This window comes from Limnothrix redekei LRLZ20PSL1, assembly GCF_043235035.1.
Taxonomy (GTDB): domain Bacteria; phylum Cyanobacteriota; class Cyanobacteriia; order CACIAM-69d; family CACIAM-69d; genus CACIAM-69d.
On the sequence record NZ_JAZAQF010000091.1, the window covers coordinates 1 to 57,671 of the forward strand.

43 protein-coding genes, 1 tRNA gene and 1 riboswitch (1 of these 45 running past the window's edge) are annotated in these 57,671 nt (G+C 52.8%); of the genes, 26 read left to right on the plus strand and 18 right to left on the minus strand.

Annotated features, from left to right (window positions below; genetic code table 11):
• Positions 1-235: 235 nt before the first annotated feature.
• The 9 genes from VPK24_RS17620 to VPK24_RS17660 all read left to right on the plus strand — a co-directional run bounded on the left by VPK24_RS17620 (position 236) and on the right by VPK24_RS17660 (position 11,888).
• Positions 236-1,042 (plus strand): ABC transporter permease, encoded by an 807-nt coding sequence (locus tag VPK24_RS17620; RefSeq protein WP_393015360.1) that lies wholly within the window; start codon positions 236-238, stop codon positions 1,040-1,042.
• A gap of 152 nt (positions 1,043-1,194) precedes the next feature.
• Complete coding sequence (locus VPK24_RS17625; protein ID WP_393015362.1) at positions 1,195-2,631, plus strand: ABC transporter ATP-binding protein; 1,437 nt, start codon at positions 1,195-1,197, stop codon at positions 2,629-2,631.
• A 113-nt stretch (positions 2,632-2,744) separates the two neighbouring features.
• Positions 2,745-3,842 carry a sulfotransferase family protein gene (locus tag VPK24_RS17630; RefSeq protein WP_393015364.1) on the plus strand — a complete coding sequence of 366 codons (1,098 nt, stop codon included), beginning with the start codon at positions 2,745-2,747 and terminating at the stop codon, positions 3,840-3,842.
• A gap of 11 nt (positions 3,843-3,853) precedes the next feature.
• Positions 3,854-4,972, plus strand: coding sequence for a glycosyltransferase (locus VPK24_RS17635; protein WP_393015366.1), 1,119 nt, complete (start codon positions 3,854-3,856; stop codon positions 4,970-4,972).
• A 138-nt stretch (positions 4,973-5,110) separates the two neighbouring features.
• Positions 5,111-5,899, plus strand: coding sequence for a sulfotransferase domain-containing protein (locus tag VPK24_RS17640; RefSeq protein WP_393015368.1), 789 nt, complete (start codon positions 5,111-5,113; stop codon positions 5,897-5,899).
• A gap of 145 nt (positions 5,900-6,044) precedes the next feature.
• On the plus strand, positions 6,045-7,403 hold the full coding sequence (locus VPK24_RS17645) for a four-carbon acid sugar kinase family protein (RefSeq protein ID WP_393015370.1): 1,359 nt from the start codon (positions 6,045-6,047) through the stop codon (positions 7,401-7,403).
• A gap of 654 nt (positions 7,404-8,057) precedes the next feature.
• Entirely contained in the window at positions 8,058-9,284 is a 1,227-nt protein-coding gene (locus VPK24_RS17650) for a pentapeptide repeat-containing protein (protein ID WP_393015372.1), read from the plus strand.
• Between the two features lie 318 nt (positions 9,285-9,602).
• Positions 9,603-11,066 (plus strand): Asp-tRNA(Asn)/Glu-tRNA(Gln) amidotransferase subunit GatA, encoded by a 1,464-nt coding sequence (gene gatA / locus VPK24_RS17655; RefSeq protein ID WP_099535200.1) that lies wholly within the window; start codon positions 9,603-9,605, stop codon positions 11,064-11,066.
• Positions 11,067-11,099: 33 nt separating this feature from the next.
• Positions 11,100-11,888 carry a sirohydrochlorin chelatase gene (locus VPK24_RS17660; RefSeq protein ID WP_393015374.1) on the plus strand — a complete coding sequence of 263 codons (789 nt, stop codon included), beginning with the start codon at positions 11,100-11,102 and terminating at the stop codon, positions 11,886-11,888.
• 213 nt (positions 11,889-12,101) lie between these two features.
• On the opposite strand, the gene tkt is transcribed toward VPK24_RS17660, so the two are convergent.
• The gene (gene tkt, locus VPK24_RS17665) at positions 12,102-14,111 is read right to left on the minus strand and encodes a transketolase (RefSeq protein WP_393015376.1); all 2,010 of its coding nucleotides are present in this window, start codon (positions 14,109-14,111) and stop codon (positions 12,102-12,104) included.
• Between the two features lie 683 nt (positions 14,112-14,794).
• A riboswitch (guanidine-I (ykkC/yxkD leader) is annotated at positions 14,795-14,979 on the plus strand.
• A gap of 151 nt (positions 14,980-15,130) precedes the next feature.
• Between tkt and VPK24_RS17670 the strand changes: the two genes are divergently transcribed.
• The 6 genes from VPK24_RS17670 to VPK24_RS17695 all read left to right on the plus strand — a co-directional run bounded on the left by VPK24_RS17670 (position 15,131) and on the right by VPK24_RS17695 (position 21,139).
• Positions 15,131-16,309 (plus strand): agmatinase family protein, encoded by a 1,179-nt coding sequence (locus tag VPK24_RS17670; protein ID WP_393015378.1) that lies wholly within the window; start codon positions 15,131-15,133, stop codon positions 16,307-16,309.
• A 109-nt stretch (positions 16,310-16,418) separates the two neighbouring features.
• A complete protein-coding gene (gene hypA, locus VPK24_RS17675; RefSeq protein WP_393015380.1) occupies positions 16,419-16,808 on the plus strand; it encodes a hydrogenase maturation nickel metallochaperone HypA in 390 nt (129 codons plus the stop codon).
• A gap of 286 nt (positions 16,809-17,094) precedes the next feature.
• A complete protein-coding gene (gene hypB, locus VPK24_RS17680; RefSeq protein WP_393015381.1) occupies positions 17,095-17,832 on the plus strand; it encodes a hydrogenase nickel incorporation protein HypB in 738 nt (245 codons plus the stop codon).
• A 244-nt stretch (positions 17,833-18,076) separates the two neighbouring features.
• Positions 18,077-19,123, plus strand: coding sequence for an ABC transporter substrate-binding protein (locus VPK24_RS17685; RefSeq protein WP_393015427.1), 1,047 nt, complete (start codon positions 18,077-18,079; stop codon positions 19,121-19,123).
• A 214-nt stretch (positions 19,124-19,337) separates the two neighbouring features.
• Positions 19,338-20,195 (plus strand): ABC transporter permease, encoded by an 858-nt coding sequence (locus VPK24_RS17690; RefSeq protein ID WP_190353990.1) that lies wholly within the window; start codon positions 19,338-19,340, stop codon positions 20,193-20,195.
• A 149-nt stretch (positions 20,196-20,344) separates the two neighbouring features.
• On the plus strand, positions 20,345-21,139 hold the full coding sequence (locus VPK24_RS17695; protein WP_393015383.1) for an ABC transporter ATP-binding protein: 795 nt from the start codon (positions 20,345-20,347) through the stop codon (positions 21,137-21,139).
• A gap of 83 nt (positions 21,140-21,222) precedes the next feature.
• Here the strand turns inward: VPK24_RS17695 and VPK24_RS17700 are convergent, their stop codons facing one another.
• The 5 genes from VPK24_RS17700 to VPK24_RS17720 form a co-directional block, all read right to left on the minus strand.
• Positions 21,223-21,396 carry a hypothetical protein gene (locus VPK24_RS17700; RefSeq protein WP_158234544.1) on the minus strand — a complete coding sequence of 58 codons (174 nt, stop codon included), beginning with the start codon at positions 21,394-21,396 and terminating at the stop codon, positions 21,223-21,225.
• 261 nt (positions 21,397-21,657) lie between these two features.
• Positions 21,658-22,701, minus strand: a complete 1,044-nt coding sequence (locus VPK24_RS17705; protein WP_393015385.1) for a tRNA (5-methylaminomethyl-2-thiouridine)(34)-methyltransferase MnmD — start codon at positions 22,699-22,701, stop codon at positions 21,658-21,660.
• Positions 22,702-22,739: 38 nt separating this feature from the next.
• Entirely contained in the window at positions 22,740-23,102 is a 363-nt protein-coding gene (locus VPK24_RS17710) for a response regulator transcription factor (RefSeq protein WP_099535178.1), read from the minus strand.
• 617 nt (positions 23,103-23,719) lie between these two features.
• Positions 23,720-24,988 carry a response regulator gene (locus VPK24_RS17715; protein ID WP_393015388.1) on the minus strand — a complete coding sequence of 423 codons (1,269 nt, stop codon included), beginning with the start codon at positions 24,986-24,988 and terminating at the stop codon, positions 23,720-23,722.
• A gap of 224 nt (positions 24,989-25,212) precedes the next feature.
• Positions 25,213-25,755 carry a chemotaxis protein CheW gene (locus tag VPK24_RS17720; protein WP_190529016.1) on the minus strand — a complete coding sequence of 181 codons (543 nt, stop codon included), beginning with the start codon at positions 25,753-25,755 and terminating at the stop codon, positions 25,213-25,215.
• A 1,021-nt stretch (positions 25,756-26,776) separates the two neighbouring features.
• Here VPK24_RS17720 and VPK24_RS17725 point away from each other — a divergent pair.
• Positions 26,777-26,911 carry a hypothetical protein gene (locus VPK24_RS17725; RefSeq protein ID WP_393015390.1) on the plus strand — a complete coding sequence of 45 codons (135 nt, stop codon included), beginning with the start codon at positions 26,777-26,779 and terminating at the stop codon, positions 26,909-26,911.
• 65 nt (positions 26,912-26,976) lie between these two features.
• Here VPK24_RS17725 and argF read toward each other — a convergent pair whose 3' ends face one another.
• The 4 genes from argF to VPK24_RS17745 form a co-directional block, all read right to left on the minus strand.
• Entirely contained in the window at positions 26,977-27,912 is a 936-nt protein-coding gene (gene argF / locus VPK24_RS17730) for an ornithine carbamoyltransferase (protein ID WP_099535218.1), read from the minus strand.
• 287 nt (positions 27,913-28,199) lie between these two features.
• Positions 28,200-28,691, minus strand: a complete 492-nt coding sequence (locus VPK24_RS17735; RefSeq protein ID WP_393015392.1) for a Crp/Fnr family transcriptional regulator — start codon at positions 28,689-28,691, stop codon at positions 28,200-28,202.
• A 261-nt stretch (positions 28,692-28,952) separates the two neighbouring features.
• Entirely contained in the window at positions 28,953-29,618 is a 666-nt protein-coding gene (locus tag VPK24_RS17740; protein ID WP_393015394.1) for a HEAT repeat domain-containing protein, read from the minus strand.
• 152 nt (positions 29,619-29,770) lie between these two features.
• Positions 29,771-30,388 (minus strand): DUF3611 family protein, encoded by a 618-nt coding sequence (locus tag VPK24_RS17745; RefSeq protein ID WP_393015396.1) that lies wholly within the window; start codon positions 30,386-30,388, stop codon positions 29,771-29,773.
• A gap of 142 nt (positions 30,389-30,530) precedes the next feature.
• Here VPK24_RS17745 and VPK24_RS17750 point away from each other — a divergent pair, with 142 nt between their 5' ends.
• Positions 30,531-31,073, plus strand: coding sequence for a cofactor assembly of complex C subunit B (locus VPK24_RS17750; protein WP_393015398.1), 543 nt, complete (start codon positions 30,531-30,533; stop codon positions 31,071-31,073).
• Positions 31,074-31,178: 105 nt separating this feature from the next.
• On the opposite strand, the gene VPK24_RS17755 is transcribed toward VPK24_RS17750, so the two are convergent.
• Both VPK24_RS17755 and leuS read right to left on the minus strand, forming a co-directional pair.
• Positions 31,179-32,876 (minus strand): AIPR family protein, encoded by a 1,698-nt coding sequence (locus tag VPK24_RS17755; RefSeq protein WP_393015400.1) that lies wholly within the window; start codon positions 32,874-32,876, stop codon positions 31,179-31,181.
• Positions 32,877-33,201: 325 nt separating this feature from the next.
• Positions 33,202-35,790 (minus strand): leucine--tRNA ligase, encoded by a 2,589-nt coding sequence (gene leuS, locus VPK24_RS17760; RefSeq protein WP_393015401.1) that lies wholly within the window; start codon positions 35,788-35,790, stop codon positions 33,202-33,204.
• 152 nt (positions 35,791-35,942) lie between these two features.
• Between leuS and VPK24_RS17765 the strand changes: the two genes are divergently transcribed.
• Genes VPK24_RS17765 through VPK24_RS17775 form a run of 3 tightly spaced genes read left to right on the plus strand, consistent with a single transcriptional unit; the run spans position 35,943 to position 38,308 of the window.
• Positions 35,943-37,145: a DUF262 domain-containing protein gene (locus VPK24_RS17765; protein WP_393015403.1), complete on the plus strand. Its 1,203-nt coding sequence runs from the start codon at positions 35,943-35,945 to the stop codon at positions 37,143-37,145.
• 5 nt (positions 37,146-37,150) lie between these two features.
• Positions 37,151-37,624: a HEPN domain-containing protein gene (locus VPK24_RS17770; RefSeq protein WP_393015404.1), complete on the plus strand. Its 474-nt coding sequence runs from the start codon at positions 37,151-37,153 to the stop codon at positions 37,622-37,624.
• Between the two features lie 54 nt (positions 37,625-37,678).
• Entirely contained in the window at positions 37,679-38,308 is a 630-nt protein-coding gene (locus tag VPK24_RS17775) for a Uma2 family endonuclease (protein ID WP_393015406.1), read from the plus strand.
• 27 nt (positions 38,309-38,335) lie between these two features.
• Here the strand turns inward: VPK24_RS17775 and crtH are convergent, their stop codons facing one another.
• On the minus strand, positions 38,336-39,847 hold the full coding sequence (gene crtH / locus VPK24_RS17780) for a carotenoid isomerase (protein WP_393015429.1): 1,512 nt from the start codon (positions 39,845-39,847) through the stop codon (positions 38,336-38,338).
• A gap of 869 nt (positions 39,848-40,716) precedes the next feature.
• Here crtH and upp point away from each other — a divergent pair.
• From upp to VPK24_RS17810, 6 genes are all read left to right on the plus strand, one after another.
• The gene (gene upp, locus VPK24_RS17785; protein WP_393015408.1) at positions 40,717-41,370 is read left to right on the plus strand and encodes a uracil phosphoribosyltransferase; all 654 of its coding nucleotides are present in this window, start codon (positions 40,717-40,719) and stop codon (positions 41,368-41,370) included.
• A gap of 192 nt (positions 41,371-41,562) precedes the next feature.
• A complete protein-coding gene (locus VPK24_RS17790; RefSeq protein WP_190354001.1) occupies positions 41,563-41,919 on the plus strand; it encodes a hypothetical protein in 357 nt (118 codons plus the stop codon).
• A 228-nt stretch (positions 41,920-42,147) separates the two neighbouring features.
• A tRNA-Pro gene (locus tag VPK24_RS17795) sits at positions 42,148-42,221 on the plus strand.
• 382 nt (positions 42,222-42,603) lie between these two features.
• Positions 42,604-43,557, plus strand: coding sequence for a dihydropteroate synthase (gene folP / locus VPK24_RS17800; RefSeq protein ID WP_393015410.1), 954 nt, complete (start codon positions 42,604-42,606; stop codon positions 43,555-43,557).
• Positions 43,527-45,728, plus strand: a complete 2,202-nt coding sequence (locus tag VPK24_RS17805) for a pentapeptide repeat-containing protein (RefSeq protein WP_393015412.1) — start codon at positions 43,527-43,529, stop codon at positions 45,726-45,728. Before folP ends, VPK24_RS17805 begins: the two co-directional genes overlap by 31 nt.
• A gap of 243 nt (positions 45,729-45,971) precedes the next feature.
• Positions 45,972-48,251, plus strand: a complete 2,280-nt coding sequence (locus tag VPK24_RS17810) for a Piwi domain-containing protein (RefSeq protein WP_393015413.1) — start codon at positions 45,972-45,974, stop codon at positions 48,249-48,251.
• 204 nt (positions 48,252-48,455) lie between these two features.
• On the opposite strand, the gene VPK24_RS17815 is transcribed toward VPK24_RS17810, so the two are convergent.
• The 5 genes from VPK24_RS17815 to VPK24_RS17835 all read right to left on the minus strand — a co-directional run.
• A complete protein-coding gene (locus VPK24_RS17815) occupies positions 48,456-49,007 on the minus strand; it encodes a Uma2 family endonuclease (protein ID WP_393015415.1) in 552 nt (183 codons plus the stop codon).
• Positions 49,008-49,122: 115 nt separating this feature from the next.
• Entirely contained in the window at positions 49,123-49,674 is a 552-nt protein-coding gene (locus VPK24_RS17820) for a Uma2 family endonuclease (RefSeq protein WP_393015417.1), read from the minus strand.
• 444 nt (positions 49,675-50,118) lie between these two features.
• On the minus strand, positions 50,119-51,285 hold the full coding sequence (locus VPK24_RS17825; protein ID WP_393015419.1) for a trypsin-like serine protease: 1,167 nt from the start codon (positions 51,283-51,285) through the stop codon (positions 50,119-50,121).
• A gap of 198 nt (positions 51,286-51,483) precedes the next feature.
• A complete protein-coding gene (locus tag VPK24_RS17830; protein WP_393015421.1) occupies positions 51,484-52,560 on the minus strand; it encodes a hypothetical protein in 1,077 nt (358 codons plus the stop codon).
• Between the two features lie 161 nt (positions 52,561-52,721).
• Positions 52,722-57,671, minus strand: partial view of a S8 family serine peptidase gene (locus VPK24_RS17835; RefSeq protein ID WP_393015422.1) — the 3' portion only. It continues 1,653 nt past the right edge of the window; the window shows 4,950 of its 6,603 coding nt (coding positions 1,654-6,603); the start codon falls outside the window, past its right edge — the gene reads right to left on this strand; its stop codon occupies positions 52,722-52,724.

The following is a 57,671-nucleotide window of genomic DNA, read 5'->3' on the forward strand; positions in this document are numbered from 1 at the left end:
TACGGCGACGATAGTTGGGGGGTAGCCCCCTGCGAAAATAGCTCGATGCCAGGTTAATAATTGAAGAGAGGGAGTGAGGGGTTCTAGGTTGCGATCTAGAACCCCTTCCCCTTTGATTCTGGAATTTGGCCAATTTTGAGAGTTTCTTGATTCTCTTTAATAAGAAAATAAACTGAGCTAGTCTGTACCGTAGGCTTTAGCAGTCCCGGGCTGTGTTGTTCAGAGATTACTAATAATGTCATTACTCAGTGGCCAGCAAGTTAAGCAATTGGGGTTATTGCGTGCTCTAGTTGTTCGAGACTTGGAGGCTAAATATAAAGGATCAAGTTTGGGAAATTTGTGGACGATCGCCCACCAAATTTCCCAAATTTTTATTTATACCTATGTTTTTTCAATTGTTCTCAAAGTTAAGCTCAATCTCGTCGGAGTTGATTCGAATAGCTTTACGTTTGGTTTATGGCTCTATGCGGGGTTGTTACCCTGGACTGCGATTACGAATGCTCTTGTTCAAGCATCTACGGTTGTTTTAACCCAGCCTAATCTAGTCAAGAAGGTTGTTTTTCCTTTGGGGTTATTACCCCTTGTTCCTGTACTGTCTGCGTTTATGGAGAGCTTTGCAGGGTTCCTGCTTTTGGTAGTGATGTTAGGGGTAAGCCACCAGGAACTACAGTTAACTTTAATTTTGATGCCGTTGATTTGGATTCCACAACTATTGCTAACGATCGGGCTGAGTTATTTGGTTGCTGGCTTAACGGTTTTTATTCGAGATTTAGCACAGTCTTTGCTGGTTGTGCTGAGTATGCTGTTTTATTTGACCCCAATTGTTTATCCACTCTCGGCGGTACCGGCTGAATGGCGTGATTGGTTGCTGTGGCTGAATCCAGCAGCGGTAGTCGTTGAAATTTACCGAGAGCTGGCGATTGTGGGGCAGATCACGCATTGGGGAGAATGGCTGGCAACGGTTGGCTACTCGCTTGCAGCCTATGGTGTAGGGCGTTGGGTTTATCGTCGGTTGCGTCCAGGGTTTGCGGATGTGCTTTAGGAGATGCTGGATCCGACCGGGCGAATGCATCAATGCTGAGTAGTTTCTGCTAAGGTGTTTGGAACCTGTAAATTTGCGGGTTACCGGATCTGTGTCGTGGCACGAAGATCTGGTGATTATCCTTGGTTGGAGTCTGACTGTCCTTAGCCCTAATGAACGATATTGTTATTTCGCTTCAGAGTGTTTCCAAATCGTTTCAGCGGTATGCAAGGCCGGTCGATCGCTTGAAGGAGTTGCTGTTACCGAATCGTCAGCAAGCGGATGTGTTTTGGGCGGTTAAAGACCTCAACCTTGAGGTTCCCCGAGGACAAACCTTAGGCATTGTGGGCCGAAACGGTTCTGGGAAAAGTACAACCTTGCAGATGGTTGTGGGAACATTGCAGCCCTCCAGTGGTTCCGTGCAGGTTCAGGGGCGAATTTCTGCACTTTTGGAGTTAGGAAGTGGCTTTAATCCAGAGTTTACGGGGCGGCAAAATGTATTTTTTAATGCCCAGATGTTGGGTTTGTCACGCCGAGAGGTAGAGGCAAAATTTGATCAAATCGCTGCATTTGCGGATATTGGTGAATTTTTAGATGAGCCAGTCAAAACTTACTCGAGTGGGATGTTTGTACGGCTAGCATTTGCCGTTGCCATTCATTCAGATCCTGATATTTTGGTGGTTGACGAAGCTCTCTCTGTAGGCGATGAGGCTTTTCAGCGAAAGTGTTTTGCGAAGATTCATGCAGTGCGAGATGCAGGAGGAACGATTCTCTTTGTTTCTCATGGAGCATCGACCATTATTGAATTGTGTGATCGCGCTATCTTGCTGGATCGTGGTGAATTACTATTAGATGGTAATCCGAAATTAGTTGTTGATAAGTATCAAAAACTTAGCTACGCTCCACCCAATAAAGCTCAGGAGCTACGAGAAGAAATTCGGCGCTTAAACGGCTCAGAAGCTAATGTTTTTAGCCACAAAGAACTGACCATTATTGAAAGCATGGCAGCTTCAACAGATCTACTGCAACCGGTTGCGCCCCGGACTCCCCAGAAGCACCTGGGAACAGCCCGGCTTAAGGCCTATTTTGATGCTCAAATGCAGCCGCCACAAACGATCGCCTATATTTCTCGGGGCGCGAAGATTCAGGATCCAAAAATTACAACTTTAAATGGCGAGGTGGTGAACTATCTTGTTGGTCGGGATGAGTATCTGTACACTTACACCGTGAAATTTGAGCAAGATGTGACGCAAGTTCGCTTTGGAATGCTCATTAAAACCGTGAGCGGCTTGGAGTTAGGTGGCGCGTCGTTGGTGGGGCGTAACTTTGCGATCGAGCAGGTGAAAGCTGGCTCTGTTGCAAAGGTCAAGTTTCGATTTAAGTGTCTGTTAAACGCAGGTGCTTACTTTATGAATGCTGGAGTTTCTGGAACCATTGATGGGCATTTTGGCTATTTAGATCGCTGGATTGATGCGGCTATGTTTAAGGTACAGGTGGAAGATTTTTCCCATGCCAGTGGCATTATTGATTGGGTAGTTGATCCTGATGTGACGGTTTATGCGGGGCCTGCATCTGCCGTGACATTGCCGCTCAAGGCTTCAGAATCGTGAGGGTTTTGAAGATTTAATTGATTTTAAGGATTGGCATTTTTTCTGAATCATTTAACCTATGAGGCAATTTGCATCTTACTTGAAGCATTGTCATAGTTTTTTTGATTCATCTGTTGATTTATTTGTTAATGGTTATGGCGCATTCGGTATCTGAAAATTTACTGCCCAGTAACATGCCGCTGATTGTGGCAGGAATGCACCGATCGGGCACTTCTCTGATGACGGCGGTGGTGGGAGCGCTCGGTGTAGACTTGGGCGATCGCCTGTTAGATGGCGATATTCATAATGCCAAGGGCTATTTTGAGGATGTTGATTTTCTAGAATTTCAACGCCGAATTTTGCAGGAGCGATCGCCTGCAAATGATCTGGGATGGCCAGATTGGGGCTGGACGGAACGCGAGCAGCTCAATTTACAAAACCTGAATGCTTATCTGCCAGATGCTAAAGCTTTAATTGCCAGTCGATCGAGTCAAGGATTGTGGGGATGGAAAGACCCAAGAACAACGCTGCTCTTAAACTTTTGGGCTGATTTATTGCCCAATGCTCGCTATCTACTGGTGTATCGATTTCCTTGGGATGTGGCAGATTCGGTGTTGCGAGTTAACCATCCAACGTTTGTGGCAAACCCCGATTATGCGCTACGAAGTTGGTATGTTTATAATCGATCGCTCCTGCATTTTTATGAAAAACATCGAGACCAGAGTTTACTGATTAATGTCAACGCTTTTTTAGAACACCCAGAAACTGGGCTAAAGCTACTACAAACTAAGCTGAACTTAGCCATTCAATCGAACCATGCCGAACCTGAAGTTCTTTCTCAGATTTTTGACCCTAAACTATTTGCAACCTTAGGCTGGGATTACCCGTTGGTTCGATCGCTCTATACAATTGCGCCGCGATACTTTTCACTCTTGAAAGCGTTGGATCAATCAGCAGATCTATCCAGTTCTATGCCGGATTGGGTAACTGTTGCGCCCAGTATTGATGAAAAGCCACCGACTTATGACGGTGTACCGCCAGAACGTGCTGTGTTGGCTCTGCATGGTTGCTTGATTCAGAACAATTTTCGCCATCAACAGGAAATTCATCAGCTATCTCAGCAGTTTGCAGAAAAACTGGATCAAATGCAGACACGGCTCAAGACGGTTGAGCAATCTAAAGGTTGGCGAATACATCAAGCTTTGAAACGTCTGAAAGCCAAGTTTGTGTAGGGCAATTGATCATGAACTCAGGTATGCCTCAACAGGAATTCGTGATTCCTGCGGTTGTTGAAAAGCCAGTGCTGTTATCTGTGGTGATTCCCTGCTACAACCATGGCGAATTTCTGAATGAGGCGATCGCCAGTGTGGAAAGCTGTGGCGGGAGTCATTGGGAAATTATTGTTGTGAATGATGGCTCAACGGATCCACTGACTCTTGAGCAACTCTCAGTTCTCAAAGCTCAAGGCTATCAAGTTATTGACCAAGAAAATCAGGGGCTATCGGCGGCCAGAAACTGTGGAATTCGAGCAGCAAAAGGTTGTTATATTTTGCCCTTGGATGCGGATAATTGCGTCAAGCTTCCATACCTAACTCGGGCGATCGAACTGTTAGAACAACATCCAGACGTGGGTGTCGTTTATGGCAACTTAGAGCGATTTGGAGCCGAGTCTGGGTTGGTGCAAGTGCCTCGATTTTCAGTGGATTTGCTGCTGCGCGGTAATGCGATCGATGCCTGCGCGGTGTTTCGTCGCTCAATCTGGTCAGATATTGGTGGTTATGACTCCAAAATTCCCGACCAATTGGGCTATGAAGACTGGGATTTTTGGCTTAGTATTGCTGAACGGGGCTGGCAGTTTTTGCACTTGGAAGCGGTGGGATTTGCCTATCGTTGTCGCCCGGCTTCAATGGTCAGCGGTTGCAATATTCCCGAGCAACGATCTCGCCTGTTTCAATATATTTGCGCTAAACATGCCAAGCTTTACGCAACACATTTTCCAGCGGTATTTGCGGGCAAGGAGGCGGAAAGACTAGCGGCGATGATTGAGTGTGAGCAGCTGCAAAATGATTTGTTGGATGCTCAGGAGGCGTTAACCCTAGAACACGATCGACTGCAACAGTTGCGCGATCGCCAAGTCAGTCAACTGGCCGAGTTAGCTGAGTTGCGACAATCGCAATCGTTTCTGAAATCAGAACTCGATCGCCTGCTTGTACATTGCGCGGCTCAGTCAGAGCAAATTCAAGCGCAACAAATGCAACTTCAGCAGATGTCTGCTACCCTCGAATTGACCCAAGCAGCTGCACAAATGCACTGGTGGCTACGGCTCAAAAGACGGCTTAAGCGTGGGCTAATGCTTAACTAGTTTGGGATCGGTTATTGATTAATTAGTTCCTTGATGAATCAATTCATAAACTCAAAGCTGGCTATCAGGTTCAAATCAAGAAAATTCCTAACTTATCGATCATCTCAATCACAATTGCTGTCAAATTACTAGTTCAATATGAAGCCCAATTTTCTAATTATTGGTGTACAAAAGGGAGGAACCACTTCTCTGTATCAATACTTGCTGCAACATCCTCAAATTCAGTCGGCAGCAACTAAAGAAGTCCATTTCTTTGACTTGCAGTGGAACCAAGGAATTGATTGGTATCTGCAGCAGTTTCCTGCTAACTCAGAACCTCATGAAATGACTGGTGAAGCAAGTCCCTACTATATTTTTCATCCTCTGGTGGCTCAACGGGTCTGGGAATTTGATCCAAGCCTAAAAATTATTGTTCTATTACGAAATCCAGTCGATCGTGCCCTGTCCCATTACTACCATGAGGTGCGGTGGCAGTTTGAATCTTTGGACTTGGAAGCGGCTTTGAACGCGGAATCGGAACGCTTGGCCGGCGAAGCTGATCGTTTTCTATCTGATCCAGCCTATCAAAGCTATGCCTATCAGCATTACAGCTATGTAGCTCGGGGACGCTACGCCGAGCAGCTCGAACCTTGGCGATCGCGCTTCGGATCCGATCAACTGCTGATTCTGAACAGTGAAAAATTCTACCAGCATCCCCAAGCAACCCTGGCGCGAGTTGTGCAGTTTTTAGGATTGCCAGCCTATGAATTTTCAGAATTTACTAAATATAATGCCGGTGATTATCTCACTCCAGATTCCGCGATTTATGAGCGCCTTAAATTACGATTTCTTGAAGCCAACCAAGATCTCAAGAATTACCTAAAGCAGTATTTTCCAGAAACTTGGCAGACAGAATTTGCTAATCAATCTGATTGGTTGATTGAATAAGACCAACTAAAATCTAATTGCCAGTTCAAAAATTCAGAGTTCAAAAATTTAGGCTTTAGCATAATCTTGCTTCAAAGCGTGATTTTCAGGACTATTGCAGGCAAAATAGAAAGGTTGTCTTGCGATTTTCCCTGAGCGAACCGCAATGTCTAGCGCCTCTCCCTCTGACCAGACTAAAGCGCCCAAAATTATTGTTTTGGACGATGACCCAACAGGTTCCCAGACGGTTCATAGTTGTTTGCTGCTAATGCGCTGGGATGTGGAAACCCTTTGTTTGGGGTTGGAGGATGCATCGCCCATTGTGTTTGTGTTGACTAACACGCGGGCTTTGACGGCGGAGGCGGCCGACGCAGTGACGCGAGAGGTTTGTCGTAATTTGAAGCAGGCGATCGCCCAAGTGGGGCTGACGGATTGGCTGGTGGTGAGCCGATCGGACTCAACCCTGCGTGGCCACTATCCCGTGGAGACCGACGCGATCGCGGAAGAGTTGGGGCCCTTTGATGCCCATTTTCTCGTGCCGGCCTTTTTTGAAGGGGGTCGCATCACCCGCGACAATGTGCATTACCTGAAGGTGAACGGTGTGGATACCCCCGTCCACGAGACGGAATTTGCCCGCGATTCGGTGTTTGGTTATCGCCACAGCTACTTGCCGGATTACGTGGCGGAAAAGACGGCGGGGCGCATTCCCGCAGACCAGGTGGAGCGGTTTCAATTGGCAGATTTGCGCGGCGATCGACTGACCCTGGAGCAACGACTGCAAGCCCTGACCGGGAATCGGTGCTGCGTGGTGGATGGGGAAGTACAAGCAGATTTAAATCAATTTGCGGCGGCCCTGTTATCTCAGGCAAGCCAGGGAAAGCGATTCCTGTTCCGATCGGCCGCTAGCATCCTGACGGCCTTGGCGGCCCTGCCACCCCAGCCTGTGGCCGCTGAAGCGATGGCCCAGTATGTCCGAGACGGGCGATCGGGAGTGGCGATTGTGGGGTCCCATGTGCGCAAAACCACCGAACAGCTCCAGCAATTGCTAGCGGAGCCAGGGGTGGTGGGCATTGAAGTGCCCGTGGCAGAACTGCAAGGGCCCGATCGCGCTGCCATCGCCGCTAGCCTGTGTGATCGCGTATTGACAGAGGTGCAGCGGGTACGCGCCGATGGTAAAACACCTGTGATCTACACCAGCCGCCAGGAGTTGACCTTTGAGACGGTGGACATTCGCTTGGAATTTGGGCAAGCGGTCTCAGCCCTGCTGATGGCGATTGAGCGGGGGCTGCCGGAGGATATTGGTTACCTCATTAGCAAAGGGGGCATTACCTCCAACGACACCCTCAGCGACGGTTTAGCCCTGCGATCGGCCCGACTGCTAGGCCAAATCTTGCCCGGTGTTTCCGTCGTCAAAACCGCCGACCATCATCCCCAATTTCCGAACTTGCCCGTGGTTTTATTCCCAGGCAATGTGGGCGATGCCCAGGCGCTGGCATTGGTCTATCGCCGTCTCAGCCAAATTTAGTGCAATTTCTCGGACTGAGCGATTGCTGTTTAATGACTGTTCAGTGACTGTTCAGTTGCTGCTCGACCTTTGCGCGATCGATTGAGTTAGCCCAGATGTCCTAACCCACTTCTGGAGATTGAAGGGCCCGACCCACCAACAACGAATCGGAGAACTGAAGTACAACAGAAAAAGAATCAGGAGGTTCAAATTTGCCGCAAAACCCTTGCCATAGGGTCTTTCTAGGCGAGAGAGTGATAGCAAAAACAGGATTCTCAAGGTTAGCGGCAAATATCCACCAAGATCCGCCAAAATCAGTGAAGATCAGCTCTGGGCAGGGCGGCTTGGCGGGCATCCGTCCATCCCCCCGTTTGCGCTCGATCGAACCCAAGCGGTTTTTGCACAGGGCTTGGGAGCTACGAACAGTAGTGCCCCAGGCACTCGCCGCAAAAATCTCGCTGCAAAAATCTTGCTGCAAAAATCTCGCCGCAAGCATCGTGATTCAATGATTTCGACGATGATTTCGACGATCTCAACGTACCAGCTCTGGGCTGAGGTCTCCGAGGCAATTGGCGCGATCGCTGCAACGGTGCAATTCCTAGAAATTTCTTTGAAATCCCCCGATTCCATCCCTTTGCAATTGCCATCGACGATGATCCGACTGAGGAGGACACCTTGACTGACAATCCACGGCTTGCCCTGATTGAACGGATCGCCACCGCAAGGCGTGAGTGGCGCTGGGCTAATTCTGAGCTGGTGCATTTGGAAAAAGGGGTGAACGCTTGGAACCACTGGCGCTCTCGTCAGTCGGAGGCGAAACCCGACCTCAGTGGCATTGATCTGCGCGGTGTGGATCTCAAGGGGGTGAACCTGAGCCATGCCAAGTTAATTCGGGCGGATCTCTCAGGGGCAGATTTAACCGGGGCCAACCTGACTGGGGCGGACTTGGGCCAGGCAAATTTGACCCGGGCCAATTTGCAGGGAGCGATTTTGGTCGATACGGATTTGATTTGGGCCAAGTTGGTGGAAACCAATTTGCGCAAGGCTGATTTACGGCGATCGAAGCCGATCGAAGCGGAATTTATCGGGGCTGACCTCAGCGAAGCGAGCTTGGCCGATGCCAAACTCAGCCGTGCCAGTTTTATGGATGCGGTGCTTTGTCGGACGGATTTCAGCCGATCAAAGTTGCTGGAAGCCAACTTTAGCGATGCCATTTTGGCCCAGTGCAGTTTTGCCGATGCCATTTTGATTGGGGCGGATCTGTGGCGTGCCCAGTTAACCGGTGCGAATCTGACCAGTGCGACCTTGACGGGAGCCAAGCTGAATAAGGCTGACTTCACCCGGGCGAATCTGTCTTCGGCGGATTTGACGGAGGTGGAAGCAAGGGGAGCAAGGTTCATGGGAGCCGTGCTGACGGGGGCTTGCATCCAAGGCTGGGAAATTGATTCTGAAACGTCCCTCAGTGATGCGGTTTGCGATTATCTGTACCTGACGAGGGGCGATCGCCTGCCGGAAGGAACCCGATCATTCATGCCCGGCGAATTTGAGCAAACGGTTCGCAACGAGCTGATGGCGATCGAGTGGACTTTCCCCCAGGGAATTGACTGGTCGGCTTTTGTTAGTGCTTGCCAGTCCGTGAGTGCGGTGAATCCCGACTTACAGTTGGGCTTGCAGTCTTTTGAGCAGCGGGCCAGCGGAGAGCTGGTTGTGCGGCTGGATGCCACGGGGGCGCGCGATCGGGCGGCGGTGTTCCAGCAACTGCGCACGGCCTATCAGGCGGCCTTGCCTTCCCCCAAGCCCTCCACCAAGGGAGCGCCCCCGGAACAGGAGCCCAGTTGCCATAGCCTCTGGGCGATCGCTCAAACCCTATCGCGGGTGCAGCACCTGCCCATGGTTCCCTAGGGGCGATCGAGGCGATCGATCCGTCGCTGCCCACTCTCCCGGGCCTGAAATGGAGAAACCACCCTCAGAACCGCCTTTGGGGTCAGGGGGTTCATCAATGGTTTGGTATCCTAGAGACGGCCACCTGTGCAGTCGTCCCATTTTTCCATCAATTATTGTCAGAATATTGCTCAGCAGATCTTGTTAACGTCCTAGTCAGATCTGGTTTGTGGGCTAATGAATGACCCGAATTGATGCGATGGGAACTGTGCCGCTTGCCTAATCCATCCGAAAGCCTGAGAATTTTGCAGCCTTTCTACGCATCCTGAAGCATTCCCAATGGCATCCATCCGCGAGCTACACCAACAACTCGTTCGCAAAGAGCGCTCGGCCGTCGAGATCGCCCGCGAAGCGCTTGACCACATTGCCCAAACCGAGCCACGGGTGAAGAGTTTCTTGACCCTTACGGCTGATTTGGCCCTGGAGCAAGCCCAGCGTGTGGATGCCAAAATTGCAGCGGGCGAGTCGATCGGCCCCCTAGCTGGCATCCCGATCGCCATCAAAGACAACATGTGTACGCGCGGCATTCGCACCACCTGCGCGTCCAAAATGTTGGATAACTTTGTGCCGCCCTACGAATCCACCGTGACCCAAAAGCTCTTCGATGCGGGAGCGGTGATGGTCGGCAAGACCAACCTGGATGAGTTTGCCATGGGCAGCTCCACGGAAAACTCCGCTTTCCAAGTGACGGCGAACCCCTGGGACTTGGAGCGCGTGCCCGGTGGTTCCTCCGGTGGGTCGGCGGCGGCCGTCGCAGCAGGTCAATGCCTGGTCTCGATCGGTTCTGATACCGGTGGCTCCATCCGTCAGCCCGCTGCCTTCTGTGGCGTGGTTGGCCTGAAACCCACCTATGGTCTGGTGTCCCGCTATGGGCTGGTGGCCTTTGCCTCTTCGCTGGATCAAGTCGGGCCCTTTGGTCGATCGGTGGAAGATACGGCCCTGCTCCTGGGGACGATCGCGGGTTATGACCCCAAAGATTCCACCAGTTTGAATGTGCCGATTCCCAACTATGCCAAGAGCCTGCTTCCGGATTTCCGCCCCAAGAGCAAGCTAAAGGTAGGGGTGATTCAAGAAACCTTCGGTGCTGGCCTGGACGCGGAAGTGGAAAAGGCCGTTGAAGATGCCCTGAAGGTGCTTCAGGAGTTGGGCGCTGAAATTGAGGTGGTCTCCTGCCCCCGATTCCGCTATGGGCTGCCAACCTACTACATCATTGCGCCGTCGGAAGCTTCAGCGAACCTGGCGCGTTACGACGGGGTGAAGTATGGTTTCCGGGCCCCCGGCGAGAACCTGCTCGAGATGTATGAAAAAACCCGCGCCGCCGGATTTGGCTCCGAGGTCAAACGACGGATTGCGATCGGGACTTATGCCCTGTCAGCGGGTTACTACGATGCCTATTACCTGCGGGCCCAAAAGGTGCGCACCCTGATTAAGCAAGACTTTGAGCGAGCTTTTGCAAGGGTGGATGTGCTGATTTCGCCCACGGCCCCAACCACGGCCTTCAAGGCGGGTGAAAAGACTGATGATCCGGTGTCCATGTACCTGTCGGATTTGATGACAATTCCGGTGAACTTGGCCGGTTTGCCTGCCCTGAGCTTGCCCTGTGGCTTTGATCGCAATGGGATGCCGATCGGGATGCAAATCATTGGCGATGTGCTGCGGGAAGATTTGGTGCTGGAAGTGGCCCATGCTTATGAACAGGCAACTCACTGGCATGTGAAACGACCGGAGATCGCCCCCGACTAATTACGCTTCGTTTAGCGGTTTTCGACAGACTCCATGGGCTATCCCCGATCGATTAACGATCCTTCGCGACCGGTTTTGCGTGCTGTGGTGTTAGTAGCCCATGGCAGTCGCGATCATCGTCCCCGTCAAGCGGTGGAGTTGTTGGCGAGTCGGCTTTCGGCAATGCTAGCGGCGGCCAACGTGCGATCGATTGTGGCTGTGGCCCAGTTGGAGGGGGCTAGCACGCCGCTGCATCAACAGTTAGTGGGGTTTGCCCAACGCGCGCGATCGGCCGGGGCGGTGCGGGTGGAAATCATCCCCCTCTTTTTGTCGATGGGAGTCCATGCCACGGTGGATGTCCCTGAGGAAGTGGCTTTGGCAACCCAGAGCATGGGGCCCCAATGGGGCGATCGATGGCAGCTCTATCCTCCCCTGGGCGTATGGCCTGGCTTAGATCGGGTCATGACGGAGGAGTGGCGCAAGGTTGCGGTGGAGTTGCCGCGCCGGGCTTGGGTGCTGGTGGCCCATGGCAGCCGGAACCCGCTGGGCAATCAATTGGTGGAACAGTTGGCGGAGCAACTGGGCCTCACGTTGGCTTACTGGGCGATCGCTCCAACGCTGCTCGATCGGCTCACGGAGTTTGCCGCTGCTGGCCACCGGGCGATCGGCATCTTTCCCTATTTCCTGTTTGCCGGTAGCCTCACCGATGCCTTATTTGAACAGGTATATAGCTGGCAGCGCGATCACACCGATGTGGATGTGCAATGGCTGGAGCCGATCGGCCCGGCGGCCTCCTTGGTTCGACTCATGGCCAGTCAGTTGCTCGACGACCTCAACGACTGAACGCTTTCCTTGGGAAACAATTCCTTGAGGAACAAAGTCCAAGCGACCAAAAACAAGACCAAAACGCGAAAAACAAAATCGGGCTAGCCACAAGGACTAACCCGATTGTTTGTTCAAAAAATAAATTGTCGAACGAGATTCAGTGGTCTGCCGGGTCACAAGGGGCCGTGACCCCTTGCAACCGAACATCCAAGCTGAGCGTTGGTGTGGGAATTAGCCGAGCAGGGCTTTAGCCTTATCCAACACGTTCTCGACGGTGAAGCCAAACTTCTCCATCAACACGCCACCGGGAGCCGAAGCGCCAAAGGTGTCTGTCCCGATCGAAGCGCCTTCTGAACCCACGTAGCGGGCCCAACCAAAGGTCGTGCCAGCTTCCACCGACAACCGCTTAGTGACAGCAGCGGGCAGCACCGATTCCTTGTATTCGGCGCTTTGCTCGTCGAACAGCTCCATGCAGGGCATCGACACCACGCGCACCTTGTGGCCGGCAGCGGTCAGTTGCTCGGCAGCGGCGATGCAGAGGCTAACTTCCGAACCGGTGCCGATCAGGATCAGTTCGGGGGTGCCATCGCAATCGGCGATCACGTAAGCACCTTGGGCCACCTTGTCAGCGCTGGAGCCGGCCAAGTTGGGCAGGTTTTGGCGCGTCAGGGCCAGGGCGCTGGGGCGCTTGCGGTTAACCACGGCCACCTTGTAAGCACCGGAGGTTTCCGTGCCGTCGGCGGGGCGCAGGGTCAGCAGGTTGGGGATGATCCGCAACGAGGCGATCGTTTCCACGGGTTGGTGGGTCGGGCCATCTTCACCCAGGGCGATCGAGTCGTGGGTCAACACGTAGATCACACCGGCTTCCGCCAAGGCGGACAGACGCATCGCGCCGCGCATGTAGTCTGCGAACACCAGGAAGGTGGCGCAGTAGGGAATCAAGCCCGAGTTGTGCAGGGCGATGCCGTTGCAGATGGCGGCCATGCCGTGCTCGCGCACCCCAAAGCGGACGTTACGGTTTTCGTAAGCACCCTTTTGGAAGTCGCCGGAGCATTTCAGTTCGGTCAGGTTGGAGTGGGTCAAGTCCGCCGAACCGCCGATCAGTTCGGGCAGTTTGGGGGCGATCGCATTCAGGCAGATTTCCGAATGCTTCCGGGTTGCCACCGCCTTGTCAGCGGGGGTGTAGGTGGGCAGATCCGCATCCCAACCTTGGGGCAGTTCACCGCGCAGCAACCGCTCAAATTCAGCGGCATCGGCGGCGTACTGGGTCTTGTATTGGGCGAAGATGCTGTTCCACTCGGCTTCCAGGCTGGCACCGGTTTCAATGGCCTTCTTCGTCCAACCCTCGGTCACTTCGGCGGGCACTTCAAACTCGCCGTAGCTCCAGCCCAGGCTTTCGCGAGTCAGCTTCACTTCATCGGGGCCCAGCGCCGCACCGTGTACGCCAGCGGTGTTGGCCTTGTTAGGCGAACCGTAGCCGATCGTGGTGGTGACCTTGATCAGGGTCGGCTTGTCGGTGACGGACTTGGCTTCCTCGATCGCCTTCGCGATCGCCTCTAGGTCGGTGTTGCCGTTGGTCACGTGGATCGTGTGCCAGCCATAGGCTTCAAAGCGCTTGCTGACATCTTCGGTAAAGGAAATATCCGTATTACCGTCGATCGAGATGTGGTTGTCATCGTAGAGCGCGATCAGCTTGCCCAAGCCCCAGTGGCCAGCCAAGGAGCAAGCTTCACCGGACACGCCTTCCATGTTGCAGCCATCGCCCAGGATCACGTAGGTGTAGTGATCGACGATCTTGGCATCGGGCTTGTTGAATTTGGCAGCCAAGTGGGCTTCCGCAGCAGCCAAGCCCACAGCGTTACAAATCCCTTGACCCAGGGGGCCGGTGGTCACTTCCACGCCGGGAGTTTCGAAGTTCTCGGGGTGGCCGGGCGTGCGCGATCCCCACTGACGGAAATTTTTGATGTCTTCAATGGTCACGCTGTCATAGCCCGTCAGATGTAGCAGCGCATACTGCAACATACAGCCGTGGCCAGCCGACAATACGAAGCGATCACGGTTAAACCAGTTCGGATTCTTGGGATTGAAACGGAGGAACTGATTCCACAGCACATAGGCCATGGGAGCCGCGCCCATCGGCAGACCGGGGTGACCCGAGTTCGCCTTCTGAACGGCATCGATCGCCAAAAAGCGAATGGCATTAATAGACAGTTCGTCGAGGGATTGGGTAGCGACAGCCATACTTGCTCGAACTCGTTCGACTGGAGAAGGTGAGTGGGGGACAGCGATCGGCGCGCGCCGCGATCTCAAGAAACAGCTAAATCCCGGGGTGTAGAGCGCGCGTCGCAGTAGGCAGACAGACTACGACCGCCCGAGTTAGCCCTTACACTATCTCACCAGAGGGGAATGGGAGCAAGCAGACCGTGGAATTGCTGCATGGAGAAGTCTTTGGGAGCCTGAATGGGGCCCCGGAGTGATTAGAAAAGGTGTGATGACGGGGCGATCGGGACGAAAATTGACCCAGACAGCAGGCGATCGACCGCTCAATTAACCTGCTAATTTTCTAAACCCGCTAATTTTCATTAATTTTCATCGGTTAACCGGCGCTTATAACCGGCGCTTAAGCTGCGCCGTGCCTAAGTCGCCTTGGAAAAGTACTCAAATTTGTTGTCGATCGCTTCAACGGCTGAGGCTACGAGTTGGCGGATCGGGATGAAAGCTGATGAATTTGAAGTCTGAGGGCATGGTGGCTAGTCATGATTTTTCATGCAGCGAGATGATTCTTAATTGATTTGTAATCTTTATTGTCATTCCAGGTACTGTCATTTTGGGTTGTGATTTAGGCTGTCATGGGGCATCCCGTAGTAAGGGATACAACTTTTAGATTGGCTTTTGATTAGGGTAGGGTTGAGGGTAAGCTAAACATATATGGCTTCTAGGGTTCCGGCAGCTTCTAAGTAATTCCAAAAGAATTCCAAAGTGCTGTGACTGGTCCGAGAGAAGCAAGCTGATGGCTCAGTTGCATGACCAGTGGATTTATCCCCAATTCTTTGGTCTTGAAAACCAGCCTTGAGCATCAGCTACACGGCGGGATAAAAGCCCGGGAGGTCAAAGGCACATCGCGTGGATTGCCTGGAACCCCCGGGCTTTGTAGTCCGGATTTTCGGGAAGTTCGCGCAGGTGACCTCAGCCGAATGGAGTGATCGATTCGGCCCCATTTCCGTAGTCATTTGCAAACCCAACCCCCCCCATCGCGATCGATGAGTATTTTTGAACGTCCCAATTATCAGGGTGGTGAATCCGAAGCAAAACGTGCCTTGGATTTAGAAGCTCGGCTGCCCATGACCGGCTGGCAACAGGAAGTAGATCAGGCCCTGCGGTTTGGTTTGGAAGCCGCCGACAGCATCAAGGATCGGACAATTTCTACCTTTTCCCGAGGAGAATTGCCGCACTATGCTGGAATTAATACCTTCATGAAAGCGCCCTACCTGGAAGATGTGAACCAGGTGGGAAATTATGACGTAGCCATTGTGGGTGTGCCCCATGATTCCGGCACAACCTACCGTCCTGGAACACGGTTTGGCCCCCAAGGAATTCGGCGCATTTCGGCTCTTTACACGCCCTATAACTTTGAGCTGGGCATTGATTTACGGGAACAAATTACCCTCTGCGATGTGGGGGATATTTTTACAATTCCCGCCAACAACGAGAAGTCTTTTGATCAGATTTCTAAGGGAATTGCCCACATTTTTGCATCGGGCGCGTTCCCGATTATTTTGGGCGGTGACCACTCGATCGGCTATCCCACAGTGCGGGGAGTTTGTCGCCATTTGGGGGACAAAAAAGTGGGCATTATCCACTTCGATCGCCATGTGGATACCCAAGAAACCGACCTTGATGAGCGGATGCACACCTGCCCTTGGTTCCACGCCACCAACATTAAGAACGCGCCTGCTAAGAACCTGGTGCAGTTGGGCATTGGCGGTTGGCAAGTGCCGCGCCAAGGTGTGAAGGTTTGTCGAGAACGGGCCACCAACATTCTGACCGTGACGGATATCACGGAAATTGGGCTAGACGCGGCGGTGGATTTTGCCTTGGAACGCGCCTTAGACGGCACCGACTGCGTTTATATCAGCTTCGATATTGATTGCATTGATGCGGGGTTTGTGCCGGGAACGGGCTGGCCGGAGCCGGGCGGTTTGCTGCCTCGGGAGGCGTTGTATCTGCTGTCACGGATTATTCGCCAAGCGCCGATCTGTGGCTTGGAGGTGGTGGAGGTGTCGCCGCCCTACGACATCAGCGACATGACTTCCCTGATGGCAACGCGGGTGATTTGCGATGCGATGGCGAATTTGGTGCTGTCGGGACAGTTACCGCGCCGGGAAAAGCCGTCCTATATCCATGAGGAAGCGCAGATTTTTGAGGATGGCTGGTCTTAGTTGCCCGGACGTTTTTGGGGACTGGTCATGAAACCCAGACCCCTAACCCAGTACTCGATATCTCAACCCAGTACCAGACCTCTAACCCAGTTAAGGAATAGGTGCGCCCATGCATGAAGTCGATATGACCCGATCGCTCGTGTTGACGTTGCGGGATTGGTGGGAGTCCCAGCCCGATCGCCCGCAAATTTCGCGGGTACATCTGCGGGTGGGAGATTTCACCTGCGTGGAACCGGCGGGGCTGGTGTTTGCCTTCGATGCCTATCGAGAAGGGACATTTCTGGCGGCGGCGGAGTTGGTGGTTGAGTCGGTGCCACTGGTGGCCTTCTGCCACGCTTGCCAAGCGGAATATCGGCCGGAGGTGGGTTTGCACTATGCCTGTCCCACCTGCGGCGCACCGATGGAGGACATTCGATCGGGTCGGGAGCTGAAAATTTCCCACATTGAATATCAGAACGTTCATCGAGAAACCCAAACCGATCGCTGGGCTGCGGCCTAGTGACGCTGCTGAGGGGAGCGCTGCGGTGGCGGTGGCGGATCCCCTCCGGAGGGACGGCATTGAAACGGCTGATCCCAATGTGGTTTAACGCAAATCCACCCTGAGCGGCCGTTTCTGGCGATCTCGAATGCTAGCTGTTGCTCGGTCTGGCTATTTCTGAGCGATCGGGCTTTTGATCCTGATTGTTGGTTCTCCTTTCCATTGCCTGATTTCTTGCCTGATTTCTTGCCATTTTTCTGTTGTTTTGCTGTCGTTTTGCTGTTGCTTGCCCTAGGAGTTGATCGCCATGCACCAAACCTTTGACGCGGCCTTGGAAATGAATCTGCTGCACGCAAACCAGGCGGGGGCAGACCACAACCGCGAGCATTTTGATGAGTGGGGAATCACTTGCCTGAACGTGATGAGTAGCCCCGGAGCAGGGAAAACCTCCCTGTTGGAGGCGACCCTGAGCGCGTTGCAATCGGAATTGGCGATTGCGGTCATTGAAGGGGACATGACCACGGAACTGGATGCCGATCGACTGCGGCGGTGTGGCGTGCCGGTGGTGGCGATCAATACGGGGCGATCGTGTCATCTGGATGCGCGGATGGTCTCCGGGGGCATCCATCAGCTCAAGGCGTTGGTGGATCCCCAAACGATCGATTTGGTCGTGGTGGAAAACGTTGGAAACTTGGTTTGCCCCGCTGAATTTGAGGTGGGTGAACATGCCAAGGTGGCGCTTCTGAGTGTCACTGAAGGGGAAGACAAGCCCCTGAAATATCCGGTGATGTTTCGGGAGGCCGATTGCTTGCTGATCACCAAAACGGATTTGGCCCCCTATTTGGAGGTGGATCTCGATCGCATCATGGCCAACGTGCGGCAAATCAACCCAGAGGTGGCAATTTTCCCGGTTAGCGCCAAAACCGGCGAAGGGTTAGCCGATTGGTTGAATTGGGTGCGCCAGGCCACAGGGCGATCGATCCAGCCGGCCACGACTCAACCGGGCGATCGGGGCGATCGGGTCGCCACCCTGGCCACCGTCTAAAACCTTGCAGGGCAGTTCTTCGGAATTGCCCTGTGTTTTTTGGAGGGGGGGATTGAGTCAACCCTATTTACTCAATTCCTGGCTCTGGATCCAGTGGTTTTGAGTTCCCTCGTTTTAAGTCCCCTAGTTTTGAACTTCTAATCTTCCTGTCCATTCACGAAAACCGTCCATTCACGAAAACTGTCCCGAAAGCCCCTAAAAGCCTATGAATGCCCTCAAGCTGAATGCCCTCAAGCTGAATGCCCTGGAACGTCGTCGATTGCTCAGTTGGTTGGGCTGTTTTTTGGCTGCTCTGTTTCTTTCCATTAGCTGTGCGCCCGCGCCTGACTCCGGTGGCAGTCCCAACGCCACCCCCGGTAGCACCACCGCCCCGATCGTCCGGATGGGCTTTAGCGTTTGGCCCGGTTGGGTTCCTTGGCAGGTGACCCAAGAAGCCAAAATCTTTGCCCAAAACCAACTCAATGTGGATTTGAAATGGTTTGACGGCTATTTAGATTCAATTAACGCCCTAAATGCGGGGCAATTGGATGCCAATGCCCAAACCCTCAACGACACGATTAGTTCTTTGGCCGCTGGGGCCGATCAGGTGATTGTTTTAACCAATGACAACTCCACGGGCAATGACAAAATTATTGTCAGCGCCGAGATTAAAACAATTGCTGATTTGAAAGGAAAACGAGTTGCCGTTGAAGAAGGAACCGTTGACCATTTCCTATTGCTTTTGGGCCTGAAAAAAGCTGGCTTGGCTCCGGAAGATGTTCAAATTCAGCCGTTGGAAACTGGCGCGGCGGCGGCGGCTTTTGTGGCCGGCCAGGTGGATGCGGTAGGCGTTTTTGCACCCTTCACCACGAAAGCTTTGGAGCGTCCCGGCAGCCGTGAACTTTTTAGTTCCCGAGACTTTCCGGGAGCCATTTCCGATCACCTGGCAGTCAGTCGCAAGCTGGTAGATGAGCAGCCGGCGGCCGTGCAAGCTTTGGTTGAGAGCTGGTTTGCCACGCTGGATTACATTAAGCAAAATCCCGAAAAATCCTACAGCATCATGGCCCAACGAGCGGGGGTTTCCGTTGAGGAATATCGAGAATACGAAGCAGGAACCAAGATCTTTACCCTGGAGGACAATTTGAAGGCCTTTCAGCCGGGAAATGATCGCTCTTCGTTGGTGTTTGCTGCCCAAGAAATTTCGGACTTTTTAACCAGTTCTGGATTGGCAAAATCGAAGCCGAATCTGAACAAACTCTTTGACGATCGCTTCGTGAAGGCCTACGCCGCCAAACGCCAACCGGCAACCTAGTAACATGACAGGCTTAATACATTGAGTCGAAGTTGCGGAGCCAGTCGTGGCAACAAGGGGCTTGAGCATCTTGCTGCTTAACGATCAGGTGACGGTAACAGCCATGTCATTTAACCCAGCGCATTAAAGCAGCCATGCTACTAGGGCGAGCCTGTCATCTGCTGCCCGATCGCCCCTTTCATGGCCCTGCAAACTCACCCTCTTTCCTCAGACCATGACTTCCCATGTGCCCATTCCCCACAATCCGCCCCTAGTGCGCGATCCGGGGCCCGCTCGGATGCTGCGCCCCAGCACCTTTTGGACGATCGCCGATCCGATTCCGTCTCGGCTCAGTTGGTTGTTGATGGGGTTGTCGATCGGGGTGCCCTTGGTGCTGTGGTGGCTGCTGGCCAGCACGGGCTGGGTGCGGCCCCTGTTTTTGCCCTCTCCGGCCCAAGTGGTGGGGGCGATCGGGCAGCTTTGGAACAGCGGTGCATTGCCCAAGGATATTCAATTTAGTTTGATGCGGATTTTGGGTGGGTTTGCCCTGGCCACGGTGATTGCAATTCCCTTGGGCACTTTGATGGGCACATTCGCCAGCATTCGATCGCTCCTTGAGCCGATCGTGGGCATTGTTCGTTACATGCCTGCCACCGCCTTCATTCCGTTGCTGATTTTGTATTTCGGTCTCGGAGAAGTGCCCAAAATTCTCTTGGTTTTTATTGGCACACTCTTTTTCAATACCTTGATGGTGATGGACTCGGTGAAGTTTGTCCCCAAGGAAATGATTGAAGCTACCTATACCTTGGGCGGCAACCGATTACAGGTGCTCTTTCAAGTCATTTTTCCTTACATCACCCCCGGAATCATCGACACTTGTCGGGTGAATATGGCGGCGGCTTGGAACCTGGTGATTGTGTCGGAATTGGTGGCGGCTACCGAGGGCTTGGGGCGGCGAATTAGCGTGGCTCAGCGTTTTCTGAAAACCGATGAGATTTTTGCGGGCTTGATTGTAATTGGCTTAATCGGCTTGGCGATCGATATTTTATTTCGGATGTTTTTGCGCTTTTCCTGTCGATGGGCGGTGAAATAATTCCAAAAATAAAAAACCAGTAATTACGCGATCAAATTGATTAGAACTGAGCGCGGAATCAATGGGCACAGTAATCGCTCGATCGAACTGATTGGAACTGGGCGTGGAATTCATGAGCACGGGATTCATAAGCACGGAATCAATGAGCAATGCATCTAGAAGTCAAGCATTTGTATAAGCAATTTGTCACCCATCGCGGCCCGGTGGTCGCCCTCAAAGATATTAATTTGCACGTGGAAACGGGTGAATTTGTCTGTGCGGTGGGTGCGTCCGGATCGGGAAAATCCACCATGCTGCGAATTGTGGCGGGGCTGGAGCAGCCTACGGCGGGGGATGTGTTGGTGGATGGGCAGCCGGTGACCGGGCCGGGAGCCGATCGGGGCATGGTGTTCCAAAGCTACACGCTCTACCCCTGGATGACCGTTGAGGAAAATATTGGCTTTGGGCTGAAGTTGCAGGGGGCCCCGATCGCCGATCGCTACGAACAGTCCCGATATTACATGGATGTGGTGGGATTGTTGCCCTTTGCCAAGGCCCTGCCCAAGGAGTTGTCCGGCGGGATGAAACAGCGGGTGGCGATCGCCCGGGCCCTGGCTTCCCAGCCAAAAATTCTGCTGATGGATGAACCCTTTGGGGCGCTGGATGTGCAAACCCGCGAGTCGATGCAGGGTTTTCTGCTGGAACTGTGGCGCAATACGGGCACTACTATTTTGACCATCACCCACGACGTGGAAGAGGCGGTGTTTCTGTCGCAGCGGGTCTATGTGATGAGTGCGCGGCCGGGCACGATTCGCCGAGAGTTATCGATCGAGCTACCGACGGAACGGGATGAGGCCCTGCGGCGATCGAGCGCTTTTCAGGACTATCGATACCAAATTTTGGATCTGTTGCGACAGACGGAATCCGCCGCCCCAGAACTGACGGCCCCACCTCAGTTGGCCTAGGTTCTAGGCGATGGGGTGCGCTATGGGCTAATTAATCCCCAAATTTGGGCAAATTTGGGCAGATTTGGGCCGACACACCCTGTTCAAGACTCATCCACAATCCGAAAGCCCAGGATGCCCATGCCTAAAACCCCGACAAAGTAAACCATGACCGCCAGCACCGGACTCAGCTCCCACAGGAAATGCGTCAAGGCATAAAGCAGCGGAGTGAGCAGCAGCAGCGCCAAGAAAATTTCAGGAAGCTTCAAATAATCCATAGACCAGATCGTTACCTATCGTCGCCACGTCGTTCAACCAGCCTAATGCAACTCTGTGGCGGATCAGGATTTCCTCACGGGTGTTGTTCGATTGTGCCAGTGGCTCCCTGGGGCTTGAGCAGGCTGGCGGTGAACTGATGGGTTAAATAACTGATGGGTTAAATGATTTTGGCTATTTGGTGCAATGCCTGGCGCGATGAATGCCTGGCGCGATGAATGCTTGGTGTGATTAATGCCTGGCGCGATGAATGCTTGGTGTGATTAATGCTTAGCGCGACAATCGCCAAACCAGCGACGCTTCCAGCGAGATGTGGGTTCAAGGGGCGATCGCGCCTGTTCTTGGTTTTTGCGATCGAGGATCGTTGCCGCATCGTCGGTCAAGTGGGGATCGCGGTAGGGCACGGCGGCCTTGGTTTGCAAATGTTCTTGTTCTTGGGCTGAAAGGGGCGGTAAATCTAAGGGCACAAAGGCCGCCACAGTTCCGGGCCAGCGCCGGCCAAAGGGAACCGTAGCCCCCAATTGCAACCCCGCCGCCAACAGGGCCGATCGCACCGCCGCCGCGCAGGAATAGGTGGCCAAGCGGCCGTCGGGAGCCAAGCAGCGGCTCACCATTCCCAAAAATTCCACCGTCCACAGTTGCGGACAGCGGGGCGGTGAGAAGGGATCCAAAAACACCGCATCTGCCCGAAAGCCCCGATCGAGGACGGGCCGTAAGGTTTGCCGCGCATCCCCCCACAGCAGTTGCCCGCGAAATTGGGGCGCTGGCGATGGGCCGGTGATTAATCCCGGGGTGATTAATTCCGGGGTGCTGAATTTTGGAGTGACAGAGGCCGGAGCCGGCCAAGCTGCTTGCCCCTGTTCTGCCAGATCGGTCAGCAATTGGGCGATCGCCCCGAGGATGGGTTCCGCCAACCCCAACGCTGCCCCAGCCGATCGCGCCGTGGCCAACAGATAAGGCAAAGCTGCCCTTGTGGCCACTGGATCCAGTTCCAAGCCCACCCACTCCACCGCACAGGCCGGATTGAGGGCCCAGAGGGCGGTGAGGGCGGCCGCCGTGTTGTAGCCCAAGCCATAGCAGACATCCAGAATCCGAATCACCGGTTGACTAGTTGCCCGTTGGGGTAAATGGGTGGGCTCCACAAACTTACTCAGCGCCTCTTGCCAGGCCCCTTGGCGGCTGTGGAAGGCTTCGCCAAATCGCTCTGAGCGAAAGGTCATAGACCCGTCCGCTGTGGGTTCGATCGACAAATTGCCATTTTCAGCCGAAACCCAATCGATCGCCCCTTCAACCACCCTGGAATTCATTCTGCTCGATTACCGATTTCGCAAGTCAACGCAATCCGCTAGGGCACAAAGCGCCGCACCGTTTGCATCAGCTCATCTGGATCGACTGGCTTTCGTAAATAGGCATTGGCTCCCAACATCGTGCCCCAGGTTTTGTCTACATCCGTTCCCTTCGTGGAACAAATCACAACGGGAATGCTTTTTGTGGCTTCGCTTTGCTTCAGTTGCCGACAAATTTCAAAGCCACTTTGACCGGGCAAAATCACATCGAGAACAATCAAGGCGGGCTTTTGGGTGTCCAAAACCTTCTGGGCTTCTTCCCCGCTGCCCACGGCTACCACCGTCAAACCAGCGTCTTGCAGATATCGAATCATCACGCCGCGATCGGTCGGGCTATCTTCAACAACCAAAATCGTTTGCATAGGGAGAAGGCTGAGAGGAGGAGTTTGAAAGGATGATGCTTCGTTAACTTGGAGTCAACCCTGAGCGTCAACTCCGAGTCAATTCGTCGTCAACTTGGGGCTGACTTGGGGCTAACGCTGGACTAATTCGGAGTCAATTTTCGATCAATGCTGAGTCGAAAAACAGAGCCAATCCAACAGAGCAAACAGCGGTGAACAGAATAGATAGACTAAGCAGAAAAGAATCAGCCAAGCAGCAAATTTGAATTGCTAACGCTTGAATGGCGATCGACCCAATGATGATCGACCCTCATCCCAATTGGAGAGCAAATCTCCATCGTGCATTCTAAGCGTTTACTGCGAGGGGTCAAGGGATTGATTCACGATGGAAACCTGAGTCATTTCATGGCCCAGAATGAGGCGGGAATCGCGAACCTTCTGCCTTTTCAGGCATCGAAAATTGCTTGGCGGTGGAGTCAGCATGGGACATGGGGGGCGAAACAACAGCAAAAATCGAGGGAGGGATGGGGGCGAGACCGTGCCAAATCGGTTCAAAAAATTTCAAAAAACAGAGATTTCAGGCATTGATCGACCAAAAGTGCTGAAAAGCGAGCTTTCTGGCTCCAAATGAGCAATTTTTAGCCCGTTTTGGGGTTTAAGCTAGCAGTTGTTGCCCCAGCGGGACTATTCACCGAAGCGGCGGCGGCGCTCAGATATTTTTGAATCAGGGTCAAAATTTTTTCCGTTTCAACGGGTTTGCTGACAAAATCCGTGGCTCCCACCACTTTGGCCCTGACGCGATCGATGATGCCGTCACTACCGGTCAGGATGGCGATCGGGATATCCCGAAACAGGGCCACCCGTCGAATTTGGGCGCAAATTTCGTAGCCATTGGCCACGGGCATAATCAAATCCAGGAAGATCAGTTTGGGCTTGCGCTCCAGCAGCACCGTGAGCGCCTGGGTGGAATCCTGGATGCAAAGGGGAACATAGCCTGCCTGTTCAATGATTTGGCTCATGGCTGCGCAAACCTGGGGGCTGTCGTCAATGCAGGCGATGGTGGCGGCGGTGGCAGTGGTGGCCGCGGCGGGGGTGGGGACTGTTTGGCGGCGATCGCTCGGTCGGCCGTTGCCCTCTGACCCTGGCGCGGGAAGCACCACCAAGGATGGCAAGTCCTCGATCGGGTGCAGATCAATAATGTTGCGGCGAATATAGGGAACCAGCGATCGGGTAATGGTGGGCACGTCCTTCCGCATCAGCACCGCCAGATCACGGACGGTGCGTTGGCCATCGATCGCCAAGGCCAGTTTTTGATAAACCTCCGGGGCCAGCCGTTCCCGCAACTGATCCGTGCTGCGAATGGCCAAGGCCCAGTCGGGATGAAAATCACCCAGTTGGGCTTCTTGCCAAGCAGCCCAGGCCTGGGCCGCTTCCGTAATTGCCGCATGGCTTTTCACTGTCACCGAAGCCATCTTCAGCACGTCCAGGGGGTCGTAGGGTACTTCAGTTCCCACTTGCACCACGCCGCCGGTTTGCCAAAGCAGATCGAACACCGCTTCGGCAATCACCCCATTCACCACCTGGCAAAACAGTTCCTGGGACAGAACACGACGGTGCAACAACACCATCAACAAACTGTAGTTTTGGGCCGCAAAGGCATCCCCTTCCCGCAGTGCAAAGCGCTTTTGTTTGATGCTGGGACAGACGGCCTGCAACAGGCGCAGGGTGCGGCGGTTATCGCTTTTGCCGTCATCGACCCAAAACAAACGACCGAGACAGAAAAAGAATGACCAACGCTGTTGATTGCCTTTGGTGGGAACTAGGGTGATTTGGCCGGTGAATTGTTGTTGTCGATAGCGATCGAGCGATTCATTCAGGGTGTTGGGGGTCGCATCGTCTGGAGTCATGGTCAAAGTTGGGGTTGGCGGGCCAAGCGCACAGAGGCGATGTTATGGAAGAGTCACGCGGTTATGGTTGGTCTCATGCACCCGATCGAAATTGACGATCAGAATCGAAATTATAAAAATTATCGAAAATTAACGATTCAGATGGTCAAAATTGACGATCACGATTGATTTCACGATCGAGCAATGAATTGAGCTGGCGTTTGCCGGTCTGTTTTGCTGATGTTTCAACTGGCTGAGCCTGGGGAGCCGGAAGCTGTTGTGCCCATGACGGCGTTGGCTTGGTCGAGGGCCTGGGGCAGGCTGAGCAAGAAGAGGGTGCGTGGGGTGGTGTCTGGAGACAGCACGACGGCACATTGGGCCAAGTGAGCCAGGGGCGATCGCTCAAAGCGGGCCGGCAACGGCAGCACCTGATCGCGCGGCAGGTCGATCGAGTCCGGTGGCGAATCCGTGGGCAGTCCACAGAGCGTGTTTCCCGATCGGGCAATCACGAGAAATTGGCCCATGCCCTTGGGCGATCGTTCCGGATAATCCAACAGCAGAGCCAAGTCCAGCACTTGAATGAGCTGACTGTCGATGTAGACCAAGCCCGATCGACTCCAATCACCATTGTCCAGCGGCGGACAGTGCGTCACCTTCAGCACCACCGCCATCGGCAGCGCGAACTCATACCCACCGGAGCGAAAGCAAATGGCCCGAATGGTGGGTAACTCTCGAGCACGGGAGCGGCCGGAAGCCGCCGTGGGCCCCGTCAAATTAGTTGACAGCATCGTTCCGTTCTTCTCCGTTGCGCCATCGCCTTGGGGTCTAAAGACTCGATCGCCCAGTGGTCAACCCCCATCACCCGTCGCACAGTCGAGATTCCAAAGGAATCATGATCGATTGCGGCTTGGGCAATTGGTTGGATTGATCACGATCTTGACCAACGATTAAGAAATCCACCGCTAGCCCTCTCAAGTCAGGCAATCTTGAGTTAACCGATCCTGTCAGTGATGCTTAATTATTCACCCTACTTTTACCCTACCCAAAACAGCAATCAATTGAATCGCCTTTTGAGATAGAAATTTGCCAGTCTCTAGCCTTTCCTTTGGAGCTTGGGCTAAGCCAGAGATCGCTAGCATTCGGCTGGATTGTGGCGTGAATAGGTTTACTAGCAAGCGCTTGGGATGGGTCAGACTCCTACCGCGAACTGTTGAAAAAAGTCTGCGTAGTTTGATGTATGCAATGATGCCAACTTGACAATAACTTACCGAAAAATCAAGAAAGGCACATGCAAAACGAGACCCAAGTGCTCAAGGGTAAAGTTTTGAAAGTTGCAATGTACCCCAAGGTAAAATCGGCTGTAATGAATTACTGTGGCTGGTTTTTTGGGCTGATCTCCTTGGAATTTTCCGAAGCCATTTCTCCTCACTTTCGTGGTTGATTTGAATCGGCCAGCATCAACCAGCATCAACTGGGAGTAGCTTGGAGCGGTTTGGATTGAGTTTTGCCTGATTCGGGCGAGTTTGTCAGAGAAAGTGATGAGCCTTGAAGTCCATTCTAGGCAGATTCCCGATCGAGATACAAGCGCCGAGAACCGCGACAGAATCATGGCAAAATTTCAACGAACCGTTGAAGATTGCACAAAATCGGTCAATAGCAACCGTATGGTTCCCTGAACCTCTGGGGAGAGACCAGGGCAGCGCAGGACGAGGTTGGGCGGGTCATTTCCGGGATTATTGCTAAATTTTAAGTATTAAAAATAACGTTGACTTTCTCCGGGTTGAGTCGCGTGAGAAAGGCGATCGACTGATGCCGCCCAGGCGATTAGTAGAACTAGCTGAGGCGATCGTCCAGGGAATTAACCGAGGCGATCAGCCCAGGCGATCGATCCAGGGAATTAACCCAGGCGATCGACCCAGGCGATCGGGTGAGGCGATCGGGTGAGGCGGTTAATCCGCGATGAGTCCACGGGGCTGCACCCCAACCGATCGGCCTCAGGATGTCATTTCCTAGGCATCGGGGCCCAAAATGCTGACCAACAGGGCTTTTTGCACATGCAGCCGATTTTCAGCCTGATCCCAAACCCGGGATTGAGATCCCTCGATCGCCCCATCGGTGATTTCCTCGCCCCGGTGCGCGGGTAAGCAATGGAGCACGATCGCCTCCGGATCCGCCTTGGCCAGCAGATCTTCATTGAGCTGATAGGGAGCAAATAGGCTCTTGCGGGCTTCCGCTTCGTCTTCTTGGCCCATGCTGGCCCACACATCGGTGTAGAGCATTTGGGCCCCGGCCGCCGCCGCGATCGGATCCGTGGTGACCACAACACTGGCGCGATCACCCGCCAACTCGATCGCCCGCTGCACCATTTGTCCATTGGGTTCATAGCCCGGCGGCGTGGCAATCCGCACATTCACCCCCGCCATGGCACAGGCCATCATCAAGGAATGGGCCACATTGTTGCCATCACCCACATAGGTCACCGTCAGACCTGCCAAAGTGCCAAAGGCTTCCTGCACCGTCAGCAAATCCGCCAAGGCCTGGCAAGGGTGGGCCAAATCGCTGAGGGCATTAATGACCGGCACGCCGGAATAATCCCGGAAGGTTTCCAAGTCCGCTTGGTCAAAGGTGCGAATGGCCATCACATCCAAGTAGCGCCCCAGCACCCGCGCCGTATCCTCCAGGGGTTCCCCTCGGCTCACTTGGGTCACCATCGGGTTCAGGTCAATCACTTGGCCACCCAGTTGATACATCGCCACTGTGAAGCTAACGCGGGTGCGGGTTGAAGCTTTGGAAAACAGCAGACCAAGCACTTTGTTGCAAATGGGCGTGATCGTCCCAGCTTTGAGCTGTGCTGCCAGAGACAGCAACGCTTGTAGTTCATCGCGATCGATATCCGCCAGACTCAGGAAACTGCGCCCTTTAAGTTGTGCTGGGATGGCATCCATAAAACGATATTTCCAAGAAATTTGGAGTTGGGTGATGGGGCTTGGTACGGGGCTGTTGTGATGGGGCGATCGGGCCAGGGCAAGCAGCCAACAGCCCGGAAGCCACGGCCAACCCAAGGGGCTGGCTCCCGCTGTGCCGTCGCCAAAGGCAGGTCTCCCGATCGAGCCGCGTCCCGGAAAGCTCCAATCCTACTACTAGGCGTTGGTGGAAACAGCGTCGAAATGCACTGCTTTTCGGGGCTGTCATCTGAATATGGACTGCGATCGCCTGTTTTGCGATTGCCGGTTTAAAGAAAACTCCATTCGCCAAAGAGATTGTGGGTTGTGCTTTGGATTTCCGCTTGGTGACCATAAAAGTCCACAACCTTTTGGGTCATGTGGGCGGCCCGCTCGGCAATGGTGGAAGCCAAATGAAGGGTCACGATGGCACAGGCCGCATCACCGCCATAGAGCCGGGCCCGCAACGTGTTGAACCCAATGGCGATCGCGGAAACGTCCGTGGCTGTGGTCACATTGGCGGAACTCAGCTCGCCACTGAAAAAACTAATTTCGCCCAAAACCGTGGGAGCCGATAGCACATTCAGTTCCCGTTCACCCAAGTCAGTGTTTAAGGTGATGCGAACCTGACCGCTGGACAGGAAGAAGATGTGGCTGCCGGGTTTCCCCTGGTGAATGATGGTGCGATCGGCTGGTATGGTTCCCGACTGGCAGGAGGAGAGAAATCGCTGAAATTGCTCAGCGGTCAGGTCTCGAAATGCAGGAAAATCGCGAAAATTCATCTTCGCTCACTCGGCGGCCCCTGAAGATTTCCCATAGTCTATCCCGGGGGCCAAAGGGGCAAGGCTACGGTTGCGACCGTTCAATTGAGTGGTTTTTGACCCGCAGCCTGTGGGTGGGCCGATGAGCTTGTGGGTTGCGGGTCGTTAACTCGCTAGTTAACTTGCTAGTTAACTCATGGATGGTTAACGGTTGGTTGTTAACTCATGGATGGTTAACGAGTGGTGGTTAACGGGTTGCTAACGAAACGATCGCGTGCTGGGTCAGCCCTTGGCCACCAACTGCTCGATCGCCCATTGGGCCCGCAGCCGCACCACTAGATCCGTATCAGCAGTCTCCCGATCGCGTAACAAACCTAACACGCGATCGCCCAGCGTCGGTTGCGATTGCGCCAGCCCCTCCAGTCCCGCGATCGCCGCATAGCGCACCACCCATTCCAAATCCGTTGCATTCACCGTCAAGACCGCCAACACCCGATCGCGTGCCATCGGCACTTGCTCCGCCGCCATTCGTGCCCAACGCAACGCCCCCAACCCTTGGGCCGCCGCCCGCCGCACACTGGGGGCAAAATCCGTTTCGGCCGCCGCCAACAACAGTTCCAAAGCCCGAGGGTCGGCAATTTGGGCCAGCGCTCGCAAGGCCCAAGCCCGCGCCGTGTAGTTATAGCCATCCACCTGGGCCAAAATTGGCTCCACCGCCGTTTCCCCCAGGGCCACCAGCCCTTCCACCGCTGCCACCGCCGCTCCGGGGTTGTTGTATCCCAACACGGCCATCAGGGTAGGAATTGCCGCTGGATCCTGGGCCGCCGCGAGCGATCGCACCGCGCCGACCATCTTGGCCACCGAGTCCGCCTCATCCACCGCCCGGATGAGTTGCGACAGATCAGGAGACAAATCCGAAGACAGCTCAGGGGAAGGGGCGATCGACATGGGTATAGCTCCTTTGGAATTGAGTAACTGTTTTTTTGAGTAACTGGTTTTTTAAAAGTGGGATTTTTTAAAAGTAGGATTTTTGAAGATTGGCTTTGAAATCAACAAGGAGCCAATCGGGACGTTTTCAAGCCCCTTTCAAGGCGATCGCCTCAATCGCCGCTTGACCCAGCCTTGCTGATGCGATCGATTAACCAAAGATTGGCCGTCAAATTGCAAAAATGGGCAAACATCCCGTGCGTGTTTCCCAACACCACAAACACATCCAACGCTTGAATGAAGCGACTCGGATCCACAAAACCCAAATTAAACGGACTGCTTTGCATCAATAGCTTATTCGTGAGCTGGCCCGTCACGGCCTCCGCCCCCACCAGCGCCAACCCCAAACCAAACAGATTAATCAAAACCCCCAGCCGGAGCCGCTTGAGGGTATCGGCCTTGGATGGTCGGGCGTTTTTCGGGGCCTGGAGCCGCCGCGCATGTTGCGTGTTGGTGAAGGTGTAATAGATGCTGGCCAGCAAAGTCAACATCGCCAACACGGCCACCGCCAACCCCCCGATCGAACCCGGGCCCGGCCCCACCGGAACTGCGCCGGGCGTGGGGCTGGTGCGCGCAAACAGCATGGGCGTGGTCAGCAACAGCAGAATACTGCCGATCACCCCAAGAAAAATTTGAATCCAAAAGCTGATGGTGCTGGTGCGACCCATCAAGCGGGCAATGCGTTCAACTTGGCTAACCACGGTGGGCTGGGAGCGGACACGACTGATCACCTTAACATGCTCGATCGCGCGGCCCCGAGTCCGATATGCTGATGGGAGCTAGGTTTGTAACTAATTGTTGCAGTTGTTGCCAGAAACACCACCAGCCCAGCGCCTTCCTCTTACCCTATCGCCCCACATCCCGTCACTCGCCATGTCCAACGATGTCGTTGTCTCGTCCACGCTGTTCTTGACGGTGTTGATGTTAATCGGCCTGGTCTTCTTCATCCGCGCTTCCGCCAAAGACCGCACGGAACTGGCCTGCTACATACCCGGGACCATTCCAGAAACCGAACTGCGCGATCGGCTCCGAGGCTACTTCTCAGGGCGATCGTATCGCTTGGTAAATCGGGATGCAGACAACGATCGCGTCACCTTTGAAGGCCTGGTGGCCGCCAGCCCTACCCTTGCCATTTTCCTCAGCATCCTTGCGGCCGGTGGGTTCCTTTGCTTGGGACTCGTTTTGTCCATGACCATTCCCCAAATCCAGAATGCTGGATTAGCCCTAGTCCTCCTGGCCCCGGCCGCCGGTTGGTTCTATCAACGCAAAGCCCAGCGCACCGAACAAGTGCAATTGCAGCTCGAAACCAACGATCAAGGAGCGATCGCCCGGCTCTGGGTCAAAGCCCACCGCGACGAACTCATCGCCCTCGAAGCGTCCCTCGGCCTCGAACCCACCCGACCCGCCAGCCACTAACCCAATCATGCAAAGCTGGGCTGGGTGCTGGGCAGAGCCAAAGAAACGTTTGGGCAACACTCAGCAATCGTTAAGGATGCAATTAACAATCAATTGAAACCCAGTCTAAAAGTCGGCTAACTGACTAATCAGATCACCCCTTCGAAAAGTTGCAGACAATTGCTGCAAAGACAGGGCGGAAGCTGAATAAAGACGGTGAATTGCATCCTCAATATTTTTGACACTGCGATCAAAATATTCGGATCCTTGATTTTGAATCAGCTCCTGTACTTTAAGAAAGTGCTGATGATTTAAATCATCCACTCGCTGTAATTTCAAATCTTGTAAAAGATATTTCCCCATTTGCATGGCAATAAAACAAGAAGCATAACGCACAAAATCCGGGTCACTATTTGCCGGTTGGCGACGACGATGATCTGCAATTCTGCAAAGCAAAGTAGCACTTATAATCTGTGTGCCATTTAAGGTGCTAGTAAAAATTCGATTATAAAGTTTTCCAAAATGCTCACGAGTAGAAGATTTTGCCTGATGAGGGGCTTTTCTCCAAACAGCTAAAACGGCTGCGGCTGCTTCCGACGAAGTAATATCCTGCTGAGTTGGACGCTCTGAGCTGCGTTTTCTTAAATAACGATAACCCAGTTGCGCAATATCCAGCTCTAATTGCGCTTGACGCTCATCATTTGCCTTAAGATCTCGCAGATCAACCGGATTTTGGTTATTGGTAGCGAAGGTGATTTTCTGAACTAAATCGGTGTTGAAACTGGATAGCTGATAGAGACGAATCAAAATATAGGCATTCGCTGAGCGAGCCTGGTCGAGTGGTAGTTGTTGTTGTGCATTGACCCATGTTTTATAAATAGTCATGCAAGTTTGACCACCATTGATGATTTGCAGATTTTGAATCCGCACCTGATGATCACTGCCTTGTAGAGTGTTGTATTCAAATTTGTCGCAAATCAGCGTCAGACCATTGTTATAGAAATAGAGATAGTTGGCGTTGGTTTCAATGGTTTGACGAATGCCGTCATTGACTCGATTATTCTGAAGTCCCAAATATCGTCGAATATTACGCTCAAATAACCGCTCTCCATGGCGATCGACCAAAGTGGCAATCTCGCTAATGGCGACTCGCCCCACTAAGATTCGGTTGAATTCAATATCCTCAATCAGAATTTTTCCCGAAAGCTGGAGCGTATCATTAACGGGCTTTTTGGATTGTTGTAATTTAATCAGGCGATCGGGGTTGAGGTGCTCCCACTCCACTTGATCACCAAATCCCGCAATTTGAATCAGGCGATCGGTCTGTTCATTCCAGCGCAACCCGTTATTACAGGCGATCGCCCGCACTTGGGGAATATAGCCATCCCGAATCAGACTTCTAATTTCTTCGACTTTGGCTTGGAGTCGGCGATTCAGGCTCTGATTTAAATTAATACTCGGATCAAATAAATATTGAATGGCATTAATTAAACCCTTGATCCCTTCTTCGGGAAAATGGCTGGTTCCATCCAGTTTCTGTTTATATTTACCCTGGAACAGCGAAACTGTGAATTCGCCATCCTGCTCCTCAGAGGCATAGATCGCATCCACGCCAAAATCTTGCCCCCCATCCACAATGCAATCAAGCGTGGCTAGGTCGTCAAGATCTAGGATTGATCGAACACATAGATGGATGAAGGCTAAGGATTTCAGTCGTCCTCGATCGCCCTGTAAATTGAGATCGAGCTGTGCCTGCAACTCGGGTTTTAAGCGTTCTGCTAGGCTCTCGACCTGCTGATCAATAATCGAAGCCTTAATATCCATTGATCTTGACAAGATTGTGGATCAAATAAAAGACCTCTTGCATCCATCAAGAACCTCATCCGAAATCCCTCTCTCAGATCCTCGATTGACTGAAAAACACTCAAACGCTGGGTTGTCCTGTAGGTTGGGTTGAGCTTTGCGAAACCCAACTTGATCACCACAAACCTTGTTGCTGTTGGGTTTCGTGCCTCAACCCAACCTACTAGATGATCGTTGATCAGCCCATCTTGATCAGAGAGGTTTAATTCATGCAAGAGGTCTAAAGATTGAATCGAACTCATTGCTCGATCCAATCTCTATTCAAACTCAAGCGGCTAGGCGATCGCTACACCACGAAATTCACCAGCTTGCCAGGGACGACGATCGCCTTTTTTACCTCCTGACCGGCAATGTGCTTTTGGGCCACATCGCTGTTGAGGGCGAGCTGTTCTAGGGTGTCCTTGTCGGTGCCTGCCGGAACTTGGATTGTGCCGCGCGTTTTGCCCTTGATTTGAATCACGATTGTCACCTCATCGGCCACCAACGCGGATTCATCCAAGGCGGGCCAAGTCGCCGCATGAACCGAGCCGGACTGCCCGATCGCCCCCCACAATTCTTCGGTTAAATGGGGCGCAAAGGGAGCCAGCAACAACACCAGGGTTTGAATCCCTTCCGCGAAAACCGGCGTGGTTTTGTTGGCGTAATCGTTCAGGGCGTTGCTGAGTTTCATCAATTCGGAAATCGCCGTGTTTAATTGATAGTCTTCGGCCAAATCTTCCGACACTTCCTTGATGGCGGTGTGGATGGCGCGGCGAAGATCTTTTTCGGCTTTTGGATCGGGGGCGATCGCCTCACCGGCCTGGGCTTCCAGGTAGGTGCTGACCAACCGCCACACGCGATTCAGGAAGCGGAATTGCCCTTCCACATCCGCATCGTCCCACTCCAGATCCTTCTCCGGCGGGGCTTTGAACAGCACAAACATTCGCGAAGTGTCCGCGCCGTATTTAGCCAACACGCCCTCGGGATCAACGCCGTTATATTTGGACTTGGACATTTTTTCGTAGACCGACACCAGCGGATCGCCCGTGGCTGGGTCTTTCGGCTGGCTGGGATCGCTGAAGTCCACATCGGCCGGGGCGATGTATTTGCCCGTGGTCGGGTTTTTGTAGGCCATGGCTTGCACCATGCCTTGGGTCAGCAGGCGGCTGAAGGGTTCATCGAAGTTCAGCAAGCCGCGATCGCGCAGGACTTTCGTGAAAAAGCGCGAGTAGAGCAGGTGCAAAATCGCGTGCTCAATGCCGCCCACGTATTGATCGATCGGGGCCCAAGCGTTGGTCTTGGCCGGGTCGAAGGCGGCGGACTCGTTGCGGGCATCGGGATAGCGCAGGAAATACCAGGAGGAATCGATGAAGGTGTCCATGGTGTCCGTTTCCCGCTTGGCCGGTGTGCCGCAGGTGGGGCAAGGCACGTTCACCCAGTCGTCCAGCTTGGCCAGGGGCGAGGGGCCGCGCCCGGAGAACCGCACATTGCTGGGCAATTCCACTGGCAATTGGTCGTCGGGTACGGGCACTGCGCCGCAGTTGGGGCAATGGACGATCGGGATCGGCACGCCCCAATAGCGCTGGCGGGAAATCAGCCAATCCCGCAGCCGGTATTGCACCTTGGCTTTGCCCCAGCCTTGGGCCTCGGCAAATTCGGTGATTTTGGCCTTGGCTTCGGGAGAGGGCGTGCCGTCGAATTGCCCCGAGTTCACCAATACGCCCGTTTCCGTATAGGCCGCCGTCAGATCTGCGGCATCGGCCGACGCGCCCACTTCCGGCACAATCACCACCTTCAGGGGCAAACCATTGTTTTTGGCGAATTGGAAATCCCGCTGATCGTGGGTGGGCACGCCCATCACCGCGCCCGTGCCGTATTCATAGAGCACGTAATCGGCGATCCAAATCGGGATTTCTTCGCCGGTAAAGGGGTTCAGCGCCGTGCCGCCCGTGGGGATGCCGCGCTTGGGTTTGTCGTCGGCGGTGCGATCGATCTCGCTTTGGGCCGAAATTTCCTGCACGAAGGCTTCCACGGCTGACTGGCGATCGGCAGTCGTCACCTGGGCCACCAAGGGATGCTCGGGAGCCAACACCACGTAGGTCACGCCATAGACCGTATCGGGGCGGGTGGTGAAGACGGTGATTTTGGTGTCGGCCAGGGCGGCATTCCCGACGATCGGGAAGTCCAGCAAGGCTCCGGTAGATTTGCCGATCCAGTTGGCCTGCATGGTTTTCACCCGCTCGGGCCAGCCGGTCAGCTTGTCCAAATCCGTCAGCAATTGTTCGGCGTAGTCGGTGATTTTGAAGAACCACTGACGCAGCAACCGTTTTTCAACCAACGCGCCCGATCGCCAGGATTTGCCCTCGCTATCGACCTGTTCGTTGGCCAAAACGGTTTGGTCGATCGGATCCCAATTCACCGTGGCTTCTTTTTGGTAAGCCAACCCGGCGGCGAAAAATTGCAGGAAAATCCACTGAGTCCAGCGGTAATAATCCGGGCGGCAGGTGGCCACTTCCCGCTCCCAGTCGTAGGAGAGGCCCAAGCGCTGGAGCTGGCCCTTCATTTGGGCGACGTTTTGCTCCGTCCAAACGGCGGGATGCACGCCCCGATCGATCGCCGCATTCTCAGCGGGCAAGCCAAAGGCATCCCAACCCATCGGGTGCAACACCTGGTAGCCCTGCATCCGTCGCACCCGGGCGATCGCATCGGTGATCGAATAGTTGCGGACATGGCCCATGTGCAAATTCCCTGAGGGGTAGGGGAACATCGACAGGGCGTAAAACTTTTTGTGCGCCTGGGAGCGATCGGCTAGGTCAGGCGTGCGATCGGCGTTTTGCTCGGCCCAAACGGCTTGCCACTTTGCTTCGATTTCGTTGGGGTTATAGCGAGCGTCCACGGCGATCGATCCTCCTAGGGTCAACGGTTGGCGATTCTATACTGTATCGCAACTCACTGGCCTCACCGGTTTCAAACCGCTGTCTCTGGGGGGCGGTGCTATGATCGCTAATAGTTCACGATGCATAGATTGGTTTCAAACCATTAAAAACTATGGAAGCTAATCTTGTCCCCTCAGAACCAGTATTAGACGATCAAGTTCTAGAAGAAATTTCTGAGGCTAAATCTGCCAGCTCAAATGGAAACTCAGAAGCTGATTTAGAAGGGGATGTTGATGATGGAATTTCCCCTTCCTACTATTCCATTACAAGTTATGGTGCAGACTATCCTATTGATGGGTTAATCAAAAGACTAGAGCAGGGCAACATTGTTATCCCTAAATTTCAGCGATCTTATGTTTGGAAAATTGAGCAGGCTTCTCGATTAATTGAGTCTTTTTTGCTCGGACTTCCTGTTCCTGGAATTTTTTTAGCCAAAGAAAATGAAACCAATAAACTCATTGTTATTGACGGTCAACAAAGGCTAAGAAGCCTACAGTACTTTTACAGTGGTCAGTTTCCTGAGCGCCCTGGATCTGATCAATATATTCCTTTTGCTTTGTCAGGTAAGATTGCCCCTCAGTTTGTAGACAAAACTTATGCAACACTGAATGCCAATGATCAGCTAAAGCTTGATGATTCAATTATTCCTGCCACGATCGTTCGACAAGACGCACCGAGCGAAGATAATGAACAAACCAGTATGTATCATATCTTTGAACGTCTAAACACCGGAGGAAATCAACTGGTTGCTCAAGAAATTCGAGCTGCCATCTATCACGGGAAATTTAACGAATTACTATCTGATTTAAATCAATATGATCAATGGCAAAAGATTTTTCAAGGTAAGACCTCTGCAAAATCACCTGATTTGAGCAAGAGAATGAAAGATCAAGAGTTGATTTTACGATTTATAGCGCTTTACTTTGAATTACAAGCCTATAAGGGATCCATGAAAGACTTCCTGAATACTTTTATGGAAAGCAATCGATCTCTTGATCGAAATTATGGTGCTTCTGAAATCAGGCTGATTTTTGAAAAAACAATTAGCTTAGTGTACTCCAGTATTGGAGATAAAGCATTTCGCCCTCGCCGAGGTCTTCATGCTGCTGTTTTTGATGCAGTGATGGTCGCTCTAGCCAAGCGATTAGATCAGAAGCCGGTACAAGACCTAATAGCACTAAAAGAAGCCTACACTAAGCTACTAAATAGTGAAGAATTTCGGCAAGTCAGTATTGATTCCAGACAAATGACGAATACTGAAAACGTTCGTAAGAGAATTGAGCTGGCTACTCTAGCTTTTGCCAATGTGCCATAGCAAAGATGAGCCAAGTATCTCTGCGTTTTCATCAAAGGAAAACTAAAATAGAATCCTTGCTCAGACAGGCAAAATCAGTTGAGAGCGATGAGCTTCAGAACGAACTAGCTCGATACATTTGCATCAGGATTTCTGGACTCATTGAAACGACAGTTCGCGGTTGCTATGTGGAGTATGTCAAATCTAGATGCACTCCAGACGTGGCTCAATATGTTGGTCAGCAATTGAAAAGATTCCAGAATCCAGATATGGATAAGCTTGTTGATCTTGCTAGAGGTTTTAACGAAAGATGGTCTTCTGAGTTAGAAGATATTGACTCGGAAATCAAGGAAGCTGTGATCAGCATTGTGGCTACTCGGAATAGTGTTGCACATGGTGGCGATCAGGGAATTAGGCTAATTACAGTAGAAGGCTATTATCACCAAGTCATCAGACTTTTATTAATGATTCAGAATCAGTGCAAAATTTCTGAAAACTAGTTTGTGGTTTACAACTACTGGCATCAAAAATAATTTGAATTTCTCTTTGTGCTTATGATTACGTTACTAGCTGATAATTTACCTAATCTGCCCCAGGCTGGACGATCGGATCAGCGGTTGCTGATGCCGGGAATCAGTTGGCAGCGCTATAGCCATTGGCTCGATCATTTGGGGGATGAATCGGGCTTGCGGCTGTTGTATCTGGATGGGGTTCTCGAAATTTTTATGCCGTCGCCAGAGCATGAATTAATCAAAAAGGCGATCGCCCGATTGATGGAACGCTATGCCGAAGAAGTGGAAATTGATCTTCATGCCTATGGCTCCACAATGTTTCAGCAATCATCGAAGGCGGCGGGTTTAGAACCCGATGAATGCTATTGTGTTGGGATCCTGAAAGCCCAACCGGATTTGGCGGTGGAGGTCAACCTAACCAGTGGTGGACTAGACAAATTAGCGATTTATCGAGCGATCGGGGTGCCAGAGATCTTAATTTGGCAAGATCAGCAACTAACGCTCTATAGCCTGCGGGGGGATGAGACCCAAATTGCCGATCGCAGTGAATTTTTTCCGGCTTTGGAAATTTCGCAGTTGGCACAATTTATTCAGCCCCAAAATCAACCGGCGGCGATTAAGGCCTTTGTGAATTGGGTGCGATCGGGAACTGAGAACCCAAGGGCAAATTAGCGCCAGGGAATGGATTGGGTTTGGGCTTTAAACCAAGCCCAGGTCGGCCGCCACTCGGTGAGCACAGGCGAACCCGGAAAAAGCCACTGCGTTGAGGCCTTGGCCGGGAAAAGTGCTGTCGCCTACGCAATAGAGATTTTTAACGGCGGTGCGGTTAAAGGGCATGGTGAGCAAGCCGGGAAGCTTGCGCCGGGGAATGGGCCCATAGGAACCATCAACTCGGCCCAAGAAGCGGCGGTGGGTGCGCGGAGTGCCAATTTCGATGTAGTCGATCGCCGCGTCTAACTGGGGCACGATCGGGGCGAGGCGATCGCACAGTTCTTGGGCTTTCTGTTCCTTTTGAGCTTGGTAGTCTTCGGGGCTGAGATTGAGCCAGTCGCTGATCCAGCAAGGGGTAAACACATGCAGAATGTGGTGATCGGGCGGGGCCAAGTCTGGATCGAGCAGGGTGGGAATTGACACAAACACCGTGCCGTAGGCGGCTTCCATCTGTTCCCAATCCTTCACTAGGATGTGGTGGCAGTCTGTGCCAGCGGGCAGGGCATCGGCGCGCACACCCATGTGGACGCTGAGGAAGCTGGGGGATTTTTGATAGCGTTCTTGCCAACGATCTTCGTCCAGGGGTTGATCCCGATCGAGCAGTTGGCCAAACGTATCCCAGCGGGTGGCGTTGGAAATCACCCGTTTGGCCCGCAACAGTTCGCCCGAAGCGAGCTTCACACCCACGGCGCGGCCCCCTTCCGTCACAATTTGGGTCACCCGTGCTTTGTATTGAATTCGGCCGCCGTGGGTTTCCAGCCCATCCACCAGCTTTTGGGCAATTTGACCCACGCCGCCTTTGGGATAGTTAATGCCGCCGTAGTGACGATCGCTGAAAACCATGCCTGCGTTGATGGCTGGGGTGAGATCCGCCGGAACCACTGACCAGCAGTAACATTCGATGTCAATGAATTTCAGTAGTTCCGGATCGCTGATGTAGCGCCGGGCGATCGCCCCGACATTTTGGGGTAAATATTTCACCAAGCCCAAACAGGCCAACGGGTTTTGGAAAAAGACCCGCATGAGATAGCGCAGTTCTTCGAGCGACAGCAGTTCCATCGCATTCAGACAGTTAAAGATCGTCCAGCACTCGTCATAAAACTGGCGAATGCCTTGGCGCTCGTGGGGGAATCGATCGCCCAATTCCTGCAAAAACTGTTCGTAGTCCCGATGCACTTTCACTTCCAACTGGTTGGGAAGGTGGTAGTGAATTTGCACGGGGTCAGGAATGGTTTCGATCGTTTGGCCCACCGCTGCCAGAGCGCGGGTTAGCAAGTTGGTTGTGCCCTGTTGCCCAAAGCCAAAAATCATCGATGCGCCCACGTCGAAGCGGTAGCCCTCGCGCTCAAAATAGCCAGCGCTGCCGCCAGGGATGAGGTAGCGCTCTAATACCAGCACCTTGGCTCCCTTGGCAGCCAATTGGGTGGCCGTGACCAATCCGCCAATGCCGGAACCAATGACGATCGCATCCCAATCACGGGGCAATGGGTCGGTTTGCATGGCGGCGGCGGTCGGGGCGATCGAGGGCTTATCCACGGCGGTCATGGCAACGGAAAGGGCGAAACAGCAACGGCAAGGCCCAGGGGCGCGGCCATGTTTGAGTGTAGCGTTCTCGTTGCGCGGCTCCAACCCGATCGCCCAGAGATGCCGCTGCTGGTTTTCCCGGGTCGATCGGGCAATAGGTTCAAAGCAATCACCCAAAGTGATCCATTACCCAAAGTGATTAATCACCCAACCCATTACCCAAAGCGAATGCTCTGCTGAATTGCTGGGCGTTCGAGGATTCTGATCATTCAACACCGGAGGCCGATCGGGGCGTTGCCTCTGGGGCATTGTGGAGCTGATCGCGGTTGGGGTGTGCCAACGGCTTTTCAGGATTTATTGCAAGAGTTTATCGATCAAGGTGGAACCCGAATCACCGAGTTTGGCTGAAGTGGCGAGGGCGATCGGGTATCGGTCTTAACCGGAAAATAACCAAAAAAAAAGGACTAATCCGCAATTGCAGACTAGCCCCACCCGCCGTTTACTAGAGAGAAGAACACGCTCAATACAATAGCGGTTACTAGGAATCTTTGTCAACTCTCTTGCAAGATATTCTCATTAGAATTCTTCCCTGGCCCCATGCACCCCCCCGATCGCCCCGCAATTGCCCCACCACTGATCCTTGCTGTGTATTGCTTGTATCGATCTCGTATCGATCTCGCGCAATCCAGCTAGCACCCGGCAAGCCCGTCCCAACAACCGGGTAAAATCAACCTGAATCTGCCCGTCATCCTAAAATTTCCAGTCGCCGAATTGCGGCCCTTGGCCGTTGTCGGCAGCTTCAGGCCGGGTTGATGGCTCCTTAAACCTTTCCCTTCGCTCTTCCCATGCCGTTGCAACTTCGCGTTTACGTGCCACCCCATGCCCTCATTCAGCATTGGCTGGGTGTGGTGCGCGATGCCCAAACGCCGCCGACTTTGTTTCGCAGTGCGCTGACGGAGTTGGGGCGTTGGCTGGCCTATGAAGCGGTGCGCGAATGGTTGCCCACGGAAACGACAGAGGTGGAAACGCCTTTGGGAACTTGTCCGGCAACGTTTATTTCGCCCGCCACTCCGATGGCTGTAGTGCCAATTTTGCGAGCAGGGTTGGCGTTGATGGAAGGGATTTTGCCAGTAGTGCCCCTGGCCAATGTTTATCACTTGGGTTTGGTGCGCAATGAAGAAACCCTGGAGCCATCCTGCTATCTCAATCGGTTACCGGCACAGTTTCCGGCGGAGGCGCGGGTGCTGATCTCAGAGCCGATGTTGGCAACGGGTGGGTCGATCGAGGCGGCCATGAAGGAATTGACCCAACGGGGCCTCACGCCGGAGCAAATTCGGATTATTTCGATCGTGGCGGCTCCTCCGGCCTTGCAACGTCTGAATCAGCAATTCCCAGGCTTGGTGATTTACACGGCGGCGATCGATGAGTCCGTGAATGATCACGGTTGGATCGTGCCTGGGTTGGGCGATGCGGGCGATCGCGCCTTTGGAACCTTTTAGAGCGGTTTTCTTAGGGGGTTTCTCAGGGGTTTTCGTCGCTTCAGCATCGGTCTCTGCCGTGTCTCATCGATCACTTTGATTAGTTTGATGGGTCTGAATCAACTTGCCGATCGCGATGAAGGCCATTCCCCGGATCATCATTCCCAGCATTACTTTCTGAGCACAAGCAACATTCTCAACGCAGGACGAGTTATGGCAAACCGAGAGGGTTTTGGTAGTGGATTCTTTTGGGGGGCCCTGTTGGGGGGCGCTGTGGGGGGCCTGGTGGGGGCTGCCCTGGCCTCGCGCAACTCCGATGAGGGACTGGAAGAGCTGACGGAAAAGGGCGATCGGGAAGGGGCCGAGTTGCCGCCGCGTCCCCGCCGTCGCCCCCGGTTGGCCGCCAGCGAAAGCAGTGAAGCTCGCATGGAAACGGCGCGCCAAGGACTGGAGGACAAAATTGCCCAGTTGAATGACGCGATCGACGATGTGCGCCGTCAATTGGGTAGCCGAAATGGTCGTCCGGGCCCGGATGCAAGGGACAAGCCCCTCAAGCCCGAAGAGTCCTAGGGCATGTCGTCCAATCGCCTGAAACCCTGATTCCACCGTTGGCAGATCGTGGGGGACAAGATGCTCAAGCCCCTTGTTACGACGATTGGGGCCTGGGCAATCCATCATTTCTGAGGATGCGCCGGCCCGGACTGGCCAGCTCGATCGACCGCCTTGGCCACTTTGGACACAGAAATTTAACCAGGGCCCTTGGCAAATCAAATAAACATGCTATAGTAACTGGGCTATCGGGGCGTAGCGCAGCTTGGTAGCGCACCACTTTGGGGTAGTGGGGGTCGTGGGTTCGAATCCCGCCGCTCCGATTTGCAAACAGTTTCCATGAGAACTCTTCAGCATGAACTGTTTTGCGAAAGTCCAAAAACCCCGATCTGAGAGCCATTCCACTCCCAGATGACTAACAGTCCACAAGGTAAAAGGTAGCGATCTCCGCTGCCTTTTTTGTTGGGCAATTGGCGTTGGGGCCAGGTCAAGATTGAACATGTTTTAACTGAGTGGATATGGGCCGGGTGGATTCCGGCTTGATGATTGCTTGACCCATTCGGTTGGTGTTCGTCGCTCGTTTTTGCTGTTTTGCTTTTCTGCTTTTGTTGAAAGCGCCGTGTTTTCAGGTGCTGCTGTCGCTAAGTTATCGCCAACAAGTCATTGCCAAGTTGTCGCTAACAAGTTATTGCCAAGTTATCGCCAATGGATGTGCCCTTGTCTTCCTGTGCTTTGACCCCTTGGATTTTGCGCGATCGCCCTTGGACTTGGGGCGATCGCACTTATTTGATGGGGGTGCTGAATGTCACGCCCGACAGTTTTAGCGATGGGGGGCAATTTGACCAACTGGAAACGGCGATCGCCCAGGCCCACCAACTGGCGGCTGACGGGGCCGATTGGTTAGATATTGGCGGAGAATCGACGCGCCCCGATGCCCAGCCGGTTTCTGCCCAGGAAGAGATTGATCGGGTTGTGCCGGTCATTGCGGCCCTGCGGCGGGGGTGGCGGGACTTTGCGCCGTTGGATTTGCCCATTTCGATCGACACAACCAAAGCGATCGTGGCCCGCGCGGCGATCGAGGCAGGAGCCGATGTGGTGAATGATGTGTCTGGGGGCTTGTATGACCCGGAGTTGCTGCCCACGGTGGCAACCTTGGGGGTGCCGGTGATTTTGATGCATTTGCGTGGCACGCCCCAAACCATGCAGCAGCTTACGGATTACAGTGATTTTGCGGGTCAGGGTGGGTCGGGTGAGTTGCCTGGTCAACACTTGCCCGATGTGGTGATTGCCGTGCGATCGAGCTTGGCGGAACGGGTGGCGGCGGCGATCAAGGCGGGGATTCCGGCGGCCCAAATTGCGATCGATCCGGGCATTGGCTTTGCCAAAACTGCCGAACAAAACCTTGCCCTCCTGCGGCATTTGCCCAGCTTGCGATCGCTTGGTCATCCCCTTTTGGTGGGCCCCTCCCGCAAGAGCTTCATTGGCAAAATTCTGGAGCAACCGGATCCACAGCAGCGGGTTTGGGGAACCGGGGCGGCCTGTGCGGCCTGTGTGGCCGGCGGGGCCGACTGGGTGCGGGTGCATGATATTCAGCAAATGCGCGACGTGGTGCGAGTGGCAGACGCGATATGGCGTGGGTGGCAATTGGGCGAGGGATAGGATTTCAGCAATGGTTTAACCGCTGGCGGATCTGGGGGGTTGGGATCTGCTGGGTTTTGGCGATCGGGTGTGGGTGGCTGTGGGCGGCCAGTCCTGCGCAGGCGGCTCCGGTCGATCGCCCGGCCCTGACCCTGGAGGTTTTACACGATCGCCTGGAACATCCCCAACTGTTGGATGGCAAGCCCGCGATCGACCTCAGCCAGGGTGCGATCGACCTGCGCAGCGACAATGGCAACTTTCGGGAAGCCTTTTATCAACAGGTCGCCAGTAAGTTGCAACAGGAACGCCTGGGCCTCGACTTGCGCGGATCCAGCATCCAGGGCGATTTGGATTTGGCTCGGTTGGGCCTGCGCGCGCCGCTCTATGGCAAGGCCCTGTCGCCCTTGCTGACCCCCACGGAACAGGAACAACTGGGGCGCGATCGACTGCGACTCTTGCACCTCAGCCGATTGTCCCGATCGCTGTTGCTCGATGAAGGTAGCCCCCTGGATTGGCAAATTTCCGTCTTTCGCGGCCCGATCGTCCTTGAAGGTCTGCAAATTAGCGGCTCCCTGCGCCTAGCCAACACCTATTTTTTGGAACCGGTGGAAGCAAGGGGCCTGAGCCTGGGCGGAGCCTTGGTGGGTTCCCTCAGCCGCTTCAGCCAAGGGGCCCGCTTTTCCGGCTTAGTGGCCCAAAGTGCCCAGTTTCGGAACAGCCTATTCACGGGCGAAGCGCGGTTCGATGGGGCTAAATTTGCCGGAAATGTTAGCTTCCAGTCCAGCACCTTTGAGCGGGGAGCCAATTTTTATCGATCGCAATTTCAGGCGATCGCCAACTTCAGCAAAAGCCATTGGAATGGCAGCGCCGACCTCACCCAAGCCGACTGGCAAGGCGAAGTGCGGTTTGACGGGGCCAGTTTTGCCAGTTCCTTTTATGCGATCGACAGCCTATTTCATGGCGAAAGCTCCTTTCGAAATGCTCGGTTTGCCAAACCCCTGAACCTACGCGGGGCCACCATCTTGGACGAAGCCGACTTCACCAGCGCCAGCTTTGCCCCCGGAGCCTATATCAACGTGTCCGGTCTGGACTTTGACAGCGACCAAGCAAAACTAATTGGCTCCCCCGGGGAAATTGGGCGCATTTTGTCAGTACCGGTTTTGCAGGGCAATGAAACGGTTTTGCGAACCCTGGTGCGGAACTTTCGGCGGGTGGAACAGATTGCTGATGCCAATCAAGTGGATTACACCCTGTTTAAATTGCGGCTCAAGACCCTGCAACAGCGGCTCACGGGGGTGAACCTGAACGCGGCCAAGCCAGCGGTGCTGGTGTCGATCGGGTTTTCGCCCACCCAAGCCCAGGCGATCGCCCAAGCCCGCGATCGGCAACCCCTGCGTACCGTGGCGGAAATGTTGTCGATCGAGGGTGTTGATCTGGCAACCTATGTGAAAGTGCGCGATCGGGTCACGGCCGACCGCACCAGCACCCCCCTCTCCTGGGGGACGATCGCCCTGCAATGGCTGGGAACCAACCTATTGATTTTGCTGAGTCGGGCTGGCACCAGCGCCGGCCTCGTGTTGGGGGTGGGGTTGGTGGCCATGACCTTCTTCGCCCTTTGGTTTTGGTTGGTCGATCGGCTTCGCAAGTTGCGCCCCCAACCGATCGTGCCCACCTGGCCCGAAACCCTCTGGATGGGCGGCAGCGCCGGACTGTTGTTCAGCCTGGGTTTAGCAACCATTTTCCAAACCAGCGATCGACCTTGGTGGACGCTGGCCAGCATTGCCATCTCGATCGGCCCCGTCCCGATCGCCCTGCTGATCAAGCTCTATTGGCGCGGCCGGTTCCATGACCTGATGGATGTGAGCTACTTTGTGGAAAATGGTGAAATTCGGCAAGTGCAACTCCCGATCGCCCGTTTACCCCTCATGCCGCGCTATCACTTCTTTCGAGAACGATTCATGCCTCTCCTTTGGAACCAGCGTTGGGCCTGGCTCAATTATTACGACCTCAGCGCTATCAATCTTTTTCGGATTGGGTTTAGCGATGTGCGGATGCGGGACGAGCATTTACCCGCCGAAATTTCACTAGTGGTTTGGTATCAATGGACTTTGGGCTTAATGTATATTGGGCTGCTTTTGTGGACGCTTTCCCGAACTATTCCGGGCCTGAATTTACTCATTTATTTTGGTTAATTTATATTGACTGACCTTGAATGAATTGGGCTGATTTTTGTTGATTAGATTAGATGAATATTTAGGCTAATTGAATTAGATTAATTGAATTAGATTAATTGAATTTTATTGATGGCGACTTGATGGCGATCGGGTTCGTGGGGTTGCATTGTTTCATCATGACCTTTGAATGAATTGCAAGGTGCTTTAAAATAAAATGTTTTAAGTGATATAATTCATGCGTTAATTATAGCCGCTTTAATTGTGGATATTCGAGAACTCAGCTTTCAATCGCGTAATCCCCTTGGATCTGTCCCTGCCCGGCGCGATCGACTGCGAATCATCGGCAGTGCCGCCCCGATCGACACCCTCTACTCCCTCGCAAGATTCTGCAAATTTCGTCTCAATCAGTGGGTTACCAACGATCAGTCCAGCCTCGCCCTGATTTCCGAAGACCGGGGACAGGAAGCGAACTTATTCGCCTGTTTGCGGCAGTTTTGCGAAACTTCCTCAGAACCTTTGGAAATTGAGATCCTCAAGAGCGAGGCGATCGATCTGAGCGAACCAAGGTATCAAAACTGGCTGTTTCAACTCTGTAATTATCGGTTGTGCAGCATTTTCAAAACCATTAATCCCCATAGCGCCAAAAAAGTTCAAGAAACTCGCAAACGAATTTATTCCAACGAACCGCCGATTCAAATTCGGGATCCCCAAGGCCGAATCATTGCCGAAGCGAGACGATATTTAACCTTTGATTTTTGGCAAAACTCGGCGGGATTTCTCTTCCTAACCTTGCACTTTCGGAATGAATATCAATCCATTGGCACGATCGACCAATTTGATTGGCAGCAGTTTCCACCCAAACAGCGCTTGATTCATACTTACGATGGCAAAAGTTGCCAACTTCTGGGCGTTGCACCGATCACCATTGGTCAACCGCTCGCGGAATTAGGCAACCAAAGCCTATTAGACTATCACCGCGATCGCCAAAATCTGGCCCCAGAATTGGCCGCACAACTGGATCCCAATCAACCCGCCGTTGCGGTGGGCTATCCGCCTCGCTACCAACCGTTTCATCATCTACCACAACTATTAAAACGAATCTATGCCCGTGAAGACCTACCCAGCAAATTGCTAAACCATTGCATTTTGCCACTGGCTAAACGTCGAGAATTGATGCAAAAGACGATCGAACTTTTAAACAAACGGGGATTTATTTGTGGCGATCGAATTGAATTTGATCCCCACCCTTGGCAGCCCGATCGCCTCACTCAATTGACCGCTGGCTCCATGGCCAAAAACCTATCCTTTGGAGCAGATCCACAACAGCCCGATCGACCATTCCTCGTAGACGAAGCTTGGCGTGGTTGGAAGCAACGTGCCCTTCACCAAAAACCAGCAGAAATTCGGACGCAAGTGCTGTATCCCCAAGCCTGGGAAGCAGAGGTGAAAAAGTATATGGCAGCCCTAAAAAGTCGGTTCCAAGGATTTGGAATTACACTCACGAGGGCTGGCGATTTACGTTCCTACGATCCGCAAAATTCCCTTTCCCTACGTCTGGTTTGCCAGAACTTGCCCGTGAATGCTAATGACCTAATTTTTGCCTTTGTCCCCAACGGAGCAGACCCAATTTACAACGCCCAAGTTAATCCCTACTTCACCTTAAAAAGAATCCTCAATCAACAAAGTTACTGTTCGCAAATGGTGACGCGCGAAACCATGCGCGTGGTTAACAAGGAGAACTATAACCAAAAGCTACATGAGGGGTGCGATCAAAACGTGGTGTTCGGCATTTTGGCAAAACTGGGTTACGCTCCCTGGCAGTTGCACCAAATGCCGGGTGCTGCCCAAGCCTTTGTGGGGCTAGATTTGGGCCGCAAAGAGGAACGGACGATCGGGGCTTCTGCCTTTGTGGTCAACCGTCAAGGCCAGGCGATCGGCTGGTCAAGCGCCTCCATGCAGCGGGGCGAAACCTTCAGCGAAACCAGCCTGCGCAATATTTTGCTCGACTTATTTGGCGCATTCACTGAGCAAAGCGGTGAACCCCTGCGCCATGTGGTGATTCATCGCGATGGAACCGTCAAAAACAGCGAATTAGCCACCCTGCAAGCCCTGGAAGCCGAATTGCGACCCCATGGGTTGGAGCAATTGGAGGTGGTGGAAGTGGTGAAGGATGTGTTGGCGCGGGCGGCGGTGCGGGCGATCGACCCCAACACCAATCAGGAACAGTGGCAAAATCCCGATCGAGGCTGGGCTTGGGTTCACAACGATCATGAGGCGATCGTCCTAACAACCGGTGCTAAACAGGCCAAAGTTGTCCCCAACGCCAGCCCCCAGCCACTTTTGGTGCGTCGCCGCCACGGCCAAACGGACATCCTGACGATCGCCGCCCAAATCTATTGGCTCAGCGAAATGCACATCGGCAGCACCCAAGTGATTCGCCTGCCAATTACCACTTACTACGCCGATCGGATCGCCGAAGTTGCCCTCCAGGATTGCCTTCCAGCCGATGTGCGCTGCGAACGCCGCCTCTATTTTGTTTAGAGGATGTTTAAAAAGTATTCTTTGGCACGAGCAAGCACCAATAGTCGTGGAAGGGGCTTAAGCCCCTTGTTTAAGTCGATCACTGGGGTGTACAGAGTAGCAATTTTGGCTTTTCAGACATCCTCTTTAAGTTTGTTTTTCGTTTAGGTTTGTTTAGGGAATATCAACCCATTCAAAGTCATTGGGGCCTGACCCAAACTAACACTAATCCAAGCCTCGATAGAGTTGCTCAAGGGGGAAGGTTAAATTAATACTTTGAAGCGTAATTCGATCCCCTGTTCCATAGATCACCGTTGTCCAAGTGTTGTCCGGTTGGCGGCGGCGGCATTCCACCCAGCGCTGATCCTGATCAATGAGAACGTATTCCTCTAGGTCTGGGATTTGCCGATAATCCTCGAACTTTTGACCCAGATCAAAGACTCGCGTGCTTTGGGATAGGACTTCGACGATCAATTTTGGGTGGCGTTTGATGTAGCGGTCGGCGCGATCGCGGGGATCGCAGGTCACGAAGGCATCAGGGTAATAGTAAAACTCATCTGCGTAGCTGACTTTGACATCACCGTTGTAGAAGCGGCAGTCAGTATCGCCGAGATGGAGGTTGATCGCGCTGAGGAGATTAATGGCAATTCGGGCGTGGTTGCCGCTGCCGCCTGCCATCGCGTAGACGAGGCCGCGACGGTATTCGTGGCGGGTGGGACTATCACGCTCGATGATCAGGTATTCATCAGGATTGATGTAGTTTGGAATAGCGATCATGGCAGCCTGTAGAGTCGTTGTGGTGTTCGGCGTGGGTGATCGGGTGATGCTTGAAAGTATTGGGCCGGCAGTGGCGATCGGGGGTTTGTATGGGGGTGTGAGTGTCTTGTGATGATTAGTCGAGATCAAGATAGAGTTCGGCAACATCAAGTTCAAGACCGATGCTGCTCAAGGTGACGCGATCGCCATTTTTGTAGACGGTGGTTGCCCAGGTATTGTCGGGTTGGCGACGGCGGCATTCCACTTGCTGAGTGTCTTGGGAGATGAGGACGTATTCTTCGAGGCTTTCGAGCTGCTGGTAGTCGGTAAATTTAAGATTACGGTCAAAGTCTTTGGTGCTGTCTGAAAGAACCTCGGCAATCAGTTTGGGATAGCGTTTGATGGTGCGATTTTCGCGATCGCGTGGGTCACAGGTAACGAAGAGATCTGGGTAGTAGTAGAAGTCGTCGCGGTAGCTGACTTTGACATCGCCGTTGTAAAGACGGCAGGCTGTGCCTCGAAGGTGAAAGTTAATCAAACTGAGGAGATTAATGGCAATTCGGGCGTGACTGTCGCTGCCGCCTGCCATCGCGTAGACGAGGCCGCGACGGTATTCATGGCGGGTGGGACTATCGCGATCAATGATCAGGTATTCATCAGAATTGATGTAGTTTGGAATAGCGATCATAGCGAGAATAGCTTAGGAAATAAAATGCCCGTAGGGTTGGCAGTGCCCACCACACTGACCATCCTACCGCCATGCAATATTTCTTCACAGATGCCCTCTAAGCGGAGACACTACCCAATCGATGGGGCCTGCACCTGCCAAGGGCGATCGCTCCCGCCGTTGAAATTTAGTAACCTCGCCGCCTACATCAGGGAATAGCCCAACAATAAATCAACACAACTGAATAACCCACCAAAAACCGTAGGGTGGGCAATGCCCACCAACACCCGTCACCCCCAAGCAGCCGAATCAGAGAAAGAAGTTATTGTTTTCTACTTCCTCAAGATCGATTCTGGCTTTGTAGGGATGGGAATGGTGGTGGGCAGTGCCCACCCTACCAGCTATTGATGACCCGCAAGCACGATATCAAGTTGTTTCGTCAGTGATCAGAAGTTCTGATCAGGATTACATCTTCTGTTTGCTTGCCAATTTTTTGCCCATCAGAGCCATCAATACCACTGACATCAGACCCATGACCCCGCCTGATTCGGGAGTTGACCTTGATATGCCGTCCTCTGTGGATCCTGAGGCATAACGCTCTAAGCCGTCATCAGTCAGAATTTGAACTAGGGTTTCATCGTCAAACCAGTTGTACTCCTCTGGAAGAGGTACATCTGCTTGACGATTCCAACCAAAGCCATCACGAGTAACGCCAGGGCTGGATTGAACTGATGGGGTGGGCATCCCAAGTAATCGTGCTAGGCCATTCACTGCTCCACGGATCCAGTCAATGTGTGAGGAAACACGGACAGTGTAGGAAAAATCGCCATAGTCCGAATCGAGGTTGCCATCAGTTGAACTGATGAAGGAGTTAACACCAGCGACTCGACCATCGATAAAAAGTCCACCACCACTATCTCCCGGTGCTAGTTGATACTCAAGATCTTGCGGTCTAGATAGAGGGTCGTAGCTATTGATCAAGCGTGGGTCGTCAAAATCTGACACTAGCAGTCGATCACTACCACCCAGACGAGTTCCGAGTCCAATAGTGTTCTGCCCAGCTCGTTTGGTTCCTGAATTGAGATATGCACCGGTAGTGCCAGTTCCGGTCATCCCAAAACCAACGTAGGTTCCTAGCTTCAAATCCTCATCACGGCTGGAGTAAAGGGTTGCAGGATTAGCACCCCAAACGCTCCGGTTTAGGCTCAAGATTGCTAGGTCAGCGCCGAGTCCAAGATTCCGGCCGCTAGAGAACCAATCTCGATGTGCGCTGAGGTAGTTAACGCTATAGCGTTGACCTCCAACCGTGAAAGTTCCGTAATTCATGAATCCACCGACCCCATCTCGACCTTCAACACAATGTGCTGCAGTCAAAACATAGCTGCGCCCAATTAAGGTTCCTGAACAACCCCATGAGCCAGCTCCATTGCTGGCGGCAAGATGACCAACACTTGAAAAGCCATCAGCTAAGTTGCGGTATAACCAATCGCTGCGGTCTTGACGGATAGTGCCTGCAAATGAGGGTTTAATTCCAACCTCAAAGGATGTAGCTAGAACGAGTGCTGTTAGCGTAGCAGCACACAGATCTTGAGCACGGAGCAACTGAGCTGAGGCAGTGGATTTTGTGTGCATTTGGAAGACATCCTCAGTTGTGGGGAGAGAAGGTCATGAATCTTGTTACTCAGCTTGCGAGCTTGCAACTCACTGAAATCTCTGGACAGTATGGTTAAGTCCATTCTGTTCAGGCAAGCTTAAGTAGCAAGGGGACTAAAGACTTTTTTGAATCATACACATTGGTTTTTTGAATGTCACTAGTTTTTATGAAAATTCTCATAAAATAGAAATATTCAATAGATCTTTTAAGAAAAAGAGTATAAGCGATCGCATAATCAGCAACAAGAGGCATGATTGGGGTGTGAGAGCAAGAGTCTCAAACCATTGGCTACAGTTTTGGCTAATGGATTTTAGATGTGCGGTTAATGGTTCGAGTGAAACCAGTTCAGCGCAACGATCGAGTAGCTCAGGAACAGCCTGGACTTGAGCTACTAGTTGCTGTTCTAGGGGCGACTCCCAAGATAGGTTTTCCAAACTTTTGAGCGCTTCTGATTCGTTCCACGATTCGTGCAGCGCTGAATTATGATCGATAATTCCTTGCTGATAAGCACTCTCAATTAAGCTGCAGCACTGAGCATAAATAGCTTTCAGTTGATACAGACTATCCGTTGGTTGCCCGACGGTGCTGAGATTGATGGGTGCAGGTTTTGTTAAGGGACTGCTAAAGCAATGCCAGCGTAAGGTATCCATATCAACCACTTTTTGAAGTTCCTCAAGTGGCAGGTCTGGAATACGTTGCAATTTTTGGCTGGGTTGATGGAATGCGTAGAGGTGAATCGGTTGAACAATAATAAATTGAAACTGGGCTGGGGTGTAGCCCAAGCATTGCATGGCGGCATTAACCTGTACATCGTAGCGACCATAGTCATGGGGGCGCAGAATGATGACTCGATCGCAGTGATTTTGCAGAAGATGATGATAGGTAGCGATATCTTCTAGGAGTTGCGTGTATCGACCATCACGATGCTGGAGAATTCGATCGCACTCGTCCCCGAAGTCAGCGGTTTTGATGTACCAATCTTTGGGTTCATCCTTGAGAGTAGTTTGTTCGATGCTGGGGGGAAAGTCGGCAGCGAATTGGCGGGATAGAGAGGCTTGATAAACATTGGCATGAGTTTTAAGGTTGGTGAGGAAGATCTCAGGGTCTAGGATGCTTTTCGTGGGAGAAGAGATGAGTATATGGCTGTTTTTTTGGAGAATTTCAGCAAGAATGCAGCGAAGTTCGAAAGTTGATGTTAGGCGAGGTGAATACGTGTGATGCCTGTCTAAATAAATTCGGTTCAACTTGGTCACAGTATTGCTTGGAAAATGGTTAGAAAGTCTAGAGGTCAACCATGCCTGTCAATAAGCGATGTCTGATTAGTTTATTTTTAGCCTGACCCAAAATGGCACTTGTGAGGTAATGATTTTTGGCAACCGATCGCCTGCACTGCAAGGCTCTTGCTGGCTCATCATTACGGAGTCAAGGCACTACCCGGCATAGGCAGCCACTCTGGAATCTTCCCATCATAGGGTTTTGTGAGCAGAGGTAAATGCTTGTTCTTGGCTGACTCAATAACTTCCAGCACTGCCGCATTCAAAAATGCTGGATCTGTCGTTTTTCCCATAGCTTTCAAGCGATCCCATTTTGTATTTAAGTCCTCAGTAATTCGAGCAGAATAGACAGGGTGAGACCCAAGATGAATTGGCAAGGACTGACCTGTTAAATTTAAAATCTCAACAGCTTTCCAGTCTTCATTTGGCAAGAAGATTCCATTGACAGCAGCGTCAATATCAAACTTTGCATACTGCACAGCATTTAGCATGAGATCACTGTCGTCTGCTACTGCACTAGGTATTAGATGATGGGCTTGATAATCTCCCCGGAGTCCTGGATATTTAATTGATGTACCAGGAATCAATGCTTCATCAAATTTTAGGTTTCTACCTAATGTAGTAGAGTTGCCAACTATTAATCCAATCTTTTTCTTGGTTTCATTAGCAGCATCTTCTAGTGGCTCAACCAAACGTTTTTTGGATTGATTAACACTGCTAGCAAGATTGTCAGCACTATTCTTGAGGTTGAAGACTACTCCACTTGCCATCGCCATTGCAGGGGTTAACCCCAGGGACTGAAGAATCCAGTCAGCAGAGTTGTTCAGAACTCGGACAACATCATCCCAACGCCGGGCTAGATCATTCACCAAATCCGTCAGGATTTTTCCCCAGTCCAGTTCACTGATTGTCTTGATGACTGTTTCCGTCAAATCCGGCCCCCAGCTCTTGATGAGCGGCAGAAGAACATCAGCACCTCGCATAGCAATTTTAGCTACAGCCTTGATGGAATCTCCTACCAACGGAACCCAGCCAGCCAAGGCTCCAATCAGTCCTACAAAGTCAGCAATCCCCCGCTTACCTTGCACAAGAATGTCATGCAGCGAAAGCGCTGTATCCTTGATGTCAATTGCCTGCCCTACAACGGGAATCAACCCTAGAAGCACTTCAACCACAGCAAGTCCGATTTGCCCCACGGGCGAATTGCTGAAGTTTATTAGGGTATCTAGAACCTGCTTCCCATCGATACCCAACTTGCCCAGAAAGTCATTGAGCTGGGCTTGCAGTTCACTAGCTTTATCAGCAATTTTTTGCTCCACCCCTGTCCGAGTTGCCGCAATCTTTGCATCAACCCCGTTGATTTGATTCCAAAGCTGACCTGTCTGATCACCCAGCAGCACATTCACAACATCCGCCACCACCTTCTGCGTCCGAGGCTCCAGCCAATCGATCATTCCCTTCAGGCTATTACCAACTCCATTGATCACAGAGCTGACATCACCCGCAATGGAATTCACAGCAGGCTCAACCAGTTGGCTGTAGGCATTGAACTTAAAACCAAAGGCATCAATCCCCAAATTCTGAGTCCAACTTACAGCACTCAGAATGCGGCCCTTAAATTGCCCCACCAGATCATTGGCACCACGAACAGCCTCGTCAATGGCGCGTCTGAAAGTATTGGCCGCATTGGCAATGATCTGATTGATTTCCCCACCCGTCCGGTAGGCATTCTTAATAGTCTCAAAGAACTGCCAAACCGCCGACTTCACAGTGCCTTGAATCCTGCCCAGCTCTGCCTTGAGCCAGCTCCGCGCACCATTCACCGCTCCAGTGACTGCATCTTGGGCTTGACGAATTTTGCTCTTAGCCTCGCCCCTAGCATCCCACCAAGACCAACTGGGCAACGAATTCGCTGCACCATCCAAGCGGCTGGCAATGGAATTTGCTTGGTTGACAATTCCATCTGCCATCCTGTCTGCCGCTCCCTTCACTGGCTCGACGACGCTATCAACCCAAACATTTGCCTCATCTCGAGCACCATCCAAGGCTTGATGAACTTTAGCCCGCTGCTCTGCATTCATCTGGTCGAGTAATGCCTGTAACTGCTGCTGGTAGCTGAGTTTTTCAGCCTCCAGTTGTGCAATTTGCGCATTGGCCTTCGATCGCTCTGCTGCCGCAAAGTTGTTCAGGGCGGTGTTGTAAATCTGCCGAATCCGTGGATCCGAGAAAATGGGGCCAGCACCACCCCCAACACTTCCAGTACCACCAGTACTGCCGCCAACTCGCCAACCAGGCGGGGGGCCCTGCTGCGTCATGGACAACTTATGCTGAAACTTCACAATCAAGTCATAGTCCGTAGTCACACCCTTGGGACTATTAACCCGCAGCATATAAGTGCCCGGAATCAGATCAGTGATGATCTGTTCATCGGTGATGCCTTCGCGCATTGAATAGGCAATAGGCCGATTGCGCACGTCATACAGTACCAAATCAGCATCAGCCAGTAACTGCTTGAGTTCAGCAGTTAACCGACCACCACGCGACAACGTGAATCGGTAGTAATCATCCGGAACCAAGTTCCCAACAACATCGCCCATCTGGATCTCAAATGGGTCAGCACTCCCAAAGCTCAAGGGTTTGGCTAGATACCAATCCAGACCTCCTTTTCCTTGTTGTCGGGCAATTTCCGCCTGCCGTGCTAACTCTGCCAGCCGCTCTCGTTCTTTGCGCAACTCCTCCTCTTGGCGACGACGTTCCTGTTCCGCCCGCAAGCGCCGCTCCTGCTCTTCCAGCTCGCGCTGTCTCGCTTCTGCTTCCCGTCGCCGTGCTTCTTCCTCTTGGCGAACTCGTTCTTGATCGCGTGCAAATGCCTCTTCCTGCTCACGCCGCCTGCGAGCTTCTTCTTCCTGCTGCCGTCTAAATTCTTCTTCACGGCGTAGACGCTCTTGCTCTTGCTCCCATTCATAGTTAGGATGATGGACTGGAATATCAATCCAATCGTACTTATAGATCCAGTCGGGATTAGGAATACCATTGTGGTTTGCGATCCACCAATAGTAATCCGGATGAGCGCTACCCATCGTATCTAGAGCGATCTGACTCAGTGTATCTCCCCACTGGACCTGGTAACGCCGCCAATCGTAGTACTCCCCATTCTTCCAGAATCGCTCCGCATGTGCCCAAATCTCAGGAGCCACCGTGTCCGAATCAACCGTCGGCATAATTGGGGCAATAGACTCGTAGTCTTCCCCTAAATCCTCAGCCGCATCAAAAGACATCTCCGCCAATGCCCGGAAGGCCTCAATTTGCTCTGGCGTTAGATCAACTTCGCGAATTGTTGAACTGGTTGCAAGTTGGTAATTGGGTGTAGCTTGATTTAGGTTAACCACATAGCCCAAATCAGCTAGAGAGGCAATGGTTACAGCACTAATCGGTGCAGCTTTCCCAGCCAGTCCATTGAGATCAGCCGTCATGATCTCATCGGCAAACAAACCTTCATGCCAGTGCAAGCCTGCCGAGCCATTTCCATCGGTTTCAAGGGAAACCGTATCAGTCAGCCCGCCCATATTTTGAAAGGCAGCGACGGCACTTTTTCCGTTGTATGCCGCTAGCGGAGTTCCAGCATAGTCAACTAGTCCTTTTGCTTCCCAAAGATTGCCAAAACCCAGTGCATGTAGAAATTCATGTTGGGCCACATCAAATAGATTGCCAGACTGCTCCAATCGGCTAAGGTCGGCTGCATCAAGCTGCACCAGTGACTGCGCCGGTAACAGCGAACCATAACGCATGAAGTCAATCTTCGTGCGAGCTTGGGTTCCCCCTGTCCCATCTAAGGCTTGGGTAGAGATCTTGATATTGATGTCATCAATTAACTTCCCATCAACAACAGCCGTTGGTAGTCCTTGACCAATTAGAGAGGCGACATTTTTGGCAGCCGCTTCCAAAATTCGCTGTTGATTGGGTGTTAACGGTGACTCAAACTCCAAAGAAATATTGAAGGGCTCAGATTTTGCACTTTCAAATCCGTAGAGCGCGTAAGTAGCTGGATTCTGATTGCGCCGCTCAAGTTTGACAATTACTTCATTACCCACATTTGAGGGCAATTGCAGCTGATGACTTCCCTTACCAAGTACTTGCGTGCTCAGAACTTGGCCAGATGGGGAGAGATACTGAATCGATAACTCACCATCCAGTACTGACAAGTCAGCGCCATTGAAATAGCGACTCTCAACACGGAAAATATCAACCGGGTCAATATTACTAACCTGATCAATGATGTCAGCAGTGGGTGACATCCAAATCTGGGTGGCACTCCCAAGGCTATTGCTTCCCGTATCAACCTGAGTCGCAGAAATTCCCGGTAATTTAGCGGCCGGATGGGCAGGATCGCCCGGCAAAGGTTTATTAGCAGGATTCTGCGAAATAAATTGGTCGGTGATAGTCCGACGGCCAGGTTGAAAAATATAGGGTTTAGGCTCAGTGATTCTGGCAAGATGAGTAGCAGCAACAATATTTAGCAGTCCCGCACCCGTTTGGCTATCCCAATTTGGAATCCCTAAATCGGTTGCAGTCCGCTGGAGAATATCAATGACTTGAGTATGGTTCAGATCAGGATTGGCAGCCCAAATTTGGGAGACTCCCCCCAAGGCTTTGGCAACAGCAACATTCAATCCTGAGACCGAGCCATGGTGAGCATCGGCAACCAGATCTAAGGCCGCTCCATGACCCGAGTAATCAGTGGCTCCATAGGCCGTAGCCGGGGCTAATGCATCGTTAACCCGTTCTGCAGCACCAACCGTCAGAATATTGTCAAATTCCTGAGCAGCTCGATCTAGAACAGTCATTACCCCCGGATCGTTGCTAGCTGCCACAACTAGCACCACCCCGTTTTGGCGGGCGTACTCGATCGCCCCTCGTTCCTGGGGAGTCAATTCGTAGCGCGTCGTGATGCTGCCATCTGGGTTCCGCTGAGTCAAATCCAAGCTCAGGTTCACCACCCCATTGGGTTGTCCCGAAGCCTTGATGTGGTCAACGGTGTCGGTCAGAGCCTCTGCCCAAGCCCCACTCCCGATCGCCCGCGCCGCATAGAT

What these genes read in the sequence shown, in the direction of transcription:
- VPK24_RS17620 (WP_393015360.1), top strand. Translation starts at nt 236, where the DNA reads ATGTCATTACTCAGTGGCCAGCAAGTTAAGCAATTGGGGTTATTGCGT.
- VPK24_RS17625 (WP_393015362.1), top strand. Translation starts at nt 1,195, where the DNA reads ATGAACGATATTGTTATTTCGCTTCAGAGTGTTTCCAAATCGTTTCAG.
- VPK24_RS17635 (WP_393015366.1), top strand. Translation starts at nt 3,854, where the DNA reads ATGAACTCAGGTATGCCTCAACAGGAATTCGTGATTCCTGCGGTTGTT.
- VPK24_RS17640 (WP_393015368.1), top strand. Translation starts at nt 5,111, where the DNA reads ATGAAGCCCAATTTTCTAATTATTGGTGTACAAAAGGGAGGAACCACT.
- VPK24_RS17645 (WP_393015370.1), top strand. Translation starts at nt 6,045, where the DNA reads ATGTCTAGCGCCTCTCCCTCTGACCAGACTAAAGCGCCCAAAATTATT.
- gatA (WP_099535200.1), top strand. Translation starts at nt 9,603, where the DNA reads ATGGCATCCATCCGCGAGCTACACCAACAACTCGTTCGCAAAGAGCGC.
- VPK24_RS17660 (WP_393015374.1), top strand. Translation starts at nt 11,100, where the DNA reads ATGGGCTATCCCCGATCGATTAACGATCCTTCGCGACCGGTTTTGCGT.
- tkt (WP_393015376.1), bottom strand. Translation starts at nt 14,111, where the DNA reads ATGGCTGTCGCTACCCAATCCCTCGACGAACTGTCTATTAATGCCATT.
- VPK24_RS17670 (WP_393015378.1), top strand. Translation starts at nt 15,131, where the DNA reads ATGAGTATTTTTGAACGTCCCAATTATCAGGGTGGTGAATCCGAAGCA.
- hypA (WP_393015380.1), top strand. Translation starts at nt 16,419, where the DNA reads ATGCATGAAGTCGATATGACCCGATCGCTCGTGTTGACGTTGCGGGAT.
- hypB (WP_393015381.1), top strand. Translation starts at nt 17,095, where the DNA reads ATGCACCAAACCTTTGACGCGGCCTTGGAAATGAATCTGCTGCACGCA.
- VPK24_RS17690 (WP_190353990.1), top strand. Translation starts at nt 19,338, where the DNA reads ATGACTTCCCATGTGCCCATTCCCCACAATCCGCCCCTAGTGCGCGAT.
- VPK24_RS17695 (WP_393015383.1), top strand. Translation starts at nt 20,345, where the DNA reads ATGCATCTAGAAGTCAAGCATTTGTATAAGCAATTTGTCACCCATCGC.
- VPK24_RS17700 (WP_158234544.1), bottom strand. Translation starts at nt 21,396, where the DNA reads ATGGATTATTTGAAGCTTCCTGAAATTTTCTTGGCGCTGCTGCTGCTC.
- VPK24_RS17705 (WP_393015385.1), bottom strand. Translation starts at nt 22,701, where the DNA reads ATGAATTCCAGGGTGGTTGAAGGGGCGATCGATTGGGTTTCGGCTGAA.
- VPK24_RS17710 (WP_099535178.1), bottom strand. Translation starts at nt 23,102, where the DNA reads ATGCAAACGATTTTGGTTGTTGAAGATAGCCCGACCGATCGCGGCGTG.
- VPK24_RS17715 (WP_393015388.1), bottom strand. Translation starts at nt 24,988, where the DNA reads ATGACTCCAGACGATGCGACCCCCAACACCCTGAATGAATCGCTCGAT.
- VPK24_RS17720 (WP_190529016.1), bottom strand. Translation starts at nt 25,755, where the DNA reads ATGCTGTCAACTAATTTGACGGGGCCCACGGCGGCTTCCGGCCGCTCC.
- VPK24_RS17725 (WP_393015390.1), top strand. Translation starts at nt 26,777, where the DNA reads ATGCCGCCCAGGCGATTAGTAGAACTAGCTGAGGCGATCGTCCAGGGA.
- argF (WP_099535218.1), bottom strand. Translation starts at nt 27,912, where the DNA reads ATGGATGCCATCCCAGCACAACTTAAAGGGCGCAGTTTCCTGAGTCTG.
- VPK24_RS17735 (WP_393015392.1), bottom strand. Translation starts at nt 28,691, where the DNA reads ATGAATTTTCGCGATTTTCCTGCATTTCGAGACCTGACCGCTGAGCAA.
- VPK24_RS17740 (WP_393015394.1), bottom strand. Translation starts at nt 29,618, where the DNA reads ATGTCGATCGCCCCTTCCCCTGAGCTGTCTTCGGATTTGTCTCCTGAT.
- VPK24_RS17750 (WP_393015398.1), top strand. Translation starts at nt 30,531, where the DNA reads ATGTCCAACGATGTCGTTGTCTCGTCCACGCTGTTCTTGACGGTGTTG.
- VPK24_RS17755 (WP_393015400.1), bottom strand. Translation starts at nt 32,876, where the DNA reads ATGGATATTAAGGCTTCGATTATTGATCAGCAGGTCGAGAGCCTAGCA.
- VPK24_RS17765 (WP_393015403.1), top strand. Translation starts at nt 35,943, where the DNA reads ATGGAAGCTAATCTTGTCCCCTCAGAACCAGTATTAGACGATCAAGTT.
- VPK24_RS17770 (WP_393015404.1), top strand. Translation starts at nt 37,151, where the DNA reads ATGAGCCAAGTATCTCTGCGTTTTCATCAAAGGAAAACTAAAATAGAA.
- VPK24_RS17775 (WP_393015406.1), top strand. Translation starts at nt 37,679, where the DNA reads ATGATTACGTTACTAGCTGATAATTTACCTAATCTGCCCCAGGCTGGA.
- crtH (WP_393015429.1), bottom strand. Translation starts at nt 39,847, where the DNA reads ATGCAAACCGACCCATTGCCCCGTGATTGGGATGCGATCGTCATTGGT.
- upp (WP_393015408.1), top strand. Translation starts at nt 40,717, where the DNA reads ATGCCGTTGCAACTTCGCGTTTACGTGCCACCCCATGCCCTCATTCAG.
- VPK24_RS17790 (WP_190354001.1), top strand. Translation starts at nt 41,563, where the DNA reads ATGGCAAACCGAGAGGGTTTTGGTAGTGGATTCTTTTGGGGGGCCCTG.
- folP (WP_393015410.1), top strand. Translation starts at nt 42,604, where the DNA reads ATGGATGTGCCCTTGTCTTCCTGTGCTTTGACCCCTTGGATTTTGCGC.
- VPK24_RS17805 (WP_393015412.1), top strand. Translation starts at nt 43,527, where the DNA reads ATGGCGTGGGTGGCAATTGGGCGAGGGATAGGATTTCAGCAATGGTTT.
- VPK24_RS17815 (WP_393015415.1), bottom strand. Translation starts at nt 49,007, where the DNA reads ATGATCGCTATTCCAAACTACATCAATCCTGATGAATACCTGATCATC.
- VPK24_RS17820 (WP_393015417.1), bottom strand. Translation starts at nt 49,674, where the DNA reads ATGATCGCTATTCCAAACTACATCAATTCTGATGAATACCTGATCATT.
- VPK24_RS17825 (WP_393015419.1), bottom strand. Translation starts at nt 51,285, where the DNA reads ATGCACACAAAATCCACTGCCTCAGCTCAGTTGCTCCGTGCTCAAGAT.